This window comes from Methanohalophilus sp. DAL1, from assembly GCF_001683555.1.
Classification (GTDB): domain Archaea; phylum Halobacteriota; class Methanosarcinia; order Methanosarcinales; family Methanosarcinaceae; genus Methanohalophilus; species Methanohalophilus euhalobius.
On sequence record NZ_MAFX01000005.1, the window covers coordinates 1 to 48,835 of the forward strand.

Sequence of the window (48,835 nt, forward strand, 5' to 3'; positions counted from 1 at the left end):
TCACAGAATGCCATTTGGACAGGTTATGAGCATTTTGCTCATAATCTACGACAAACAGGGTTATTGACATTTGATGTATCCCAAATACATCCAATGAATGATATAACAACTCGTAGGAATCTCCATGTGTAAGCGTGGAGTAGTTCAATAGGCTTTGTAATGATAATACTTTTATGCGCTGGCCCTCTAGAACATAAAGGAGTCTCATTAATGCTTAAAATAGGAGTTTTTGGTTGTGGTGCCATTGGTGGAGAGATCTGTAGGGCTATTGATAATGGCCAGATTGAAGCAGAACTCTATGCTATATATGACCACCATGATGAATCCCTAGAATGGGTGAAAAGTTCACTGGAAAATTTTGACCCGCAGATCATGGAAATTGTTGAAATGGTCAGGGAGGTAGACCTGGTGGTAGAATGTGCTTCCCAGCAGGCGGTTTATGAAGTGGTTCCCGCGGCGTTGCATGCAAAATGTGATGTCATGGTAGTAAGTGTAGGGGCCTTTGTTGACACACAACTTCTTGAAATGGCCGAAAACATAGCCCGTGAAAAAAATTGCCGGATTCACGTCCCTTCTGGTGCCATTTGTGGAATAGATGGGCTGATATCCGCATCAGCAGCTGCTCTGCATTCAGTCACCCTGACAACCGAAAAACCCCCAGAGGGATTAAGGGGTGCCCCCTATGTCCTTAAAAATAATATCGATATTGATTCCATAACTGGCAGAACTGTTCTTTTTGAAGGCTCTGCAACCGAGGCGGTACAGTCATTCCCTGCAAATGTGAATGTGGCTGCTACTCTAAGTCTTGCAGGGATTGGGTTTGATAATACCAGGGTAAGGATAGTGCTCAATCCTGCCCTGACAAGAAATATCCATGAAATCGCAGTTGAAGGTGAGTTTGGAAGGTTTACCTCCAGAGTGGAAAACGTGCCTTCTCCCACAAACCCAAAAACAAGTTATCTGGCTCCTCTTTCCGTAATTTCTACTTTGAAGAAACTGACTCAATCCTTCAACGTGGGGACCTGAAATCGCATAAACTTATATGTTATATAATCTATGTATTCGCCCGGAATTCATTATCCCGGGATTGCAGTGGTAATATGCAGGATAAGCAGGCTATAATAGACAGGATTAATGTCTTGAAAAAAGAAAAAAATGCGGTGATCCTTGCCCACAATTACTGCCGTGGCGATGTACAGGATATAGCTGATTTTGTAGGTGATTCACTCGGCCTGAGCCGTCAGGCAGTCGAGCAGGCCACTGATATCATTGTTTTTTGTGGTGTGGATTTCATGGCGCAAAGCGCTGCTATCCTGAGTCCCCTCAAGAAAGTCCTCATTCCCGACAGGTTTGCCCGCTGTCCGATGGCGGCAATGGCTACTGCAGATGAGGTAAGGAAAGCCAAAAAACAACATCCTGATGCGATGGTTGTGTCCTATGTAAACAGCAGTGCAGAGGTGAAAGCAGAGAGTGATGTATGCTGTACCTCCGCCAATGCGGTGGAAGTTGTCAACTCACTGGATTGCTCGAAAGTACTGTTCATTCCTGACAAAAACCTGGGGGACTATGTGGCCAAAAACACTGATAAAGAAATAATTCTATGGGATGGCTACTGTCCGACTCACAATCATATGCTTGAATCAGATATGCATTTATCTAAGATATCCCATGCAGACGCTGAGATTCTGGCCCATCCGGAATGCAGGCGTGAGATACTTGAAAAAGCCGATCACATATTCAGTACCACAGGAATGACAAGACATTGCACTTCCTCCAGTTCTAAGAAATTCATTATCGCTACGGAAAACGGCCTTCTCCATCGCCTGCGCAAGGACAATCCGGATAAGCACTTTTACCCCTGCTCCGAATATGCTATATGTCCGGATATGAAAACCATTGACCCTGCATCTGTTCTGGCTTGTCTGGAAAATGAAGAATATGAGGTAAGAATAGAGGAAAAGGTCACAGCGCAGGCCAAAAAAGCCCTTGATCGCATGCTTGAAGCAGGAAGAGCATAAAGGCGGGCCAGTTCCATGCACCCTTATCTTCAATTAATGCGTATTGCCAATTGTGCAATGGCAGCCTTTGCCGCAGTTATCGGCGTGTTAATTGCCTTTAGAATCATTTTTGAACAACCCTTTCAGGCCCTTCCATTCTTTGAGACAGGGGGTGTGGGAATTGCAGTAATACTTGTAACAGGGGCCGGCAATACCATCAATGATTATTTCGATGTGGCTATTGATACTATAAACAGGCCTGACAGGCCAATTCCTTCTGGAAGGGTAAGTAAGAAACAGGCTCTTTTTTTCGCTGCATTCCTTTTCATTGTTGGAATAACCATTGCCTGGTTCATTAATCTGGTCTGTGCTTTAATAGCGCTTTTCAATTCTCTCCTGCTTGTCCTGTATGCCCGTAATCTTAAGACTACTCCCTTTTTTGGCAATGCTGCGGTGGGTTACCTGACAGGGTCCACTTTTCTTTTCGGTGCCGCTGTATTTGGGATAGAAGGATTGTATGCCCTTTCGGTATTATTCCTGCTTGCAACTCTGGCTACAATTGCACGTGAAATTGTGAAGGATATCGAGGATATGGAGGGGGACCTAAATGCAGGAGCAACCACTCTCCCCCTTCTCATCGGGGAAAAAAAAGCAGGGCTTGTAGCTTCGGTTCTTGCCCTGATAGGTATTGCTGCCAGTCCTTACCCTTACCTGAATTCCATGCTGGGTGAATACTACCTCCCTCTGGTGGGTATTGCTGACCTGCTTTTTATCGCGGCTGTCTATGCAGTGCTGAAAAATGACCCGGCCCTTTCCTCCAAACGCTTCAAACTGGCTATGTTCATGGCATTGTTTGCCTTTGTGGCAGGTGCTTAACGGGATGTATGTCTGAGATATTCCTGCAACATCCGGGGAAATGTTTCGGCGGGAACAAACCTCACTCCCAATTGTTCGGCCCATTTCTGAATCCCGTAATCCTTGGCAACTACGGCTGCATCAAGTTCTTTTGCCAGCAGTAGCACATCGATATCCGGTGCACTGTCCAGTATTCCGTAACGCAGGGCTGAGCGATATTTGTTGCGGAATTTGCCCACAACGGGACCCACTACTTCGCGATCGATATCCTTTTCCACCATATGTTTGGTTTCTGCCTGTGAATTCTGGATAAGACATTCGCGGGAAGCCTCACGTATTGCTTCCTCTGCCACATTCATGCCTTTGTTAATCCTCTCCCTCATGTAGGATACGTATTCGTGGAAGATGCGAGAGGGGATCTGTACCTCATACCTGTCAGGGGTTTTCTTGACAAGCCAGGTATCGATCTTTGCCACTACTTCAGGGTCACAGTTATTGTTATTGGTAAATTCCTGAAGTTCATTATAAACAGAAGGGAAAGGGACATAGCAGCTGATCTGGAGATGCAGCCGGGCATCGGCTATCAGGTCCAGAATATCTTTCATACCTGCGCAGATGGTATCCTGTCCCAGTGATTGGCGGGCCTGAATGTCGGTAAGCCCGGTGGTATCCATTATAAACCTCTGTCTCAACATGTTACCTCCCCGCTAAAAAAGTATAATATAAAATATCCCTGCTGTTTAAAAAAGTTTGTCTATATGTCAAGCAGGGATTCACGAGCGTAATAAAAAAAATTAGCCAAGGCGGGCGTGAAGCTGTTCTACAAGTTCCTGCTTGATGGATGTACTACGGTCCCCCCCACAGACAATACCCCTGACACCCAGGATATCCGGCTTGATGGCCTTTATTGCTTCTATATCCTCGAATTTGATACTGCCTGCCAGAGCCGTCTCCAGTCCATTTGCATGTGCTTTCTCAACGAAATCCTTAAGCTGTGCTTCATTGAGAAACTCGAAGGTGGAACGTCCGTCTTTTACTCCCGTATCAACCATGACCAGGTCAACTCCTGCTTTTGCACCGATTGCCGGTAAGAGGGCCGGGTCGATGGAATTGATCCTCGCATAATCGGAATATGCACATGCGACAACTTTCGCAACATTGTCCATTGTCCTGACAGCTTCAGTAATTCCGGCAAGCATCTCATAGGCCTGTTCCTCGGTCTGGATATCATACAGGCCGATTTTGACATAATCCGCACCTGCAGCTGCTGCACCATAGGCAGCAAGGGCAGCGGTGCCGGGTTTGTAGTTAAAATCCCCCAGGGCGGCACTGATGGGTTTTTGGTTTCCTACAGTTTCCTTTACTTCTTTGATCACTCCCGGGAAATTGGCACCAAGAGAGCCTTCCTTTGGATTTTTGACATCGATTATATCTGCACCGCCTTTTAGGGCGGAGATTGCTTCTTCGTTATTTATTGGACTAACCAGCAGTTTCATGTAATGGCCTCTTTTTTATAGGATGGAATAAAGTGTCATATTAAATATGTTTCGAATTGTCTTTGTATTGGATATATATAATGGTATTGCAGTCCATGCCCGGGGAGGTGACCGGAAAAACTACCAGGCGGTTCATCTATCCAGCCAGGTATGTGAAACTTCCAGTCCCTGTGGTATAATAGAAGCTCTCAGTCCGCGGGAAGTCTATATTGCCGACCTCAATATCCTGCAGGGGGAAGGGGAAAACAAAGCCAATATTGATGAACTAAAATCCCTTTCATCCACATCTAATGTCATGTTGGACGCTGGTGTAGACAGGCAGGAGGATGCGGATAAATGGCTGCGAATTGCCGATACTCTGGTGCTGGGCACTGAAACGGCTTCAATGGATGTGATCAGGAACCTGGCAGGCCGGTATCCGGGCCGCATAAGTGTGAGCATTGATCGCAAAAATGGTCAATTACTGTCCAAATCATCGGATATCCCTGAAAATCCTGATCGGGCAATAGAAATGCTCAATGATTTACCCTTGAAAGACATAATTTACCTTGATCTGGACCGTGTAGGCACCTCTTCAGGGATGGACATTGATATGCTTTCCCATCTTGCTAAAATATCCCGTCATCCCCTTCTGCTGGGGGGTGGTGTGCGGGATATGGCAGATATTGCAGAACTTGAAATCGCCGGGATTTCAGGTGCACTTGTCGCAACGGCAGTGCACAAACAAGTTATACCAGTAAAACAACTACGATAAAAATCAGGTGATAACTATGGATGAAGATTCATTTGAGGATGTTGAAGCAGCGTATCATGAAATAAAAATGGGTGGAGGGTGGTATCTTACCATCTCACTGGAAACCAGTGAAAAGTATGAAAAAGAATATGTGGAAATTGCAAAGGAAAGAGGAGGCCAGAAACGGGGTCGTTTTAATCTCAATCCCAAATATGCAAGACAGCTGGGAGAGGCCCTTATCGAATTTGCCGACTCCAATGAGCTTTGATCATTCGAGTCCATTGATGGCTTTATCTACTTCCTTTTTCACTTTGTCCAAACTCTGTGATGCGTCGATGATTACAAATCGTTGAGGATTCTCCTCTGCAAGTTGCAGGAATACATTGCGAACCTCCGAAAGGAAATCCACCTTTTCAAACTTGGTTTGTGCATCACGACTGTTACATCTTGATACGGCAATTTCGGGGTCGATATCAAGTAGTAAAGTAAGGTCCGGTACAACGGTCCATCCCCTGTGCAGTTGCTTGATCCACTCCACCGGCTCATCTAACCTGTCTTTAAGGGTAGACGATTGGTAGGCAACTCTGCTGTCTGAGTACCTGTCTGAAATTATCACTCTACCAGTTTTAATTGCAGGTTTGATCGTATTTCGGATGTGTTCTGCATGATCGGCTGTAAACAATAAGAGCTCTGCAAGGGGATCAACGTCCGAATGGATTGCCCGCATTACAGCCTGGCCGATCCAGTCTTTTGTAGGTTCCCGTGTAAAAATAATATCCGAATAAACGGGATTTTGTTTCAGGTATTCCATAATGGTGGTCTTGCCCGACCCGTCGATCCCTTCAATGGTGACAAGTTTTCCTTTCATTTATACCTCTCAGGTACGGACAGTGTCTTCACTGCCACATTGGGGACATTTTATAGGTATGAAGTTGGGGTCTGCCTGAAATACGAAGCTGCATGTATTGCATACAAAATATACCTTTGATTGGTCTATATCATCCATATTTTCACCTGCATAATATTTATCGGTAAATAATATAACTACTTATTCTCCATTTCCAGTGTATGACGATTATAGGAGTAATTACAAGGGGTAAGTACGGCAACAGATTGATAGACACGCTACATCAACATTCGGATTTTTCTGTCAAAACTGCCTCCCTGCCCGCCAGGTTACCCGATTTTCTGGATGAGCCGGAAGAATTTGTAAAGAAACTGGATATCAATCCGGATGTATTCAATGCAGACACCATTATAACTTACTCTCTGCATCCCGATATTACACCGGTGATTGCCCGCCTGGCCGGACAGGCCGGTGTGTCATCATTGATCGTACCCGGAGGCTCGTCCCGGGCCCCGCTTGTCGAACTGGATAGAATATCTTCGGAATATGGTATCTATATCGAGGTGGATGAGGTATGCTGTACTCTTGCGGAAAAGGAAGAAACAGCACCATATTCCAGTGTCTTTGGTCTTCCGGAATTCGAAGTCTCCACTAAAAGCGGCTATATATCGGATGTCCGGGTCCGGAAGGGTGCACCATGCGGCAGCACATGGAAAATGGCGGAAAAACTAATCAGTACAAAAGTAGAGGATGCTCCCGCAAAGGCAGGTTTGTTAATCCAGCAATATCCTTGCAGAGCCGTCAGAGGGCAGCTGGGAGGAATTCATGATTCGGCGGAGTTACATAAAAAAGCAATGGAGAGGGCCCTAATAACCCTCTCCGAAAAATAAAATTACTGGTTTTGCAATTTTATCCTGTCCTTGAGGATGCATTTTCCACCTGTATGGCCGCCCAGGGGATTATGAGGCGTTCCCAGAGAGTTCATACATCGTGCCATAACGGCTGCACCTCTGGCTAGCCCGTCATCGACAAATACGACTTTTTCTTCAATTTTATCTCCCAATCCCATTGTTTCCAGTTTTTCAAGGATAAGTTTGGGTTTATCTCCTGATATGCCGGCCCTTCCGGTGATTCCAATGGAAGTTTCAGGAAATACAACTCCTTCTTTCTGTGCCACTTCCACAAGGCGGTAGATTACACCTGCCATCACTTCATCGATTACTGCGAACAGTACCTTGAGTCCCTCTTCCTTGTATATCTGTGCACCCAACTCTGTTAATTCATGCATTTTTGAACCATTGGTGCCCACGTCACATCCAATGAGCACGACTCCGATTTCAGCTGCAGCGGCAGGATTTACAGGGACACTTCCATAACGGGTGACATTTTCAGGTACCTTTTCGATAGATATTTTTTCCATTAAGCGGTTTGCATATTCTTTTATTTTCTTCCCCTTCAACAACATGGTAATCATGCCCGGTGGTCTTTCGTCAAAGACATCCAGAGCGGTTCCCAGTTCCAAATCCACAAGTTGGGTCCCACGGATTATAGCATCGGGAATGGCTCCGGCATAGCCACAGAAGTTGCCAATGGTCTTTGCATAGGGTTCCTCCGGGCTGATGACACGCCCGTCAAGTGTGGTTCCAAAATCCATCGATAAACAGGGATTACGGAAATCCACATCCACCCATTTAGCTCCTTCTTTTATACCGGCGGTTGCAAGTTCTCCCTCCATCTCATTGGCCACGATTTCCACACCTGTGGCCCCTGTGGGAGGAAGGACACTGGCAACTGCACCATCAAAAATAACTTTATTGAGTTTACTGAACTTCTGGAATCTGGGGTTTATGTTGTCCTGGGACATCGGAGGCGTCATGTTCCTGGGTGGGACACCCGCCATAAGGCAGCCGTCTGCAAGAGCTTTGATAAATTCTCCCACTTCTTCCGGTACATCGAATCCGGCCACCACGCCGGTGGAGCGGACAACGAAGTGAATATCTTTTTTAATATCCAGATTGGCTTTCTTTACAGCCTCCTGAAGCGTATTCTTGACAAGCTCTGCCACGGATTCGCGGCTTAATTCCACACCTGTAAGCGTCTTGCCGAATACTTTTTCTCCAGGTTTTGGTTGTCTTACATCCCTTGTCATCCTTACGGTTTTCACCACATGGTATGTCGTACCCTTTTCAAGGTCTGTGGCCGTAAGGATGCATTTGGTGGTCGTATTGCCCACCTCTACAGAGGCCACGATGAAATAGGAATTGGATTTTGATTTCAGGTCTATCAGTCTAACGGAAGGAGTCTCGGCCATCCTGGGTTTGTGTGACATAAGGTCTGTCCCTCAGAGGTATGATTTAATTTTTTCCTGTATGCTTACCTGTGGCAATGCACCCACCATTCGGTCTGCAAGTTGCCCATTTTTGAACACAAGAAGGGTTGGAATTGCAGTGATCTGGAATTTTCTCGCAGTAACCTGGTTCTGGTCCGTATCAAGTTTGCCAAAAACAACATCTCCCTGCATCTGCCCGGCAAGGGAATCTATTATCGGTCCGACCCTTTTGCAGGGACCACACCATTCTGCCCAGCAGTCCACTACAACAAGTGGATAACGGCTTACAAAGTCTTCAAAATCGGCATCTGATATTATCATGGCTTCTGCAGGCCAGTTGGTCTTTTCGAGATCTGTCTTAATCTCTTCCATTCTTCTCTTCTTTATTTCTTCGAGTTCGTCCATGCTTCCCCTCGCATCATTTAGATATTTCATAAGCTATATCTGTCATTCTGATTAATTACGAATTATATTGTACTGCATACATTTAAAGGTTTGTATGGTTATTCACAAATAGTGCACAACCAACAATTGCCCGTCCTGGAGGGGTTTCCATTACAAAAGCAGATAGTGAAAAATCAAGCAACCGCACAATATTCGATCAGAAATGTGTAACCTGTGGCACGTGGATGGATAGGATAGAGAATAAAAATAAAAATGCTACCACAACAGTAACATATTCCTGTCCGGAATGTGGTCTGTCCTATACCGTGGATGAATGATTTGATGTGGGAAATTAATCAACTGCTCAATATTGACCCGTATGATTTTGAAAGGCTCGTAGCTCACCTTTTTGATAAAATGGGCTATAATACCCGCTCGACACAACAAAGCAGGGATGGTGGTGTAGATATCGAAATATCTATCGATAATTTTGGTCTTTCCCATCGATGGCTTGTCCAGGCCAAACGTTATTCAGGACCCGTCGGAGTCAAGGAAGTACGTGAATATGGCAGCCTGTCCTACAGGGAAAATGTGGATGGAGTAATTATTGTTACTACTTCCAGTTTTACCGGTGAAGGAAGGAAAGAAGGGGCAAAACACAATCTCAAGCTGATAGAAGGCCCACTGCTTACTGAAATGCTTAATCATTATTGTCCTGATGAAGGAGAGAGTTTCCACCGGAAAGGAAGGGGTGTTGATGTACTTGAAACAGGAGAGGAAGTGTTTGGAAGACATAGCGCAACAATTGAAGGGAACAAAATCTGGCTGGTACTCACAAAGAAACATATCTATTTTGAAAAAATAACTGCCACCCTTTTCTCGAAGAAAAAAGAACTTATCAGGAGAATAGATGCAAGTTCAATTATAGGTTTAAAACAGGATACAAACTCGCTTTATATAGTAATCGATGAGAAAAAACCTGAGGTACTGGCCCTTTCTATCAGGGAGCCAAATAGTTTTGCAGAGAATCTTGAATTGTTTCGTCCTTCTTTTCTGCGGGGCGAAACCCTCCTGAAATTTGAAAAGGAAAAAAAGGGCTGTATGGTGCTTACCAACCGCAGATTTCTCATGATGGATAAAGGCAACACCGAAACTATCAGGTTGAAAGACATTGCAGGGGCAGAGATTGAGAAACAGGGTATTTTGCACAAGGATAAACTTGCAATCCTTGAATCAAAGGAAAGTATTACCAGGCACATATATGATGTGGAAAACGCCTCTGAATGGAGGGAGGCACTCCTGAAAGGCCTGGGAAAGGAATGAATGTTATTTAAGTTGTTGCAAATAGCGCTGGTTCTTGACAACCCGGGTAATTAATGTGGCCACAAAACCAATAGCAAGACCAAGCAATATAACAAGTACCAGATTCCCTTCTTCAGCATACTGGAGAAGGAACTTAAAGAGCAGAGCACTCAGAGCAATCCCCGCTACTATGATATAGCCCACATTGATGTTACAGAGTTTTTCTAACAGACTCATAGTCAACCCCTTGGAATCCCTTTGCAATAAATACTTTCCTTTATTATCGCACAGTGGCATATTTTATAATTAGCACAAAATTTGTCGACTGATTTTTATCCCAGATCTCTATGAGGGCCCAGATCACAACCTGTGCATGGCAGGCACATTGTCCTGAACAGTCTTGTATCAAGCCCTGCTTGATCCAGCTCCTCTTTCAGGAAACGGGTGAGTTTGAGGATACGTTCCTTTGAAGGCCTCTCTATATTAACCTCTTTCTTTCTGAGGGGATGGCTTGTTGCGGGTCTCAGGATAGGAACCACACCTCTTCGTACAAGTTCCCGGATTCCTTCCATTGCGGTTTCATCGCTCTCTCCCAGACCGATTATGAAATTGGAACAAACCTTGTTCTTGCCAAACATCCGGACAGCTTCGGAAAGGCAGTCCAGTATAAAATCAAGGTCCTGTTCACCACAGAGTGCGCTGTACAGTTGGCGGTCCATGGTCTCTACATTATATTTTATCTCATCTGCGCCGGCTTCTTTTAGCAGTTTGTTGGAATTGATTGTGGGATATACTGAAACCCCGATGGGTACATGGTATCTTTCGCATTTTCTGACAACCTCAACCGCCCGTTCAACTTCCTTTTCAACTGTCTCATCAACCCCGGCAGTGATGGATATGGCTTTCATCTTTTTCGTATCATGTGCTTTTTCTATCATATCCAGCACTTCTTCAACTGATTTGACCCTGCCATTGAGTTTTGGGACAGGGCAGAATTTACAGTCAAATATACAGGTCTCGGTCATATTAATATACGCCTGCTCGGGACAGTGAAGCAGTTCTTCCTCAATTTGTCCGCAGGCAAGCAGTTTATCCTCTTTGTAGATACAGATCTTTCCATCCTTTTCAATCGCTTTTAAAGGAGATTTTGCATCTGCTCCAAGTTTTACCCGGCGTCCTCCGGAACTAAAAAAGAATCCTACTTTGCCGGCACCCGGTCCTGCAGTTGAAACAGTAGTTTTCCCGAGTAGTTTTTCATCGATTGCCACTCTTCCTGTTGCCAGTAATTCGGCTTTTGTCTGGGCATCCATATACTCATGGTGGGTAGTAAGATTAATTATAGTTTTCTGCCATCAGTTTATAATAGTGCAGCTATATCCTATTATAGACAGTTTTTGCGGTGGATATAATGAAACAGGATCCGATTTGTAAAAAAAAAGTAGAGGAAGACACTTCTTTCCAGCAGGAGTATGATGGTAAGACCTATTATTTTTGTTCAAGTGAATGCCTGAAAACATTTAATGAGATGAAAAAAAGCGTAATACGTCTCAAACGCAGTCTTGATGAGAAAAAACGTGTTTCTTTTGGCAAACTTAACAAAGATGTTATCAAGCCAGGCATATGTACCCTTTGCGGAGCCTGTGCCGCATCCTGTGAATCCATAGCAATAAAGGGTAAACGTCCCAGGATTGTAGGCCCATGTACGTCCTGTGGTGTGTGTTACAACCAGTGCCCTCGCACTATTACTACAGAAGAGGAACTTGTGGGCAAACTCAGGTTTGCATACAGTGCCAAAAGCCTGCTTCCCCGGCATAATGGACAGGATGGAGGTGCTGTTACGGCATTGCTGGCTTATGGACTGGAGGAAGGCCTGATTGATTGTGCGGTAGTAACCACTCATTCAAAGGATCAACCCTGGAAACCGGTTGCAATTATTGCTGAGGATCGTGCACAGGTGCTTGAGTCCTCTGGTAGCATGTATTCTCACAGCATGACAATGGAACAGTTGATGCAGGCCATTCAGCAGGGTATGCGAAGTATTGCTTTTGTAGGTCCAAGTTGCAATATAGATGCGGTCCACAAGATGCAGCGCAGTCCCTATGGCTTTTTGCATCTGTTCATGAGAGCCAATGTGTTGCGTCTGGGATTATTCTGTATGGATACATTTTCTTACGAAGGCATTAAGGAATTTGTTGAAACCCATGGTATGAGACTTGCGGATATCGATGCAATGAAGATTCGTAAGGGTAAGTTCGAGTTTGAGCAGGCAGGTCAGATAAGCAGATTCTCTCTGTCCGAATTTGATGAATACAGGTCCTCCTCATGCAAGTTCTGTACCGACATGGCGGCAGAAAATTCCGATATAAGTTTCGGGGGTGTGGGTACGCCGGATGGTTACACCACGGTTTTTGCCCGCTCCAGTATTGGTTATGAGATATTCAATGAAGCTGTGGAAAATGGTTTTCTGGAGGCCCGGGCCCTGGAGGATTATGAGATGGACAGGGTACTCAATCTTGCCAGGATGAAAAAGGTACAGATGTATGGTGTAAACCGCAGGAGTAAAAAGACCTGATAAGAACATATTAATAGCATTACCTTTTGTGTAACACATACGCTATATTACGCTTACAGAGGCTTCATATTATGATTACAAAGGAACAGGTAGAACACATCGGCTGGCTTGCACGGGTCAATATCGATGAGGAGGACGCTTTTGAATTTGCATCGGAACTAAGCACTGTGCTGGATTATTTCGGACAGCTGGATGAGGTGGAAACCTCGGGTGTCAAGCCTACATATCATGTTGCCGATGTCATGAATGTATTCAGGGAAGATAAGCCAACAGATTCCCTGGAGCAGGCTGCCATTCTTGCAAATGCTGAAGACATACAGGAAGGCTACATAAAAACTCCAAAGATCATCTGAGGGCCAAAAAATGCTGGAAGGTTTATCTGATCTAAAAAACAAGATAGGTTCCTCATCAGCCGAGGATGTTGTTGCCTCCTATCTGGAAAGAATAGAAAAAAGTGATATTAATGCCTTCACCTGTATTGCAGAAGACGCTATTGATCAGGCTAGAAAAGTTGACTCTCTGGACATTGAAGGCCCTCTTGCAGGTGTGCCCATTGCAATTAAGGATAATATTTCCACGAAAGGGTTATCCACAACCTGCAGTTCTGCCATCCTGGATGGTTATGTGCCACCCTATGATGCTCATGTGATCGAAAGATTGCGAAAGGCCGGTGCAGTGATAATCGGTAAATCCAACATGGATGAGTTTGGTATGGGAACCTCCACTGAAACAAGTACCTATGGCCCGACTCTTAATCCCTGGGATGCAGAAAGAGTGGCCGGGGGGTCATCAGGTGGCAGTGCCGCTGCTGTAGCTGCAGGGCAGGTTCCTGTCTCGCTGGGTTCGGATACAGGTGGCTCGGTGCGCTGTCCGGCGGCCTTTTGTGGGACTGTGGGCCTGAAACCGACTTACGGGGCGGTCTCCAGATACGGATTGGTTTCTTATGCCAACTCTTTAGAACAGATTGGTCCACTGGCAAATCGTGTGGAAGATGTAGCAGCCCTGATGGACGTTATTGGCACATATGATAACCGGGATTCAACCTGTGTTAAACATAATGCTGGTTATACTGATGCCCTGCAGGACGATGTGGAAGGGTTAAAGATCGGAGTTCCTGCCGAATACTTCGGGGAAGGCATCGATGATAATGTACAGAAATTGGTATGGGAGGCTATTGGCAAGTTTGAGGATATGGGAGCTGAGTACACAAAAGTTTCGATGCCAAACACACCCTATGCACTGGCAGCGTATTATATCATAGCCATGAGTGAAGCCTCCTCCAACCTTGCCCGTTTTGACGGTACTCGCTATGGAAATCGTTCAGAAGGGGAAAACTGGCATATGATGGCTTCAAAGACCCGGCAGGAAAAGTTTGGTGCAGAGGTAAAAAGGCGTATCCTGCTTGGAACCTATGCTCTTTCTGCGGGCTATCATGACAAATATTATCTAAAGGCCCTCAAGGTTCGCACCCTTGTAAAACAGGATTTTGAAAGAGCTTTTGAGGACGTGGATGTATTGATGGCACCCACAATGCCAACTCCTGCCTTCAAGATAGGGGAAAAAATGGATGATCCCCTCTCCCTGTATCTTTCGGATGTCAACACTGTCCCGATTAATCTTGCAGGAGTGCCTTCCATATCAGTGCCATGTGGTTTCTCCGAAGGTCTGCCTGTAGGACTGCAGGTAATCGGGAACTACTTTGATGAAGCTACCATTCTCAAGGCAGCCCACTCTTTTGAGAAAAATACCAATCATCATACTAAACTGGCCCCCGGAGTGGTATAAATGGTATACGAAAATCCCGATGGTGTCATGATAGGCCTGGAGATACATGTCCAGCTCAACAAGCTTGCTACCAAGTTATTCTGTGGCTGTTCCACGGACTATCATACTTCAGAACCCAATACTCATGTATGTCCGGTATGTATGGGCCTTCCCGGATGTCTGCCGGTGCTGAACAAAAGGGCTGTGGAATATGCTATCAGGATCGGACTGGCCCTAAACTGTGAGATTGTGGAACAAACCCAGTTCCATCGTAAGAATTACTACTATCCCGATCTTCCAAAAGGTTTCCAGACCACCCAGTATGATTACCCGATTGTCAGTGATGGCAGGGTGGTAATTGAAGGTGAGGACGGTGAACATGTCGTTCGGATCAGGCGCGCCCATATGGAGGAAGATCCGGGTAGACTGATGCACATGGGTACCATTGACAGGTCCAGGGGTACACTGATTGACTACAACCGCTCGGGCATGGCCCTGATTGAGATTGTTTCCGAGCCGGATATGCGCAGTCCCCGGGAAGCCAGACGTTTCCTGGACAAGCTGCGTAACATCCTTGAGTATCTGGACGTCTTCGACAGCACCCTGGAAGGCTCGATGAGGGTGGATGCCAACATCTCTATTGCGGGGGGTGACCGAACCGAGGTTAAGAACATCTCTTCCCACAAAGGCGCCGAAAGGGCCCTGCTCTATGAGATCATGCGTCAGAAGAATATCAAACGCCGTGGAGAAGAGGTTGTTATGGAAACACGTCACTTTGACGAGGCTCGTGGGGTCACGATTTCCATGAGGACCAAGGAAGAAGAGCACGATTATCGTTATTTCCCCGAACCTGATCTGGTACCCATGAGGGTTGGAAGCTGGGTTGAGGGTATCCTTGAAACCCTTCCCGAGCTGCCTGATGCCAGGCGTAGCAGGTTCATTTCGGACTACGGAATGGTGGATACCCATGCCAAGGCGCTGACATCTGACATCAGGGTGGCGGATTTCTATGAAGAGGTTGCCTCTAAGGTAGATCCTGCAGCAGCAGCGGTATGGGTTTCCGATGTCCTCAAGGGAGAGCTCAATTACCGTGATCTCACCGTAGCTTCCTTTACAGTAGAAGATATGGTAAAGATCATCGAGCTGGTAGTCAGTGGTAAGGTTACCGAAAAGGCAGCTGTGGAGATCATACGTACCATCCTTGATGAAGGCGGGTCCCCGATGGACATTGTAAAGGAGAAGGGGCTGCTGAAGGTAGAAGGGGATGTGGTCGACCAGGCTGTAGAGGCAGTTTTGAAAGAAAACCCGCAAGCTCTGGAGGATTATTTTGCAGGTAAGGAAAAATCCCTGAACTTCCTTGTAGGTCAGGTAATGAAGAAAACACGTGGTCGTGCGGATGCCCGCTCAGTACGTGAGATGATGCTGGAGGAAATTGATAAGAATTATCGATGATTGCCCCAAAACAATTATATGTTTTGAGGGCTATTTAGCCAGCCCGATACTATTAATTTAATTACAATTATTACAAAGGTGAGAATATGGCAAGATTCCCCGAAGCTGAGGAACGTATACTTAATAAGAAGATTTGCATGAATTGCAATGCCCGTAACGCTGTAAGGGCTGTTAAATGCAGAAAGTGTGGTTACAAAAATCTCCGTGTAAAATCCAAGGAAGTAAAGAGAGGCTGATCGGTCTGATGCAGGTGGAAGAGTACCTCAATAATATTGTAAAGAGGGACGGTTGTGTCCATCTGACACTTATAGACCCCGCCTCCCAAAAACCTGAAAAGGCGGCAGAGATTGCAAAAGCTGCCGTTGAGGGAGGCACCGATGCTATAATGATTGGGGGTTCCACCGGAGCGATGGGTCAGGTTCTTGATCAGACCCTTCAGCTGATGAAAGAACAAATTGATGTGCCAACTATTCTTTTCCCCGGCGATTCCGCAGGCGTGAGTTCATACGCCGATGCTATTTTTTTCATGAGCCTGCTGAATTCCAGGGATATCAACTATATTGTTACCAACCAGGCGATGGGTGCACCTCTTGTACGCAAATTCGGCATTGAACCCATTCCAATGGCCTACCTGATAGTGGAACCAGGCGGCACGGTTGGATGGGTAGGGGATGCACGTTTGCTGCCCCGTACAAAACCGGAGCTTGCTGCAGCCTATGCTCTTGCAGGATCCTACTTTGGAATGCGCTATGTTTATCTCGAGGCAGGTTCGGGTGCAGATAATCCGGTTCCGGTTGAAATGGTGGGTGCTGTGAAACATGCTATCGATAAAGGACACTTGATAGTAGGTGGAGGTATCCGCGACCGTAATGCTGCAGCTGCCTGTGCAAAGGCAGGGGCGGATATGATCGTGACAGGTACTGCCGTGGAAGATGCTGGCGATGTCCGCGCAAAGATTGCTGAATTCGTTTCTGCGATCAAAAGTTAAAAATGGATTTCCCTTAATGAGGTGGGAAATGCTTAAAGTAAAAGGTATTTCAAAAATTTACGATTCTCCCTGCGGGAAAAAACAGGTACTTGAGGACATCAGTTTTACCGTACAGAATGGCGAAATACTTGGTATTACAGGTAAAAGCGGTAGTGGCAAATCTACCTTGCTTAAAATTTTGCGTGGAATTGAAACCTTTGACAGTGGGACGATTGAGATTGACGAAACGGCTATAAGTCCGGATATGGGGCAAACCGGTCAACGTTTTTTGATGAGCAATAGTGCCCTTCATCTTCAGCGCAACTTCAGCCTCTGGTCCGGTAAAGCAGTTGAAAATATAATCCGCAGGCTTTATTATGCAAGGGAAGGTTACGAAGCCCTTCCGGATAACGATCACCCTCTTTACGATGAAATGTATGAGGAGGCAATGGCCTATCTGGGTATTGTGGGTTTGAAGGAAAAAGCCCTGCATTTCTCCGGAGCATTGAGTGGAGGAGAAAAACAACGTCTGATTCTTGCCCGCCAGCTTGCATCCCGGCCATCCGTGCTGCTTCTTGATGAGCCTGTCACAATGGCTGGACCGGATTCCAAACAGCAAATACTGGACATAATTCTTCTTCTGAAAGAAAAACTCAACATTCCTATTCTGGTAGTATCCCATCTGCCGGAAATTTTGAGTTACCTTGCCGATGATATGCTCTGCATTGATGAAGGAAAAATTGTAGCATCAGGTGACTCTGGACAAGTTCTGGACAAGTTCCTTCATGGGATGGCTGACAAAAAACCTCTGGGTACTTTTTCAGAGGAGGTTTGTGTCAGGGCAGAAAATCTTGCCAAGCGTTATTCCCTCTGGAGGGTAGGAGAAGTTCTGGACCTGAAGGATATCTCTCTTTCTGTTAACAGGGGTGAGATACTGGGTTTGATAGGCCCTTCCGGAAGTGGCAAGACAACCCTGCTGCGGATGCTTGCCGGCCTTCTCGAACCTCAAAGCGGAAGGGTCCTTTATTCTCTTGAGGATAACTGGATTGATATTTCCCGTTTCAGCCCGCAAAGAATGGAAATGCGTCGCAGAATGAGTATCATGCATCAGGAATTTACGTTGTCCCCCCATTCCACAATAGGACAGCATATTGCCTTTAAACTCAGGCTCAAAAGACAGGGTGCGATAGAACACGCCCGTCAAAAAGCAGAGGAGTTGGGTATTTCTGAAAAGATGCTGGATACGATTTATCAGTTGCCCGATATGGCAGAGGCAGAAAAAGAACAATCCCTTTCAAAAATGGGACTGACGCCACAGGTCTATCTTGAATTATTCCCCGCCTGGCCGCAACTCGATGTGGCCAAATATGCAGAACCTGTATTTGATGCTCTGGATCTTTCTCCTGACATACTTGAAAAGAAACCTGCACAGATAAGTGGCGGAGAACATGTGAGGTCCTACATAGCGGTATCTCTTGCCACATCTCCGGATATACTCATGCTGGATGAACCTTTTGGAGATCTTGACCCGATTACTCTGAGAGATGTTACCAATTCGCTCAAGGAAATAAATCGCAGGTTTGGCACGACAATAGTTTTTGTCAGCCATCATATGGATTTTGTGAAAGAAGTAGCCCACAGGGCAGTTTTGTTATCCGGAGGTTCGGTTATTGAAGAGGGGGATGCCCGGCAAGTATGTGATAAATTCATAGAATCAACCGGTGTGACCTACATTGGAAAGGGTATTGACGGGATGATTTCAAAGTAATTCTGATATTTTTTATGCGGATACAGTTTTCAGGCTGTGTGGTAATTCTTTCTTCTGCTTGTTTTCATTTTGTTTATATATGGTGAAATACAATATACTTCTTGGAGGTTTAATAAAATGTACGATCCAGTATATTATATGAAAAAATTTGGGCTTTTTACCGTGGGCTTGTATGCCCTGACCGAAGAGAAGATTAATGAATATGTGAAAGAACTCGTCGAAAGGGGGGAAATTAACAGGGAAGAGGGTAAAAAGTTCGTGACAGACTTGATTGAATCCAAGAGAAAGCAGCAGGAAGAGATGGAGGAAAAGATGTCTTCCCGGGTCAAGGAAGCTGTCAACAAATCCGATGTTGCAACTCAGGAACATGTAAAGAACCTGGAAGAAAAAATCGACCGGCTTGAAAAGATGCTTGCAAAATCTTTGGGCGAGGATGTACCCGCTGAAGAAAAAGACAAGCATGAAAAAGATGATGAGTGGTCCTGATACCATTCATTTCTAACATCTCTTTTTTGATACCATGGTACCGGGTATTTCTCACAGATATTCAATGGTTAAACGATACGGGCGTATCATAGACGTACTTGTATCGAACGGATTTGGTTACTTTGTGGATAAAATGGGCCTCTGGTCAATGGGGTCTGTTCGCAGCCGTGTAAAAGGTCGGTTTGGAAGGGAGCAGGAAAAGGATACCCGGCCGGAAAGGGCACGTAAGGTACTTGAGGAACTGGGCCCCACCTATGTCAAATTCGGCCAGTTACTCAGCATGCGGGAAGACCTGATACCCCTGAAATACGCACAGGAATTTACAAAACTTCAGAACGATGTTCCTCCTTTTCCCTTCGAAGATGTAAAAGCAGTACTCAAAACTGAACTTGGCGGGGATATACCTGAACTTTTTTCTGATTTTGATGAAAAACCGGTCGCAGCTGCATCTATAGGTCAGGTTCATAAAGCACGCCTCCATAGTGGGGAAGATGTGGTTGTAAAGATACAGAGGCCCGGTATCCGCCGCATAATTGAAGCGGACCTGGATATCATGTACAGTCTTGCCGGATTTGCCCAGCAGCACATCGAGGAAATAAAACTCTATAATCCGGTAGCTGTTGTAGACGAACTGTCAAGGTCAATTCACTCGGAAATGGACTATACTCAGGAAGCAAGAAATATCGAACACTTCCTGTCCAACTTTGAAAACGATCCTGTTATTGTAATTCCCCGTGTATACAATGATTACAGCAGTGATCGCATCCTGACCCTCGAATATATTGAAGGGATAAAATGTAACAAATTTGAAAAGCTGGCAAATGAGAATCTGGACCGGGAAAAAATTGCCACAGATGTTTCTGAAGCTTTTATGAAACAGGTTTTTGAACATGGTTTTTTCCATGCTGATCTTCATTCAGGCAACATATTTGCCCTGGAAGACGGCAGAATCGCCCTGCTGGATTTCGGTATGGCGGGTCATCTGTCCGAAGATATGCGTGGGCTTTTGGTAGATGCCCTTCTAGCCGTAACAAACGGGGATAGCACCCAATACATAGAGGTTATGCGTGATCTGGGAGTAGCGGATGAAAAACTGGATGTGCGTTCCTTCAAAGTTGATTATGATCATTTCCTTTTCAAATATTACGGACGCACGCTGGATCAGGTGGATGCCACAGAGGTTTCCTCTGAAATGCTGTCTCTTTTGCGTAAACATCAGATACAGGTACCTCCGAATATTGCCCTGCTTTTTAAAGGAGTAATGACTGTGGGTGGGTTTGCTATGCAAATGGTCCCGGATTTCAATGTAACTGAGATCGCCGAGCCCTATGCACGTAAATTCATGAAAAAGCGCTTTTCTCCGCGTAATATGGCCAAAAACAGTTCCAAAAATCTCTGGTATGTAAGCAGGCTTCTCAGTCGTGCCCCGCTGCAACTTTCACACATTCTCGAGGTCGCCGAAAAAGGTTACCTCAATCTTAAATTTGAACATGAAGGCACCGACCGTCTCCTTTCGGAAATAAGCGTTGCCTCCAACCGGCTTGCTTTCAGTCTTATTATTTCTGCCATTATAGTTGGTTCTTCCCTGGTTATACAAACCGGTATGGAACCCCAGGTGTGGGGTGTTCCGTTATTTGGTCTGTTTGGCTTTTTTGCTGCCGGGATTTTCGGTATGGGTCTGATTATATATATTATTAGGACTGGAAGTCTATAATATCACAATTTACATATTGCAAATATGCTAAATATAATGCCCAGAAAAACGGAGGAATCCTATGACTGATCCCCAGATCGAAAGAAAACTTATCGAAATTATGCGTATTATCAATGAAAGTGACAGGCCTGTAGGTGCCCGTATCATTGCCGACGAATTACGCAACAGGGGTTACAATCTTGGTGAAAGGGCGGTACGCTATCACCTCAGGATACTGGACGAGCGTGGCTTTACCGAAAAACACGGCTATACAGGTCGCTCCATCACATTAAGAGGTAAGGAAGAACTGGAAGAGGCCCTTATAGGTGACAGGCTTGATTTTGTAATCACAAGGATTGAGGACTTGATCTATCGCACAGATTATGACCCCGTAACAAAGCAAGGGAATGTGATAGTAAACGTATCTTATGTGGACAAGGATGACTTTGAAAAAACTGCCGACTTGATGAGAAGTGCAGTTGATTACTCAATAAGTCCCAGGGTGGGAATATTTGAAGAAGATTCGGAGGATATATTTGTTTCACCGGGGAAAGTGGGGATTGCGACAGTTTGCAGTATTACTTTTGATGGGGTTCTCCTGCGGCATGGAATTCCGGTCAAGCCTAACTTTGGGGGAATTCTTGCCGTGGAAAACAATGAACCAGTGGTGTTTAAAGACCTTATCTCGTACAGGGGTACATCTATAGACCCGATTAAGATTTTTTTGATGCGCCAATCCACATTGGTAACAGGATTGCTTCAGTCGGGTTCTGGGACCATACTGGCTAATATGCGTAGTATTCCACAATCTGCTGCGGGAGATGCCCGTCTTCTTTTCCAGCAATTGCATGAATCTGATATAGGCGGGTTACTTGCAATGGATAATGAATCGGGTAATGTGCTGGGAGCACCTGTAGATGTTGGTATGTCGGGGATTGTTGTTTCTGTAGGTGTAAACGCCCTGGCTGTTGTTGAAGAATACGGTATCGATGTAACTATCCGGCCGGTTTCAATGATTATGGATTATGGAACAATGAAAACCCTGTAAGATCATCTATTTTCATTTTTTATTTATATCGTAGGGTTTAAGGAATTGTCCTTCTACCTCATCCCTGTGGAATGTATTGTAACTACAGAAAGGTATTATCCTTCCGTCCGGTGTGGCATAATGGATGCCACAGCGGCAAACTCTTTCCAGGTCAAAATTATAGAGATCCTGGAAATGCATTGCTCCAACAAAAAGCGTTTTTCGGTGGAATTGGCTGGTTACTTCCCGATCCCCTTCCTTTATTATGTTGATCAGCATTTTTGTAACATTGATTGATTTCGGGGCTTTTTCCTGATTGACCAAACCCGGAATCTGTCGGACTACTTTGGCAAGGGTAATTAAATTTCTGGTTTTTTTACCGTTGAGATTTTGTGTGGCATCATCAAGCAACTCGACGAATCCCTCAACATCAAGGAAATCCGTAATCGGTATTATCCTGCCCTCCTCCACAAAAAGGTAAGTTCCGGCTCCACAGTGCGGATGGACTGTGAATTCGGGAAGGTGTTTTCCCTGTATTCCTTCTATAAAACGCGAGATGGGTACAACAAAAGGTACTGGGTACCAGGCTGTTTCGGGTACTTGGCCAGAGGTTTGATCTGCAAGTCCCTTGATCAGGTCAGGTATGGTGAATCTTTGTTTTTCTCTGCTTTGTCTGTCGATTCTACCGGTGAATGCCACAGGCTGGAAGTTGATTCCTTTCACCACGTCCAGCTTATCGGCGGCAAAGTGAAGGATATCGGCAAGTTGATCATCATTTTCCCCTTTAACCAGGGTGGGCACAAGAACAATACTGCGAATACCCGCTTCACGGCAATTATTTATTGCTTTTTCTTTTACAGGCAAGGCATTGAAATTACGTATCTTTTGGTAAGTTTCTTCTTTGACCCCATCAAAGGAGAGATATATTGTATGCAATCCCGCATTTTTCAGTTTTCGGGCAAATTCAATATCCTTTGCGATTCTGACGCCGTTTGTAGCAATTTGAATCTGGACAAACCCCAGTTCCTTTGCCTTCTGGATCATAGCAGGCAGGTCATCTCGGACAGTTGGTTCTCCGCCTGAGAATTGTATTGCCGGACAGGGGGTTGGTTTTTCTTCTCTCAGAGTTTTTAGCATATCTTCTATCTGCTGGAAACTAGGTTCATAAATGAAGCCCCGGCTCTTTGCATTGGCAAAACAGATGGGACAATTGAGGTTACAACGATTTGTAACATCGATGTTTCCAAGAAGGGTTGTTGTTTTATGGGACGGGCAAAGTCCGCAATTCAAGGGACAACCCTCATCATCTGAAGTCCGCGGGTTTGAAACTTCGTTTCCTTCATGTCGATATTTCTGGAATTTTCGGTACAGGTTGGCATCCGACCAGTAGACTTCTTCGAATTTGCCATGCTCCGGACATTCTTTTTCCATCAATACTCTGCCATTTTTCTCAAATATACTGGCTTCTATGATTTCCTTACATTCCGGACAAACAGATTTAGTGCTATGCATATATGTATCCTTCTCAACTGTGAACTTATGTTCTGCATCTATTTATCAGGTGCCTATAAAAGGGAGGTATATATCACCCCATCAGCAAACCTCCCTTAAATATCACTTATTCTTCAAGTATAATTCTTGCTATGTCATCTCCCACATCAGAGGTTTTAGAGTTGCCTCCCATATCATAGGTTTTGACATTGTTTTCCATTATGTTCTGTTCAATGGCAGAAACAATACTTGCACCAGCTTCGGTTTCTCCGAGCTGGTCTATCAGCATGGAACCGGCCCATATTGTGGCGATAGGGTTGACCTTGTTCTGCCCCTTGTACTTGGGTGCAGAACCGTGGATTGGTTCGAACATGCTGGTACCTTCGGGATTGATGTTTCCGCCGGGTGCAAGTCCCAGTCCTCCCTGTATCATTGCGCCCAGGTCGGTGATAATGTCCCCGAACATGTTGGGGGTTACAACTACATCAAACCAGTCGGGATTTTTAACAAACCACATGGTAATAGCATCAACATAGTTGAAATCTGTATCAACATCGGGGTGTGTGGCAGCTACCTCTTCAAATTCTTCTCTCCAGAATCCATAGATATCGGAGAGCACATTTGCCTTATCCACAGAAGCCACATGCCGGTCACGCTTTTCTGCAAGATCAAAGGCATACTCGATAACCCTTTTGGTACCCTCTTTGGAGATCATTCCTATCTGATAGGCGATCTCCTCGCTGTCGGTTTCGATGTCAAGGTCAAATTTTGCGGAGTACAGGGAACGTGAGACTTCAAGCATTTCCTTGCTGGTACCCTTTTTGGACCTTCCACCGATTCCGATATAGAAATCTTCAGTGTTTTCCCTTACCACCGTAAAATCAATATCTGTCGGGGTTTTATCTTTTACAGGAGTCCATACTCCCTCGAGAAGTTTTATTGGACGTAGATTAATATACTGGTCAAAATAAAAACGTGCAGCAAGCAGGATGCCTTTTTCGAGCACACCCGGTGCAACCCTGGGATCCCCTATAGAACCCAGGTATATGGCTGAATAGTCGGACAGTTCTTTGAGTGTGTCCTCGCTTATCAGTTCTCCGGTTTCAAGGTAATGGTCAGCACCGTGCGGATAATCAATCCAATCCACATCGAATCCGAATTTTTCTCCTGCGGCATCTATAACTTTCATTCCTTCTGCTACAATTTCCGGGCCGATGCCATCTCCGGGAATTACAGGCACTTTATATTGGGTCATTGTTAATTATCTCCGGTATTATTAAGATTTATCGATTATCTTTCGTGTGTACTCTATCAGTCCACCGGTATTTACAATCTCCCTTACAAAATCAGGGAGGGGTGTTGCCTGATACTTTTCTCCTTTGGACAGGTTCTCGATTACACCGGTGGAAATATCCACTTTAAGCTTATCGTTCTCATCTATCCTGTCGGTATCAGCACATTCCAGTAATGGTACACCGATATTGATTGCGTTTCTGAAAAAGATTCTTGCAAAGGATTTTGCAATAACGCATCCAACCTTTGTCCCTTTTAGTGCCAGGGGTGCATGTTCTCTGGATGAACCGCAGCCAAAATTGCTTCCAGCAACGATTATGTCATTTTCCTTTACATTTTCTGCAAAATCTGATCTCACTCCTTCGAATGCATGTGCTGCAAGTTCTTCAGGGGTGTTTAGGACCAGAAATCTTCCCGGGATAACCGCGTCAGTATCCACGTCATCTCCGAATTTCCATACTTTTCCTTCCATTCTATCACCGGCAAATCAAATCACTGGATGAGATGGCATCTTGTATCCAGAATTGTGCTAATAATACAAATAATCATATAATAATCTCATCCCTGAATGGTATATTTTTCCCACATTTCATCTGAAATAGCAATTTGTAGCATCATGTATGGTTGTATCGGGTTTCCAATAGCAAAATATATCCACTTACCTGCCAGATTCCAGATGATGGCAGCTCATAATAATCCATTGTGCGTCAATGAATCCCTTCCTTTACGCAAAATAGTGCATATGTCGGGAGTGGCGGTTCCTTTTATCGCGGATATTTATGGCAGAGAATATGCCGCACTGGCACTTGCGAGTGCAACACTTATTTTTCTCATTATGGAAGTTATCAAACCGGCTGAAAAGAAATGGTATGTATATGGTCTTTTATGGAGGAACAGGGAGAAAGAAGTGTTTGCACTGGATCCTTTTTTTTACATTCTATCTTTCTTTGTCCTTCTGGGTCTGAGTTATTTTGTAAACGAAGGTATATGTTATGCTTCCATGGTAGTTTTGGCTCTGGGTGATGGAGTAGCTCCGCTGATCGGTCATCTGGGGAAATTGAAACTGCCTGGCTCATGCAAGACGGTGGAGGGCACTACCGGAGGAATAATCCTGTCTTCTATAGTAGGATTTTATTTTGTTGGAGCGCTGGCTGTAGTTGGTAGTGTGGCCGGTATGGTCGCGGAATGTTCTATTTCCCGCCATGATAACCTTTTTATACCATTTGCTGCACTTATGGCAATGCTTTTAGTAAGAGTATTTTTTAAAATTAATGTATGAAATATTTTTTAAAAACCTCTTTCACTGAATCGGAATCTGTATTTTTGTATTCAGGATTGTTAATTATTATTAGTTGAAATTAAATAGAAAACAATATATGGGTCAACAAGGAAAGTCTTTTCCCTAGGGAATGATTTTATCTAGCTCATTTAGATTCTATCTCTGAGTTTATGCTGCTTTAAATTGATATAATACAGGTTGTTACAATGCACAAAGATGAACTGATCCAGTTGCATACTTTGATGGTCCAAATCAAAAGGTATCTGGAAGATCAGGGTGTAGAGCATGATTTTGAGGATTATAATTCCCTCTCCATAAGTCCGGTCCACATCCATCGAAGCAAAGCAGAACACAAGCATGCAATCTTTATCCTCGGCAATCACCTGGCATCCATCATATCAGAAGATGAGATCTCCAGTATAAGCAGGACTTCTGTCAGGATGCAGGAGTTTGCCGAGAGATCGGGAGATGGGTTTTCACATAGTAACTGAAAGGAACTTAAGATATGACAGGCCAATTATCTGTCAATAAATCTTCATACAAACCTGCGGGATATAGATATTTCTTCATAATTATTCCGCATTCCCCGTCGATGTAATAACCCGGTTCATACCAGCAGTCAACAAATCCCATGCGACTATAAAGACGTCGGGCGTTTTTATTGCTGGCACGTACTTCCAGGCGCACATATTTTACGTTCCGGTTGCGAAAATATCTCTGTATTACCTGCAATAATGCCTGACCGATTCCCCTTCTCTGGAATTCTTTTTTAACGGCAAGGGAAAATATCCTCCCTTCCTGTTCACTACTGCGATATCCCATTACAAAACCAGTAATGGTTTTCTCACTTTCAGCAACAAGAAACCCTTCCGGGTTCATTTCATAAAAATTCATGTAGGTGTAGGGGTCATGGTCTTCGAATGCCTCCATTTCAATCTGCAGCACTTCGGCAAAATCCTTTCCTTCGAATTTTCTAAACAGCAATGTTACCCCTCCCGGGCCTTTACAATTTTTTAACGTGCCTCACATCCACGGCAATGCCCCGGTTGGAATGTATCATCTCGGGGCCGCTCATTGCAGCACGTCCGACACAGAATGCTTTATCTCCGCATATGAATACTTCATCATTGGGGCGAATCCGCTCATCTGCATCGATGACTCCCGGTGCCAGTATTGAACCGCGTGGCACGAAATCATCGATATTTACAACATAATTTCCTGTTTCAATAATCCTTTTAGCTCCTTCAATGGTCAGGGCTATTGTACCATTTTCGGGAATCAGGGTTATGAGTTGTTCCTTATCCAGGAATGCCTGGTAGCGGGGGAATGGGGCTTTTATTTTTGAATCCGGGGGTAAAAGGGCTTCACCGCAACCCACACCAAACTGGTAATCTGCAATGGCTTTTAGCATGTCCCGTCTGTAATCTCCTCTGTAGCTGAGCCCGTTACACAATTCTTTCATCGTATCTTCCAGTTTGTGCAGGGAGTTTTGGGAGGTTACATTTCCGTCGGATGTGTAAGTTATTTCCAATCCGAGTTTTTTGGATACGTTTTCACATATACTGCGATATTCATCTTCCACATGTGCTACAATATGTTTGTAAGGATGTTTTAGCAGGAAATTCTCCAGACATTCCCCTACCCATCTGTGTTCCTCTGCATCCCAGTAGCCCGTTACCGTGGTGTCATAATGTGCTGCAGGATATGTGACTTCCAGTTCCCGGGGTACTACTCCCAGGGGTGAGGTGATTATGACTTCCTGCACAAGTTTGAGGTTTTTGCCAAGTGCCTTGCGGAATCTGGAATGGGTCATAGAAATAGAGTAAGGTTTGCGGGCCGAACAGGGTAAAAGTAGCAGGACATCCTTTTCTGGTGGTGTGTATCGCTGTTGTACTCGTCGGGCAAAGCGTACAACTTCGGGCCTTGTCAGGGATTCAGAGGTTGTTGCAAGCAGGGGTGCGGGTTTGAATAGGGCTGTTCTTTCTTCGAGGAAATCGTATTCTGCATCACTCAGGCGCAGCATTGCCACAAGGGCGGGGTTATGACGGCATCTTCCTTCCACGTATTCCCTGAGAGAGGCACTGCGTATCCGTTGTCTGACAAGGGCCACTTCTGCCTCAAGAATAGCGATGTTATGTTTTTCAAGTAGCCGGGCGCGTTGTTTTTTATCCATGTCTTTTACTTCTTTTGCACTCGTACCGCTGCAATGAGCACAGCAACAGGGCAATTCTGCAAGTCTGTCCAGGTGGATGAAACCGGCAGATGTCATGTATTTATCTTCAAAGGCAGCGATCGTTGCCCTTGTCGTATCCAGGATGTCCACGCCCAGATAAATCAGCATGGCAACATTTTCAGGCAGGGCGATATTCGGTGCATACAGGGCCGAATCCGGTGCAATGTTCTTCCTTACCTTCATGAGCTCGGCCAGCAGCCTGCGAGGGTTGCCTTCATGACAGCCGATGCCGTCTGCCACATAGAGGTCCCGTGTAGTTTCCGGGTCTCTTTCAGAATAGGCTATACCCGTGGGTCCCTCGTCAGCTGGCACATCAATCTTTTCACAGGTAACATCTCCTGCTACCATGGACGAATATGTGCAGGAAGGCATGATTATGAGTTTATTTTTTCCCACACGTTCCCTTAATTTCAGGGTAGCTTGTGTTGCTGCTTTTCCATTCCCGAAATGCCATTGGCTGCCTGGATATATTATATCTCCTTCTGCCTCTGGTTTGAGGGAAGAAGGGTCAATTACCGCTGGTGTAGGGATTGTGTTGTTAAGATAGAGGCTTCCCGTTCTTGCAGCCCCATCTCTCTGGTGGACTTCAAAGTATCTGGTCATGGCATAGAATAGAACTATATAGATCTAAACGTTTTCTACTCAATCACATAATATTGATCAATACATTACAGGTTGAACGTATATGCTTCTTAACAGGCTGAAGGAGATAGTCGGCGATAAAAACGTAAGTAATTCGGCCTCGGACATTTGTTGCTATTCTTCGGATGCATCCCGGGTAAAAGGTCGTCCTGAATATGTGGTACGCCCCCATAATTCAGAACAGGTAAGCAAGATAGTAAAACTTGCTTCTGAAAATGAAATGCCTGTGGTGGCCCGGGGTGCTGCCAGTGGGCTTGCAGGTGGTGCAGTACCGGTACGTGGTGGAATTGTGCTGGATATGAGCGGTATGGATGAGATTATCGATATAGACATTGATAATCTGCAGGTAACCATCGGACCTGGGGTCGTGCATTCCAGGCTAAACGAAACCCTGAAACCCCATGGTTTTTTCTTCCCTCCCGATCCGGGCAGTACTGCTATGTGTACCCTGGCGGGCCTTATAGCGAACAATGGCAGCGGAATGCGTTCCGTGAAATATGGAACTACGAAACGTTATGTGCTGGATCTTGAAGTAGTTCTTGCGGACGGCAGCATCATAAGGACCGGTTCAAGAACACTAAAAATGGCTTCAGGTTATGATCTGACATCCCTGATGGTAGGTTCTGAAGGAACCCTGGGCATAATTACTGAGGCGGTTTTGAAGATTTATCCCCTGCCCCGCGCCAGGCTGGTAATTCTCCTTTCCTTTGATAGTGCAGAAAAAGCGGGAGGCGCAGTTGTGCGTATCCTTTCCTCGGGAACTATTCCCTCCGCCTGTGAAATACTGGATAATACCACTATTCGTGCCCTGAAATCCTATGATCCGAGTCTTGATATCCCTGATGCAGGTGCTATTCTTATGGTTGAGGTGGACGGTTCAGAAGGTGCGGTCTCCGAGGCGTCAGAAATGGTGAAAAAGGTATGTGAAGGGATTGCAGATGACATACGTGCGGCAAAGGATGAACAGGAAAGTGACCGCATATGGGCCGGTCGGCGTATCGTGGGGGCGGCAATAAGTCGCCTGGATCCCCTGCGCAATCGGGTGTATGTAGGAGAAGATGTCGGTGTGCCAATAAAAAAGATACCTGAGATGATCGAGAATGTACACAGGATATCCGATGAAGTAGGAATTCCGATCATGATATATGGCCATATAGGAGATGGCAATCTGCATACCGGTATGAGTATCGATATGCTCAGTGAGGAAGAATGGGACAAGCTCCACAGGGCTGCTGACCTTATCTATCGCAAGGCAATAGAACTGGGGGGGACTGTCTCCGCAGAACACGGAATTGGTGGTGCACGCTCGAACTATATGGAACTTGAGCATCCTACATCCCTGCCGGTAATGTCCCTTATCAAGAAAGCCCTTGATCCCAAAGGAATCCTCAATCCAGGAAAACTGGGGTTGGATAAATGAATGATGAAAATCGCAGGTCGTTCCTGAAATGTGTGCACTGTGGAACCTGCAGGGCTTATTGCCCGGTATTCAATGAATATGGTTGGGAATCCACCAATGCACGGGGCCGAATGCTCATCGCCCAGCAAATAGATGAAGGGGCGGATATTGATGACAGTTTCCGTTTTTCCCTGGATACCTGTACAACCTGCGGCATATGTGAGCAAATGTGCCCTTCAGGGGCAATACCTCCGGATGTAGTTGAAAATGCACGTGCAGCAGTTGTGCGCAAGGCCGGAGCCAGTAAGGCTCAGGAAAAACTCAAAAAGGATACTGTTGAATGGGGCAATCCCCTGCGCGAATCCCGGCAACGTCTGCACTGGCTTGAACCGACGGAGAGAGATGAACTGCCTGATAAATGCGAATATGTTTATTTTGCAGGTTGTATGACTGCATACAGGTATCCGGAAGTTGCACGTAAAACCTTTGATATACTCAAGAAGTTCGGGGTGGGTGTTTTGGAGGACGAGGTATGCTGTGGTTCCCCTCTGCTTCGCACAGGCTCTGATGCCTGTGAATTAATCGAGCACAACATGGAGCAGATAAAAAAGAGCGGAGCAAAAACCATAATCACAGGATGTGCTGGTTGCTACACTACTCTGAAAAAGGACTATCCCGATGGGTTTGATGTACTTCATGTTTCCGAGTTTTTAGAACAAAAACTCGATGAACTGGATATCCACAAACTTGATATTTCCGTGTCCTATCACGACCCCTGCCATATAGGCAGGGCACATGGTATATACGAAGCACCGCGCAATGTTATCAGGCGTATCTGCAATCTAGAGGAGATGGACACCCACCATGAAAATGCACACTGCTGTGGTGGCGGAGGTGGTGTGAGGAGAAGTTTCTCAGATCTTTCCCGCTCTCTTGCCTCCAAAAGACTGGATGAGATTCCAGAAAAGGCCGAATTACTCGTAACTTCCTGTCCCCTGTGCCGCTCCAATCTTGAGATGGCTGCAGAAGACTGTGAGCTCATAGATCTTATTGAGCTGCTCGAAAGGGCAATGTGTTAATTTTGCTGTGGCGGAAGTTTCCATATATCGATATCCTCCCTTTTCAGGGTTGTGATGGATATTATGGAATCTGTCGTGTCTATGTACTTAAGTGCCAGGTCCCTTTCCTGGCGGATCTGCTCCTGCAATCCTTTTACTTTTAGCAGGGTCTCAATACGGCTCTTGAGTATGAACTCATCAATTGGTTTCAGGACAAAATCGTCTGCACAATTATTGAAGGCCCTGATTTTATCTTCCCTGTTGTTTATGGCTGTTGGATTCCCACATGCCGTTTTTGCCGGAAATCAGACATTTCCAGCTGTTACCCACAAGATCCATTCGGTCTGCCGTTTTTAAAGCTTCAAGAATATATTTACGATTTCGTTTGTCCCTGTAATGGAGGATTGTGCGCTGGATTTTCTTGTCTCTTCGTGATGTAGCAACTTCTATATTTTCCCCTGTGAAGGGATCAATTCCGGTATGATACATGCAGGTGGATGCTGTCATGGGGGTTGGTGTGAAATCCTGGACCTGCTCACTATAAAGTTTATTATCACGTATGTATTCGGCAGTTTCGATCATCTCTTTTAGCCCGCAACCCGGATGGCCGGACATGAGATATGTCTGGAGGTATTGCTCTTTGCCCAGTTTCTTGTTGATTGCTGAATACATTTCCACAAACTTTTCAAAAACATCCCTGCCGGGTTTTCTCATGCTGTCGGTGACTTTTTTTGAATAATGCTCCGGTGCCACAGCAAGTCTTCCACTGACATGCTTTTTACATATCATTTCCAGATACTCAGGTTGGGTCAGGGCAAGGTCGTAGCGCACACCGTAGGTTATGAATACCTTTTTCACCCCCGGAATTTGTTCCAGGCGATTTAGTAGTTCCATGTTTTTGCTGTGGTCAGTATTCATTGAGGGACAGACCTTGGGGTAGAGGCAGAACTTGTCGGTACACACGCCCTTGCTTTTCCATTGGGGGCATTCCATTGAATACATATTTGCGGTGGGTCCTCCCACTCCATTGATATTTCCCTTGAAATCTTTCATTTTGGTGAGGCTTTTTGCCTCTCTTAAGAGTGATTCAATACTCCTGGAATTAACCATGCGGCCCTGATGGTGGGCGATGGCGCAGAAAGAGCATGCACCAAAGCAACCCCTGTGGGTAGTGAGGGAGAAGCGCACCGGCTCAATAGCAGGGATATCTTCTTTGTAAGCGGGGTGTTTTTGTCTTGTGTAAGGTAACTCATAAACCTCATCCAGTTTTTGGGTTTCAAGAGGTTTTGCCGGAGGGTTCTGGACAATGATAGTTTTGGGGTGGGGTTGGACCAGTACTTTCCCATTTCCCGGATTTTGCTGCTGCCAGAGGGTTCTGTAATTTCTGGCAAAGGCTTCCTTTTCTTCTGAAACCGTAGTGTAGGATTCCAGTTCGATATAATACATGCCTTTAAGTTCTTCTTTCCAGCTCTTCACCGGGGTTTTCCAGACGGTACCGGGAATGTCCTTTATTTGTTTGATATCTTCTCCTGCCTGTAATCTGCGTGCGATTTCTTCTGTCTGGGTTTCGCCCATCCCATATATAAGGAGGTCTGCCGGGGCATCTGCAAGAATTGATTTCCTTACCTTTCCTGACTGGAAATCATATTGTGCAAGTCTGCGCAGGGAGGCTTCCACACCTGCAATCACAATAGGGGCATCCGGGTATGCCTGATGTATACGATTGGAATATACAATGGTCGCCCTGTCCGGTCGCATACCGGGAGTACCTCCCGAAGAATACATATCACGTTTCCGTGGTTTGAGGGATGGTGTATAGTTGGACACCATTGAGTCCATGTTGCCGGCGGTGGCGGCAAAGAAAAGTTTTGGTTTTCCAAGTTTCTTAAACTCTTCCGGTTTATCGTGAGCCGGCTGGGCTATTATTCCCACTCTGAATCCTCTGGCCTCAAGGAGGCGGCCTATCAGGGCAGCCCCGAAGGAAGGGTGATCAACGTATGCATCGCCTGTCACTATGATTATGTCAAGGGTGTCCCATCCCCTCTGATGCATTTCTTTTTTTGACATGGGGAGGGGCTTTGATGTTTTCTTATCGTGTTTCATTGTTATGGATCACCATATGGTTCGGGATGCACGCATTGAAAGCTGGATCTGGCGGTTGGCATCTCTTTTTACCACCGGTCCATGGCCCGGATAGAGGGTTTCTACATCTATTTCTGCCAGTTTTTCGATTGATTCGGTGAGTTGCCTGGCTGAGCCGCCTTCAAAATCCGTGCGTCCAAATCCGCCGGATGCAAAGACTGTGTCTCCCGAGAACAGGCTTTTGGAAAAAGGTTCGTAGAGACATATGCCTCCCGGAGTGTGGCCGGGTGTGTGGATTATCTGAAGGGCTTCGATTTCGTCTAATTTGATCATATCCCCATCTTCATAGAGGATATCCGGCTCAATAGCAGGCGCTTTTTGCCCAAAGAATGTTGATACGCTTCCCATATCATCCGCGAGCATGGCCCCATCTGCCCTGTGGACACCGACCTTTGCCCCGCTGAGTTCCACAAGCAGGGGTACAGCTGCTGTATGATCATAGTGGCAGTGGGTCAGGATTATCAGTTCCAGTTTATTGAGGTCTATATGACTTTCAATTTCCCGGGCAAGTCTTTCTCCATTCAGGCCGGTATCGATGAGGATACTGTCATTTATAAGGTAGGAGTTTGCATCATTGGTAGTGGCATTGCATTGTATGACTTTCATGTAAATCCCTTTAGATTTTGAATGCGTTATAGGTATTTTTCCGTGTGATTTCTGCCACATCGGCAGGTTCCATGTCCTTTATTTCTGCGATTGTATTTATGGAATCGACCAGGAACTTGGGTTCATTGCGGCCTTTACGCGGTGAAAGATAAGGGCTGTCTGTTTCTATCAGCATAAGTTCTTCAGGTACGGTGGCAGCGATCTCTTTGTGATGGCTGGAGAAGCAAACCAGGGTAGGTATGGATATGTAGTGGCCGGCATCAGTTATTTTTTTCATTGTCTCTAAGGAGCCGCCATAGCAGTGGAAGATTACTGTGTCGAGATGACCTGCCATTGCAAGCGCTTCATCTTCGGCATCCCTGCCATGGATAACCAGGGGTTTTGCATGATTCTCTGCAATCGTGATGACCTGTTTAAATACTTCCCTCTGTTTTTTACGTAGAGTTTCATCGGTGCAGTGATAATAGTCCATCCCTGCTTCTCCAATGCCGATAGCCTGGGGGGCATACTCATCAAGCTGGGAAAGGACTTCCGGTACCCTGTCTTTATCGGGATTGGTGGCAAGCATGGGGCTTAACCCTATTGTTGGGTGGATGCAGTAATGGGTTTTGGCCAGTTCAAGGGTTGAAAAGTTGGTTTTCAGGTCAACACCCGAATTGATCATTTCTCCTGCCCCGGCTTCCTGTGCACGGAGGATGACTTCTTCACGATCCTTGTTGAACTTGGAAAAATCAAGATGGCAGTGTGAATCTATAAAATAAGGTGACATGTTCCTCACTTCTGGAGGAGCATGTTAATAGCGGTTACGAGTGCTTCAACGGATGCATATACAATATCTGCACTTGCAGAACGTGCGGATACTATCCGTCCGTTTTCATCCTGTACGCCGACTATTACCTCTGCAACGGCATCCGATCCTCCGGTTATTGCTTCAATACGGAAGTCATGGATACTGATGTTTGCGTGTTCACCGATTATTCCTGTAACTGCTTTCAGTGCCGCGTCGACCGGCCCGATTCCGATATTGGAGAGTACTCTCTCCTCATCGTTAACCAGTGCTTTCACAACTGCTGTGGGTGTTGTGACGTTACCCGTCATTACAGACAGCTCTTTGAGGTCGATTGCAGGCTTGCCCATTGGTTTGTGCATGACTGCACAGGCAATCGCGTAAAGGTCAGCATCTGTCAGTCGTTTGCCCTTGTCTGCTATTGTTTTTACCTTTTCAATGATGTGATTGAGTTGTTCATCATTGGGGTTAAGGTTGGCAGCTTCAAGGGATCTGCGTACTGCATGTTTGCCGGCATGTTTGCCCAGTACGATACGGCGCGTGTGGCCCACCATCTCCGGAGTCATTATGCCCGGTTCGAAGGTGTCAGAATTTTCGAGGACGCCGTGGGTATGAATTCCTGATTCATGCGCAAACGCATTCTCACCAACCACCGGTCGATGGGCTGTGATTGGAACCGTGGTGTAGCGCTCGACCATACGTGCAGTTTCAACCACATATTCAGTATTGATATTCAGACTGGCACCGTATATGGATTTGAGGCTCATAACCGTTTCCGCCAGGTCTGCATTGCCGGCTCTTTCACCAAGACCGTTTACCGTCACCTGCGCCTGGTTGGCGCCTGCTTCGATTGCCATCAGGCTGTTTGCCACAGCAAGCCCGAAGTCGTTGTGGCAGTGTGTGTCTATCGGTATACTGATCTCTTGGCGAAGGTCACTTATCAGGTTGTACATGCCCGACGGGGACATGACACCCACGGTGTCTGGCACGTTAATAATGTCGCAACCTGCTTCTTCTGCTGCCCTGTAGATTGCTACCAGGTAGTTAAGGTCGGTTCGGGTGGCATCCATGGCAGAAAACATGCATCTCAGTCCGTGATCTTTTACGTATCCCACGGCCTGGGTGGCCATTTGTTGCACCTCTTCACGACTTTTGCGTATGGTGTGTTCCCTCTGGATGTCCGATGTGGAGACGAAGGTGTGTACCATGTCCACTCCTGCGTCTATACAGGCGTCGATATCTTTTGTGAGTACCCTGGCAAGGCCACAGACCTCTGAAGTTAGACCTGCATCGGCTATGGATTTAACCGAATCCTTGTCTCCTTCGGATGCAATTGGAAAACCTGCTTCAATCGTATCTACCCCAAGTTTGTCAAGCTGCTTTGCAATATTGAGCTTCTGTTTTGGGGTCAGGGATACACTAGGGGTCTGTTCCCCGTCGCGAAGAGTAGTATCAAAAATGGTTATTTCTTTATTTCTAATCGATTCAGCGCTGTAAAAAGCGATCCCTCAGTTTGTTCTTCGCATACATGATAATTCCTGCAAGCCACTTTGTTTTTCTACTATTTATATTTGCGTGTTATTTATGGTTTAATTCCGGAAATCTATGTGAGATGTCCCGCCACGAAATCTATATATACTATGATGGTATCTTAGGGCTGCTTTCGATGACCTGTTTCATGCGCGAACCTTCCTGGTTTGCCGTGTGAAATGTTCCGGTCTGGCCGGAACATAAGGTTTATATACCAGAAGCAATATTCATGAGTTCCCGCACAGAACGTGTGTGGGAGAATAAATCACCTTCATATTCATGGAGACAGGAGATAACAATTCTGTCTGACTCACGCAATGGCAGTTCGGTGAATTCTGATCGTTAGTATTAAGAATTCACTGTGCAGGGCCTTTAATCAGCATCCATGTTGTTTAACAGGTACCCTGCCAACAATATCCTTTAACCTTCAAAAGGTGTGCTAGAAATATCATATAATTCTGGTTGATCCTGCCAGAGGTTACTGCTATCGGTGTTCGACTAAGCCATGCTAGTTAAATGTTCTTCGTGAACATAGCGGACTGCTCAGTAACACGTGGACAATCTGCCCTTGGGTTCAGCATAACCCCGGGAAACTGGGGATAATTCTGAATAGATCACATATGCTGGAATGCTTTGTGATTAAAAGATCCGTCGCCCAAGGATGGGTCTGCGGCCTATCAGGTTGTAGTGGGTCTAGAGTACCTACTAGCCAACGACGGGTACGGGTTGTGAGAGCAAGAGCCCGGAGATGGATTCTGAGACATTAATCCAGGCCCTACGGGGCGCAGCAGGCGCGAAACCTTTACACTGCGGGAAACCGCGATAAGGGGACACCGAGTGCCAGCATACAATGCTGGCTGTCCACATGTGTAAATAGCATGTGATAGCAAGGGCCGGGCAAGACCGGTGCCAGCCGCCGCGGTAACACCGGCGGCCCGAGTGGTAATCACTATTATTGGGTCTAAAGGGTCCGTAGCCGGTTTAATCAGTCTTCCGGGAAATCTGACAGCTCAACTGTTAGGCTACCGGGGGATACTGTTAGACTTGGGACCGGGAGAGGTAAGAGGTACTACAGGGGTAGGAGTGAAATCTTGTAATCCCTGTGGGACCACCAGTGGCGAAGGCGTCTTACCAGAACGGGTCCGACGGTGAGGGACGAAAGCTGGGGGCACGAACCGGATTAGATACCCGGGTAGTCCCAGCCGTAAACGATGCTCGCTAGGTGTCTGGAATGGTGCGACCGTTTCAGGTGCCGCAGGGAAGCCGTGAAGCGAGCCACCTGGGAAGTACGGCCGCAAGGCTGAAACTTAAAGGAATTGGCGGGGGAGCACTACAACGGGTGGAGCCTGCGGTTTAATTGGACTCAACGCCGGACAACTCACCGGGGGCGACAGCAATATGTAGGTCAAGCTAAAGACTTTACCTGAATCGCTGAGAGGAGGTGCATGGCCGTCGTCAGTTCGTACTGTGAAGCATCCTGTTAAGTCAGGCAACGAGCGAGACCCGTGCCCACTGTTGCCAGCATATCCTTTTTGGATGATGGGTACTCTGTGGGGACCGCCGATGCTAAATCGGAGGAAGGTGCGGGCTACGGTAGGTCAGTATGCCCCGAATCTCCCGGGCTACACGCGGGCTACAATGGTTGGGACAATGGGCTCCTACACTGAAAAGTGACGGTAATCTCATAAACCCAGCCGTAGTTCGAATTGAGGGCTGAAACCCGCCCTCATGAAGCTGGAATCCGTAGTAATCGCGTTTCAATATAGCGCGGTGAATACGTCCCTGCTCCTTGCACACACCGCCCGTCAAACCACCCGAGTGAGGTATGGGTGAGGGCGCGGACTTTAGTGCTGCGTTCGAACCTAAATTTCGCAAGGGGGGTTAAGTCGTAACAAGGTAGCCGTAGGGGAATCTGCGGCTGGATCACCTCCTAAGCAAAAAAACTTTCGATCAGAAACCGAAAAACTGCCATTGCAATCATATAATCCAACATCGTTGGGATACCAAGGGCTTGTAGATCAGTTGGAAGATCGCTGCCTTTGCAAGGCAGAGGCCCTGGGTTCGAATCCCAGCAAGTCCATATTTAATGCACCAGGCAAGTAATTTTGCCCGGGAAGGATGGATGTGCTCTTTCTGACCAGGAAGAGCACGATGAGATCGTGTATAAGTTGCATACCTGACGCTTACTGGAGTAAGCAAACGGATAATGGCATTTATGCCAGCAGGTGAATGGCTCGGCTCAAGGACCGATGAAGGACGTGTCAAGCTGCGATATGCCCCGGGTAGGCGCATGAAGCCTATGAACCGGGGATCTCCTAATGAGACCTCTTGACCTTATGGTCGATCAGTAATGATCGGGAACGTTCCGAATTGAAACATCTTAGTAGGAACCGGAAAAGAAATCGAAGAGATGCCGCTAGTAACGGCGAGTGAACACGGCAAAGTTCAAACCGAATCCCTCTGGGAACAGAAGGGACATGTGGTGTGGAAGGACTTTTCCAAGGATCCCCTCTCACAGAGACCGAATTTGACTGGAACGTCAAACCACAGAGTGTGATAGTCACGTAGGTTAATGTGAACGGATCTGGAATTGTTCCAGAGTACCGTGCGTTGGATATCGCGCGGGAACCCGGGAGGCATCAACTTCCAAAACTAAATATCTCTTGAGACCGATAGTGAACTAGTAGGGTGACCGAAAACTGAAAAGTACCCCAAAAAGGGAGGTTCAAAGTGCCTGAAACCTGTTGGTTATGGAACGATATGGCATGAAAGGATCTGCGAAATGAAGGAAACAGTCGCGAGGCTGCTGTACGAGTTTCGTTGCCGATGTCATATCTTACGTTTTGAAGAACGGGCCAGGGAGTGTATTTCAATGGCGAAGGCTAACCGAAAGGGGAGCCGAAGCGAAAGCAACAAGCATGCAGTCTTCGGACAAGATGCGGCGTATACAAGTGCGTGGAGTCATTGGAATACGACCCGAAGCCGGGTGATCTAGGCGTGGGCAGGTTGAAGCGTGGCGAAAGCTACGTGGAGGACCGCAAGCGGTACTGACCTGCAAATCGTTCGTGTGACCTGCGTCTTGGAGTGAAAGGCTAATCAAACCCGGCATCAGCTGGTTCCTTCCAAAACATGTCGTAGCATGACCTAACCGGAGATAGTCGGTGGTGTAGAGCACTGATTGGGGATCCCGGGGGAGAAATCCCTCGCTCCCCTGTCAAACTCCAAAACCACCGTCGTCTGAGAAAGTTGGAGTCCGGGCTACTGGGGTAAGCTTGTAGTCCGTAAGGGAGAGAACCCAGCCCGTGGTTAAGGTCCCTAAGTGTCGACTAAGTGTTAAAGATAAAGGGTGTCCCAGGCCCTAAACAGCTGGAAGGTTAGCTTAGAAGCAGCTACCCTTTAAAGAGTGCGTAACAGCCCACCAGTCGAGGTCTGGGGCCCCGAAAATGGACGGGGCTCAAGTCGACCACCGATACCACGGAGTACCGAAAGGTAATCTTGTAGGAAGGCGTTGCGTTCGGGCAGAAGCAGGGTTGTGAAGTCCTGTGGACCGTACGGAAACGAAAATCCTGGTAATAGTAGCAGCATAGTCAGGTGAGAATCCTGACCGCCGAAGGGGCCAGGTTTCCTCGGCAATGATCGTCAGCCGAGGGTTAGTCGGTCCTAAGACGTACCGTAATTCGAGTACGCCAAAAGGGAAACAGGTTAATATTCCTGTACCGTTTAGCACTAAACTGACGTCTCAGGGCAGGTTGAGCAGCGTTGTCGCGCTGTCTAAGCATCGAAACCCGTGGAGAGCCGTAATGGCGAGAAGCGGGCGAATATGTTATTGCGAAAGTCAACTGCACCCCGGGACCCGTGAAAAGGAAGCTAAACGACCGTACCAAGATCTGACACTGGTGCCCCTAGCTGAAAAGGCTAAGGCGTGTCGGAATTAATCTGGCTAAGGGAATTCGGCAAATTGGCTCCGTAACTTCGGGAGAAGGAGTGCCTGCCATGAAGATGGCAGGTCGCAGTGACCAGGGAGCTCTAACTGTCTAATACCAACATAGGAGATCGCAAACCCGAAAGGGCTAGTACGATCTCTGAATCCTGCCCAGTGCGGGTACCTGAAACTTCGGTCCAACGGAAAGAAGGGCCCGTAAACGGCGGGGGTAACTATGACCCTCTTAAGGTAGCGTAGTACCTTGTCGCTTAATTGGCGACTCGCATGAATGGATCAATGAGAGCTCTACTGTCCCTAGCCAGAATCCGGTGAAGCTTACATTCTAGTGCAAAGTCTAGAGACCTCTAGGGGGAAGTGAAGACCCCGTGGAGCTTTACTGCAGCCTGTCGTTGGGTTGTGATTTCGGATGTACAGTGTAGGTAGGAGGCATCGAAGCCCGTGCGCCAGCATGGGTGGAGCCGTCAATGGGACACTACCCTTCTGAAGTCGCGACCCTAACTCCGCAAGGAGGACCCCGATAGGTGGGCAGTTTGCCTGGGGCGGGACGCCCTTGAAAAGATATCAAGGGCGCGCAATGGTTGACTCAAGTGGGTCGGAAACCTGCTGAAGAGTGCAAGAGCATAAGTCAGCCTGACGCGATTTAGCATAGCAATGGATCGCGAGACGAAAGTCGGTTCTAGCGAACCTTTATGTCCTGCTTGATGCGGGCTAAAGCTGACAGAAAAGTTACCCCGGGGATAATTGTGTCGTTGCCGGCAAGAGCACATATCGACCCGGCAGCTTGCTACCTCGATGTCGGTTCTTTCCATCCTGGCCGTGCAGCAGCGGCCAAGGGTGAGGTTGTTCGCCTATTAAAGGAGATCGTGAGCTGGGTTTAGACCGTCGTGAGACAGGTCGGTTACTATCTACTAGAGGTGTATGTGGTCTGAAGGTAAGTTGCTTTTAGTACGAGAGGAACAGGGCAACGGCGTCTCTGGTCGATCGGTTGTCTGACAAGGCAGTGCCGAGCAGCTACGCGCCAAAGAATAAGAGCTGAAAGCATCTAAGCTCGAAATCCAACCTGAAAAGAGACCACTGTAAGGATGCCGGTAAAAGACCGGTTTAATAGGATCGGGATGTAAGCACTAAGGAAACGAGGTGTTAAGTCCGCGGTTACTAATAATCCGTGCCGCTTCCAATTGCTTATTCCAGGCGAAATCAGGTATGTAATGCATAAATACACGGTCCGATGAAACGCAAAGTTTATGACGGTTGCGTCATATGAATACGCTTCGCACATGACCAATGTGCCAAGGTGGCGGAGCGGCTACGCAATCGCCTGCAGAGCGATTCCATCCCGGTTCGAATCCGGGCCTTGGCTTTCATCCATCTCATATAAGTTGAGGACAGCGGCCATAGCGGCAGGGTAACTCCTGTACCCATCCCGAACACAGAAGATAAGCCTGCCAGCGTTGTATACTGTACTAAAGTGCGAGAGCCTTTGGGAACTATGCATCGCTGCTGACTCAACTTATTGACTTTTACTAATTCTCTATATTTTTTCTTAATTATGCTATCTGCAATATCTTTCCTCCTATTATCAACTCGCTAGGTAAATCAATACCAAATCTCCAATTTTATTACAGCCTGATGTTGAAGGGAAGATTAGAGGAAGAGGATTTAGATAGATTGGATATAGAACTATCTTTAAACTAGGGGTAGTTTCGTGACAATATCATCAATTATTTTTGTTTATAATGCAGATAGTGGACTGTTGAATGAGATGAAAGATTATGTCCATAAAATAGTTTCTATATCTTCTGATGAAATGAATAAACGGAACTGGCAGTAATGTAGGTAGGATCTGTTGCCTATCCAGTAGGTTTTACTGTGTAACTTTCGTGAAAGTAATTATTGAGGACAATTCTCAACAAATCCTTGGGATTCACATTATAGGGCTTCAGGTATCCGTACTTATACATCAGATAATTCCCTTGATGTATGTGGATGGCCCCCAGACTCATCCGCTTGTACATTCAATGGATATACATCCTTCCCTGAGTGAAGTTGTAAAAAGAGCTTTTTATTATCAATACTCCATAGGGGAGTATCATATGATCGTTAAGGAAAAAGAGCTTGAAAAATCCTAAAATCGGAAGACTGCCCTCCTTTTTTAGGAGGACAGCTGCATAATTGCTTCGGCCAAGTCGCCGTTGGCATTTTTGAGAGTTTCTTTTGCTTTTTCTTCAGACACACCTGTTTGTTCGGTAACAAGTCTGACATCATCCTCTGGGATTTCAACTTCCCTTGCTACTTCCTCAGGAGTGCCGACGATCTGGTATGTGTCGACTCCCTGTGCATTCATTATGCTTACGTTTGCATCATTGAATACAATATCTTTGTCAGGGGTACGGATGATTACCTGCTCCACATCGGAAATTTCATCTACACTAATTCCCATCTGTTTCATCATCTGTTTCATCTTTTTTGGGTTCATACCCTTGCCGCCCATTCCTGGAATCATATATCATATCTCCTTTAAAGGATGATGTCTATTACTTGCAGTTATATATAAATTAGTGGCAGCCACTGCCGCATGAACTGCATCCACTCATTTCACTGGGATTGTCGATGACAAATCCATTGCCTTGAGGGGTTTCTATGAAGTCGACTGTGGCTTCGGAAAGTTCTTCATTGATGTCATTTGCCATCACGATCTTGATTTCTTTGTCGGTGACAGTAACATCATCTTCTTTGGTTTCATTGTCAAGTGCCATACCGTACTGTACACCACTGCAACCCATCCCTGCGACAAAAATTCTCAATGCGTGGTCTTTCTTGTCTTCCGATTCCATCAGGGTTGTAAGTTCTGTTGCTGCTTTTTCTGTTATCTCTATCATGTGTTTTCTCCTTTAAGGGTTCGCTATGGTTACCATTAGCATTGGGTTATATATATAAATTTTTCCTATAAATATTGTTCGCTCAAATAGGAACGATTTACATTATTTCCACATCATTATCGACCGGATTCAACAATACTTCCCCATTAGTAGCGTTTATATCCACCGAATTCCTTTTACCCTTTGCTTCCCATACGGGCAAATACACCATCTCAATTTTCATCTCAATCTCTTTTTTGGAAGGAGAAATCCGTTTGTGTTCGGAAATTATAGCTTCACCTATAGTGTTATCGAATTTGACATCCCTGGTGTACTGATCAATTATTCTTTCAAAGATGGCTTTGGTGGCCTCTTCTTTTGTAACAATTGGGGCTTTGACCTCATAGTCGTTGACTTCTACCTCTGTCTGATTACTTATTTCAGGCAGCTCTAAATCCTCAAAAATTTCATTCATTGAGTTAAAGTATCCCTCTCCATCGCCTTCTATGTCTATTATCTTGGATCTGAATTGTCTCTGTGCCTGAATCTCATAAGTATATTTCCACAAAGGTACAAACTTGAGTGCCGCATTTGTGACATCTCTTTGATGTGGTTTTGCAATTGAGATCGCACGCTCTCCGGTAATATTCACAGGGGCACTGCGCAGGTCGATCACCTTGTTTTCAACTGAAGGTATTGTTTCAACATCAGATTTCACTTCAGGTTTGCTTTCAATTGTTCTATTTTCCACTTCATTCTTGGTGCCAGTAAACACATTTGGTTTCTTTTTCTTGTCATCAGCGATGATATATTCTTCCGTGGCTTTTTCTACAGGGGCACTTTGTTTTCCCAGTTCAATACTTTCCCCCTCGATGTCTGCCAGCACAGCGTTACCGATCTGGTATGCAAGTTCTTCCCTGTCCCATACAATAACCCCCTTTTTCTTTGCATATTCAATTTGTTCCTCAGGAGCATTTCCTGGTGTTACTATAAGGCCGGCCCCATCGCGGATGTTGTATGCAAAATCTTCAATATATGATGTATTCAGGAGATTGCTGAATTTTATGTACATTTTTTTTTCATCTTTTTCTGCGATTAAGTCAGCGATACTGGAGTCCACTATCCTGTATCCAGATGATGTGAAAATGTCCTTCAATATTTGTGTAACGTTTTGTTTCATATTTCCACCAATTTATATTATTAATTATTAAGTGCCCCGGTAGTAGTTTCAAGTTCAATTCCCTTCTCGGTTGCATTGTAGGGAATCGTCCGGTTTAAGGGGATCATACCTCTCATCTTGCGAATCAATATGGATCTTTCTATCTCGCTTCCCCTTTTCCGCATTCTGAATTCAATGACACCGTCACAGACATTTTTCAGATTATTTTCAACTATATTGTCATGCATGCCAGCGGTCATTGTTATTAGATGGACGGCACCTGTAGCTTTTCCTACAGATGATATTATCTCAATTGTATCTACTACATTATTAAGCTCATAAGCTCGCAGGAAATAAGATATGGAATCTATAATTCCCCTGTATTTTTCTTTTCTCTCTTGTGTAGCAGTTGCTTTGAGAAGATTCATAGGATCGGTATCTTGTTTTATGAAATCTTTCGCAGAAAGGGATTCTGAATATGATTTTGGGAGAACATTATAAAAGCGAAGGCTGTAGGTGTCTACGAAATTCATAGTTCCGCTTTCAATGTAATCTTCTATGTTCCATCCAAAAATTTTCATTTCAGAGGTTATTTCGGAGACCGGTTGTTCTGATGTCAGGTAATAAACATTTTCCTCATCAGTTAGCCCCCCATAAGCAAACTGCTGGGCAAATATTTCAGAGCTGGCTCCGGGTTCTGCAAGTAAAAGAATCGTACTTCCCCCGGGCACTCCTCCCCCCAGTTGCACATCAAGTCCCAGCATTCCTGTACGTAATTTTTGTGCCCTGTTTTCATTAAAAGCGTAATCCATGTAATCACCCAATATTAATTATAAATTTAAATCTCCAATCTTTTTATATATTCATTCCTCTTAGTTTTTATAGTTATAGTTTTATTTACGGTGATTCGATGATAACTTTAGATGACCTGAAATTCAAAGATAACCTTATTCCGGCAATTGTGCAGGATCATGAGAACGGGGATGTATTGATGTTTGCATACATGAATCGTGAATCTCTTAAAAAAACCCTTGATAGCGGTATTGCACACTACTGGAGCCGCAGTCGTGGGAAGTTGTGGAAAAAGGGGGAGAGTTCCGGGAACATTCAACATGTAAAGGACATTCTTGTGGATTGTGATATGGACACCCTGCTTTTGAAAGTAAGGCAGGATGGGGGTGCATGTCATGTGGGTTACAGGTCATGCTTTTACAGGAATATTACTGGAGATATAGTGGGTAAAAAGGTCTTTGATCCCGACGATGTCTACTGATCCGTACTCATGATGCAATTAAATTAAATATCTTCGTATCATAGCAATAATTATGGATAATCCTAAAGCTCTGAAGATCGTACCCGATACAAGCGTAGTTATAGATGGTCGTATTTCCCAAAAGGTGAAGGAGGGAGAGTACAGGGGAGCAAAGCTTCTGATCCCCGAAGCTGTAGTGGCCGAATTGGAAGCCCAGGCAAACAGGGGGCTTGAGATTGGGCAAACGGGGCTGGAAGAACTTAACCAGCTTAATCAGTTTGAACAGGAAGGTCTTATAGAGCTTGATTTTGTGGGCGAGCGCCCCAGTCTTGAGCAGGTGCAACTTGCAAAGGGAGGGGAAATAGATGCCCTTATACGATCAACTGCAGAGGATTTTGATGCACTTTTTGTCACGGGGGACAGACTCCAGGCGGACTTTGGTCGTGCCAGGGGACTGGAGGTGGAGTACATTCATCCACCTTCGGCTGAGTTTATTCCTCTGCACATAGAGAATTTCTTCACTGATGACACGATGTCGTTACACCTGAAAAACAAAGTATCCCCAATGGCCAAAAGAGGCAGTATAGGGGATGTGAGATTTGAAAAAATCCGTGATGAACCCTGCAGCTATGGTGAACTGCATCAAATGTCCAGAGAACTTCTGGAGAGGGCCCGGGCTGACAATGAATCTTTCATTGAAATGTCTACGGGAGGAGCTTCCGTTCTGCAGATTCGCAATATGAGGATTGCTATTTCCCAGACACCCTTCTCGGATGATATTGAAATTACCGCTGTGCGTCCGGTAGCTTCTGTGAAATTCGATGAATACAGGCTCAGTGAGCAGCTTAAGGAACGTGTGGATATGCAGAGAGGCGTCCTGATCTCAGGCCCTCCCGGTGCGGGAAAATCAACTTTTGCAGCCGGGCTTGCTATATATTTGCATGAAAGTGGTTATGTTGTAAAGACTATGGAATCCCCCCGGGATCTTCAGGTGCCTCGTGAGATTACCCAGTATGCTCCGCTGGACGATGATATGGCCAATACGGCAGATGTCCTCTTGCTTGTGAGGCCGGATTATACGATTTATGATGAGGTAAGAAAAAGTCGGGATTTCGGTATTTTTGCTGACATGAGGCTTGCTGGGGTTGGCATGGTCGGTGTAGTACATGCCAACAGGGCAGTAGATGCCGTACAGCGTCTGATAGGAAGGGTTGAGCTGGGCGTGATTCCGCAGGTAGTGGATACAGTTGTATTTATTGAAAAAGGAGAAGTTGCAAAGGTCCAGATACTGGATTTCACTGTAAAGGTTCCTTCTGGTATGACCGAAGCTGATCTTGCAAGACCGGTAATCACAGTGTCGGATTTTGAAACAGGCAAAGTCGAATATGAGATTTACACCTATGGTGAGCAGGTAGTTGTGATGCCTGTTGCCCTGGAATTCAAGAAACCTGCCTGGAACCTGGCCGAAGGTGAAATACGTGAGGTTGTGGAAAATTATGCCAGTGGTCCGGTAGAAGTGGAAATGATAAATGATAGTAAGGCTGTTGTGCGGGTTTTTGAACATGATGTCCCAAAAGTAATAGGAAAAGGGGGCTCTGTGATTGACCGCATTGAAAAAATGCTGGGAGTACATATCGATGTACGCCAGTTTGATGGCCAATCCAAAAGGCAAGTTCCTATGGAAGTCAGGCCGGTAGTCGAGCATACGAAGAAACATGTTGTACTTTCAGCTCCGGAACTGGCTAAGACCGATGTGGAGGTTTTTGTCGGTGAGCAATACCTTTTCACTGCAACCGTGAGCAGGCACGGGGATATCAAGGTACGTAAAGGTTCTCCGATTGCTGATGAGATTGTTGATGGCATCGGTGAGGGTTATCCGGTATTAATTAAAATATTGTAAGTTCAATTGTTATCAATTTTTGAATATATGGCATGTAGCCCTTCAAGGGTTGCATATCCTTTTTTTGATATGTAGTAATCACCTCTTTCTCCCTGCTGGACTATCATCTGTGTATCCAGGAGTTTTTGCAGGTGGAACAGGAGATTTCCTCCTCTCAGGTTGGTAATTTTGGACAGTTCTGAGAATCCTCTGGGGGTTGCTGCAAGAGCTTTTAGTATGGATAATCGTTGTTTGTTTGCCACAGGTTCGCAGATGGCAGATACTACTTCGACAGGCAATTCATCTGCCTTTTGCTCCCTGTTCTGGCGATCATATATCTGCAGGGATTGCATTACATCTACCTGCTTCCGGTAGAGGTTATTTACATGTGAGAAACACTGGTCGCACATTGGCATACCGGTCATTTTACGTAGGTTTTCTATCTCTTTCCAGTATTTTTCAATAGTTTCCTTCTTCACATCATCCTTGCTTATGAGGTAGGAGGTTTCTCCTAGCAGTTCATTGAATTTTTGTTCACAGAAGTCCCGCATCTTACAATCCTTGATCATCTTTTCCCTCAGGCACGATTCGATATCCTTGTTGATATATTCAATCAAAACTCTGGAAAAATTCTTTTTAATATCAGATGCAAGTTGTTCTACAATATTGCGGTTGGAATTTTCGAGGAAACGGTTGAATTCCTTCCTCATGGAAGTGATTTCCTGTCTAATTTCGTCAAGTTCCTGATGGTCTGGAGGGTGGTTGCTTTGTTTTTTCCTGTCATGCATGTTATTTACATTCCTATGTAAGGTTATTTTTATGTACAAATATGCTTTTAATACATTTTACTGACGATCAAGTATATATTAATATACTCCCTTTTGATAATTGGTGATATACAATGTCTGTAAAAGAAGATATACGCGCTCAGATTAAAGGCGCCCTTGAGAATGCACCGTTTCCGATAAAAACTCCTGAAGCCCTCCTGGCAGCTTTTCCTGCAGGGGCGGACACAACCTGCAAATCCGGGGATGTAGAGATTACCGCCGGCGAAGCAGGCGGCTTGCTCAAGGAAAGCGATTTCCCGTTTACCAGTGCCCAACAGGTAGCTGATTTACTTGTTGACAGGGCAGGCCTGTAAATCAGGGGATCATATCAATCCCCTCTTTTTTGATTCATCTTCGTGTCTTTTTTACCCGGCAAACCATCATCCTAATATAGAATTGCCAACAATTTACACAGCCAGGAGTTATAGTTATGAGAGTCTCTATTGTAGGTTCAGGTTATGTGGGTTCGGTTACAGCAGCCTGTTTTGCTGAACTTGGTCATGAAGTGATATGTATAGACATTGATGAAGAAAGGGTAAGGCAACTCAATGATGGTTATCCCCCTGTCTGGGAAGAGGGGTTGGAAGACCTTATGAACAAACATGTGGGCAAACGCCTGATCGCCACTTCTGATTATGATTATGCTGTACAGAACTCGGATATATCTTTTATTTGTGTGGGCACCCCTTCCTCAGATAACGGTGAGATTGACCTTTCGATAGTCGCCGCTGCAAGTAAGAGTCTTGGGGAATCAATTGGGTCCAAAAATGCTTATCATACCGTAG

At 45.7% G+C, this 48,835-nt stretch carries 49 protein-coding genes, 2 tRNA genes and 3 rRNA genes; 31 read left to right on the top strand and 23 right to left on the bottom strand.

Translation table 11 applies throughout. The features are described from left to right. Nucleotides 1–210: 210 nt before the first annotated feature. The 3 genes from A9957_RS01285 (at nucleotide 211) to A9957_RS01295 (ending at nucleotide 2,873) form a co-directional block, all read left to right on the top strand. The gene (locus tag A9957_RS01285; protein WP_105460911.1) at nucleotides 211–1,026 is read left to right on the top strand and encodes an aspartate dehydrogenase; all 816 of its coding nucleotides are present in this window, start codon (nucleotides 211–213) and stop codon (nucleotides 1,024–1,026) included. A 74-nt stretch (nucleotides 1,027–1,100) separates the two neighbouring features. Continuing rightward, the gene (gene nadA / locus A9957_RS01290; RefSeq protein ID WP_105460912.1) at nucleotides 1,101–2,018 is read left to right on the top strand and encodes a quinolinate synthase NadA; all 918 of its coding nucleotides are present in this window, start codon (nucleotides 1,101–1,103) and stop codon (nucleotides 2,016–2,018) included. A gap of 15 nt (nucleotides 2,019–2,033) precedes the next feature. Beyond that, nucleotides 2,034–2,873 (top strand): geranylgeranylglycerol-phosphate geranylgeranyltransferase, encoded by an 840-nt coding sequence (locus A9957_RS01295; protein WP_096712914.1) that lies wholly within the window; start codon nucleotides 2,034–2,036, stop codon nucleotides 2,871–2,873. Here the strand turns inward: A9957_RS01295 and A9957_RS01300 are convergent. Both A9957_RS01300 and A9957_RS01305 read right to left on the bottom strand, forming a co-directional pair. Next, a complete protein-coding gene (locus A9957_RS01300; RefSeq protein WP_096712913.1) occupies nucleotides 2,870–3,547 on the bottom strand; it encodes an RNA ligase partner protein in 678 nt (225 codons plus the stop codon). The two genes, A9957_RS01295 and A9957_RS01300, sit on opposite strands and share 4 nt — an antisense overlap. Nucleotides 3,548–3,646: 99 nt before the next feature. Beyond that, nucleotides 3,647–4,348 (bottom strand): (5-formylfuran-3-yl)methyl phosphate synthase, encoded by a 702-nt coding sequence (locus tag A9957_RS01305; protein ID WP_128754288.1) that lies wholly within the window; start codon nucleotides 4,346–4,348, stop codon nucleotides 3,647–3,649. A gap of 46 nt (nucleotides 4,349–4,394) precedes the next feature. Here A9957_RS01305 and A9957_RS01310 point away from each other — a divergent pair, with 46 nt between their 5' ends. Together A9957_RS01310 and A9957_RS01315 are read left to right on the top strand one after the other, a co-directional pair. After that, the gene (locus A9957_RS01310; RefSeq protein WP_292342919.1) at nucleotides 4,395–5,102 is read left to right on the top strand and encodes a HisA/HisF-related TIM barrel protein; all 708 of its coding nucleotides are present in this window, start codon (nucleotides 4,395–4,397) and stop codon (nucleotides 5,100–5,102) included. A 16-nt stretch (nucleotides 5,103–5,118) separates the two neighbouring features. Beyond that, nucleotides 5,119–5,349, top strand: coding sequence for a hypothetical protein (locus A9957_RS01315; RefSeq protein WP_096712910.1), 231 nt, complete (start codon nucleotides 5,119–5,121; stop codon nucleotides 5,347–5,349). On the opposite strand, the gene tmk is transcribed toward A9957_RS01315, so the two are convergent. Then, complete coding sequence (gene tmk / locus A9957_RS01320) at nucleotides 5,350–5,949, bottom strand: dTMP kinase (protein WP_292342921.1); 600 nt, start codon at nucleotides 5,947–5,949, stop codon at nucleotides 5,350–5,352. Between the two features lie 9 nt (nucleotides 5,950–5,958). Beyond that, nucleotides 5,959–6,087 carry a hypothetical protein gene (locus A9957_RS01325; RefSeq protein ID WP_258082620.1) on the bottom strand — a complete coding sequence of 43 codons (129 nt, stop codon included), beginning with the start codon at nucleotides 6,085–6,087 and terminating at the stop codon, nucleotides 5,959–5,961. Between the two features lie 62 nt (nucleotides 6,088–6,149). Here A9957_RS01325 and A9957_RS01330 point away from each other — a divergent pair, with 62 nt between their 5' ends. After that, entirely contained in the window at nucleotides 6,150–6,818 is a 669-nt protein-coding gene (locus tag A9957_RS01330; protein ID WP_292342923.1) for a DUF166 domain-containing protein, read from the top strand. Nucleotides 6,819–6,820: 2 nt separating this feature from the next. On the opposite strand, the gene A9957_RS01335 is transcribed toward A9957_RS01330, so the two are convergent. Then, a complete protein-coding gene (locus A9957_RS01335; RefSeq protein ID WP_105460915.1) occupies nucleotides 6,821–8,257 on the bottom strand; it encodes a methanogenesis marker 14 protein in 1,437 nt (478 codons plus the stop codon). A gap of 12 nt (nucleotides 8,258–8,269) precedes the next feature. Next, on the bottom strand, nucleotides 8,270–8,662 hold the full coding sequence (trxA, locus tag A9957_RS01340; protein ID WP_292342925.1) for a thioredoxin: 393 nt from the start codon (nucleotides 8,660–8,662) through the stop codon (nucleotides 8,270–8,272). Nucleotides 8,663–8,983: 321 nt separating this feature from the next. On the opposite strand from trxA, the gene A9957_RS01345 reads away from it, so the two are divergent. Continuing rightward, entirely contained in the window at nucleotides 8,984–9,964 is a 981-nt protein-coding gene (locus A9957_RS01345) for a restriction endonuclease (protein ID WP_181079362.1), read from the top strand. A 3-nt stretch (nucleotides 9,965–9,967) separates the two neighbouring features. On the opposite strand, the gene A9957_RS01350 is transcribed toward A9957_RS01345, so the two are convergent. Together A9957_RS01350 and A9957_RS01355 are read right to left on the bottom strand one after the other, a co-directional pair. Continuing rightward, nucleotides 9,968–10,180 carry a hypothetical protein gene (locus A9957_RS01350; protein WP_096712904.1) on the bottom strand — a complete coding sequence of 71 codons (213 nt, stop codon included), beginning with the start codon at nucleotides 10,178–10,180 and terminating at the stop codon, nucleotides 9,968–9,970. A gap of 95 nt (nucleotides 10,181–10,275) precedes the next feature. Further along, nucleotides 10,276–11,253, bottom strand: a complete 978-nt coding sequence (locus A9957_RS01355; protein WP_096712903.1) for a radical SAM protein — start codon at nucleotides 11,251–11,253, stop codon at nucleotides 10,276–10,278. Between the two features lie 98 nt (nucleotides 11,254–11,351). On the opposite strand from A9957_RS01355, the gene A9957_RS01360 reads away from it, so the two are divergent. From A9957_RS01360 to A9957_RS01405, 10 genes are all read left to right on the top strand, one after another. Continuing rightward, nucleotides 11,352–12,515 carry a Coenzyme F420 hydrogenase/dehydrogenase, beta subunit C-terminal domain gene (locus A9957_RS01360; RefSeq protein WP_096712902.1) on the top strand — a complete coding sequence of 388 codons (1,164 nt, stop codon included), beginning with the start codon at nucleotides 11,352–11,354 and terminating at the stop codon, nucleotides 12,513–12,515. A 71-nt stretch (nucleotides 12,516–12,586) separates the two neighbouring features. After that, complete coding sequence (gene gatC, locus A9957_RS01365; protein ID WP_096712901.1) at nucleotides 12,587–12,868, top strand: Asp-tRNA(Asn)/Glu-tRNA(Gln) amidotransferase subunit GatC; 282 nt, start codon at nucleotides 12,587–12,589, stop codon at nucleotides 12,866–12,868. A gap of 10 nt (nucleotides 12,869–12,878) precedes the next feature. Further along, entirely contained in the window at nucleotides 12,879–14,300 is a 1,422-nt protein-coding gene (gatA, locus tag A9957_RS01370; RefSeq protein WP_096712900.1) for an Asp-tRNA(Asn)/Glu-tRNA(Gln) amidotransferase subunit GatA, read from the top strand. After that, nucleotides 14,301–15,731, top strand: a complete 1,431-nt coding sequence (gene gatB / locus A9957_RS01375) for an Asp-tRNA(Asn)/Glu-tRNA(Gln) amidotransferase subunit GatB (protein WP_096712899.1) — start codon at nucleotides 14,301–14,303, stop codon at nucleotides 15,729–15,731. An 86-nt stretch (nucleotides 15,732–15,817) separates the two neighbouring features. Beyond that, a complete protein-coding gene (locus A9957_RS01380; RefSeq protein WP_013038400.1) occupies nucleotides 15,818–15,967 on the top strand; it encodes a 50S ribosomal protein L40e in 150 nt (49 codons plus the stop codon). A gap of 8 nt (nucleotides 15,968–15,975) precedes the next feature. Next, nucleotides 15,976–16,719 carry a geranylgeranylglyceryl/heptaprenylglyceryl phosphate synthase gene (locus A9957_RS01385; RefSeq protein ID WP_292342927.1) on the top strand — a complete coding sequence of 248 codons (744 nt, stop codon included), beginning with the start codon at nucleotides 15,976–15,978 and terminating at the stop codon, nucleotides 16,717–16,719. A gap of 28 nt (nucleotides 16,720–16,747) precedes the next feature. Beyond that, the gene (locus A9957_RS01390) at nucleotides 16,748–18,466 is read left to right on the top strand and encodes an ABC transporter ATP-binding protein (protein ID WP_292342929.1); all 1,719 of its coding nucleotides are present in this window, start codon (nucleotides 16,748–16,750) and stop codon (nucleotides 18,464–18,466) included. Between the two features lie 117 nt (nucleotides 18,467–18,583). Then, entirely contained in the window at nucleotides 18,584–18,952 is a 369-nt protein-coding gene (locus A9957_RS01395) for a phasin family protein (protein ID WP_096712896.1), read from the top strand. 64 nt (nucleotides 18,953–19,016) lie between these two features. Continuing rightward, nucleotides 19,017–20,666: an AarF/ABC1/UbiB kinase family protein gene (locus tag A9957_RS01400; RefSeq protein WP_292342931.1), complete on the top strand. Its 1,650-nt coding sequence runs from the start codon at nucleotides 19,017–19,019 to the stop codon at nucleotides 20,664–20,666. A gap of 61 nt (nucleotides 20,667–20,727) precedes the next feature. Continuing rightward, a complete protein-coding gene (locus tag A9957_RS01405; RefSeq protein ID WP_292342932.1) occupies nucleotides 20,728–21,693 on the top strand; it encodes a DUF128 domain-containing protein in 966 nt (321 codons plus the stop codon). A gap of 12 nt (nucleotides 21,694–21,705) precedes the next feature. Here the strand turns inward: A9957_RS01405 and tes are convergent, their stop codons facing one another. From tes to A9957_RS01420, 3 genes are all read right to left on the bottom strand, one after another. Then, nucleotides 21,706–23,184 (bottom strand): tetraether lipid synthase Tes, encoded by a 1,479-nt coding sequence (gene tes, locus A9957_RS01410; protein WP_105460918.1) that lies wholly within the window; start codon nucleotides 23,182–23,184, stop codon nucleotides 21,706–21,708. Nucleotides 23,185–23,290: 106 nt separating this feature from the next. Then, nucleotides 23,291–24,418: an isocitrate/isopropylmalate dehydrogenase family protein gene (locus A9957_RS01415; RefSeq protein WP_105460919.1), complete on the bottom strand. Its 1,128-nt coding sequence runs from the start codon at nucleotides 24,416–24,418 to the stop codon at nucleotides 23,291–23,293. A gap of 21 nt (nucleotides 24,419–24,439) precedes the next feature. Next, nucleotides 24,440–24,928 (bottom strand): 3-isopropylmalate dehydratase small subunit, encoded by a 489-nt coding sequence (locus A9957_RS01420; RefSeq protein ID WP_096712891.1) that lies wholly within the window; start codon nucleotides 24,926–24,928, stop codon nucleotides 24,440–24,442. A 96-nt stretch (nucleotides 24,929–25,024) separates the two neighbouring features. Here A9957_RS01420 and A9957_RS01425 point away from each other — a divergent pair, with 96 nt between their 5' ends. Beyond that, nucleotides 25,025–25,735 (top strand): hypothetical protein, encoded by a 711-nt coding sequence (locus A9957_RS01425; protein WP_292342935.1) that lies wholly within the window; start codon nucleotides 25,025–25,027, stop codon nucleotides 25,733–25,735. 206 nt (nucleotides 25,736–25,941) lie between these two features. Then, entirely contained in the window at nucleotides 25,942–26,226 is a 285-nt protein-coding gene (locus A9957_RS01430; protein WP_096712889.1) for a UPF0058 family protein, read from the top strand. A gap of 7 nt (nucleotides 26,227–26,233) precedes the next feature. Here the strand turns inward: A9957_RS01430 and rimI are convergent, their stop codons facing one another. Together rimI and arcS are read right to left on the bottom strand one after the other, a co-directional pair. Then, on the bottom strand, nucleotides 26,234–26,719 hold the full coding sequence (rimI, locus tag A9957_RS01435; protein WP_128754280.1) for a ribosomal protein S18-alanine N-acetyltransferase: 486 nt from the start codon (nucleotides 26,717–26,719) through the stop codon (nucleotides 26,234–26,236). 19 nt (nucleotides 26,720–26,738) lie between these two features. Further along, the gene (gene arcS, locus A9957_RS01440) at nucleotides 26,739–28,571 is read right to left on the bottom strand and encodes an archaeosine synthase subunit alpha (protein WP_128754279.1); all 1,833 of its coding nucleotides are present in this window, start codon (nucleotides 28,569–28,571) and stop codon (nucleotides 26,739–26,741) included. Between the two features lie 82 nt (nucleotides 28,572–28,653). On the opposite strand from arcS, the gene A9957_RS01445 reads away from it, so the two are divergent. Next, nucleotides 28,654–30,030, top strand: a complete 1,377-nt coding sequence (locus A9957_RS01445) for an FAD-binding oxidoreductase (protein ID WP_096712886.1) — start codon at nucleotides 28,654–28,656, stop codon at nucleotides 30,028–30,030. Continuing rightward, nucleotides 30,027–31,088, top strand: coding sequence for a (Fe-S)-binding protein (locus tag A9957_RS01450; RefSeq protein ID WP_292342936.1), 1,062 nt, complete (start codon nucleotides 30,027–30,029; stop codon nucleotides 31,086–31,088). The genes A9957_RS01445 and A9957_RS01450 overlap by 4 nt, the downstream gene beginning before the upstream one ends. On the opposite strand, the gene A9957_RS01455 is transcribed toward A9957_RS01450, so the two are convergent. The 5 genes from A9957_RS01455 to A9957_RS01475 form a co-directional block, all read right to left on the bottom strand. Then, complete coding sequence (locus A9957_RS01455; protein WP_292342937.1) at nucleotides 31,085–31,216, bottom strand: hypothetical protein; 132 nt, start codon at nucleotides 31,214–31,216, stop codon at nucleotides 31,085–31,087. The two genes, A9957_RS01450 and A9957_RS01455, sit on opposite strands and share 4 nt — an antisense overlap. 100 nt (nucleotides 31,217–31,316) lie before the next feature. Further along, nucleotides 31,317–33,170 (bottom strand): YgiQ family radical SAM protein, encoded by a 1,854-nt coding sequence (locus A9957_RS01460; RefSeq protein ID WP_292342939.1) that lies wholly within the window; start codon nucleotides 33,168–33,170, stop codon nucleotides 31,317–31,319. A gap of 9 nt (nucleotides 33,171–33,179) precedes the next feature. Continuing rightward, nucleotides 33,180–33,815 carry an MBL fold metallo-hydrolase gene (locus tag A9957_RS01465; protein ID WP_105460924.1) on the bottom strand — a complete coding sequence of 212 codons (636 nt, stop codon included), beginning with the start codon at nucleotides 33,813–33,815 and terminating at the stop codon, nucleotides 33,180–33,182. 10 nt (nucleotides 33,816–33,825) lie between these two features. Further along, nucleotides 33,826–34,584 carry a TatD family hydrolase gene (locus A9957_RS01470; RefSeq protein WP_292342941.1) on the bottom strand — a complete coding sequence of 253 codons (759 nt, stop codon included), beginning with the start codon at nucleotides 34,582–34,584 and terminating at the stop codon, nucleotides 33,826–33,828. Between the two features lie 5 nt (nucleotides 34,585–34,589). Next, entirely contained in the window at nucleotides 34,590–36,083 is a 1,494-nt protein-coding gene (locus tag A9957_RS01475) for a 2-isopropylmalate synthase (RefSeq protein ID WP_292342949.1), read from the bottom strand. 504 nt (nucleotides 36,084–36,587) lie between these two features. On the opposite strand from A9957_RS01475, the gene A9957_RS01480 reads away from it, so the two are divergent. From A9957_RS01480 to A9957_RS01505, 6 genes are all read left to right on the top strand, one after another. Next, nucleotides 36,588–38,064, top strand: a 16S ribosomal RNA gene (locus A9957_RS01480). Nucleotides 38,065–38,139: 75 nt separating this feature from the next. After that, a tRNA-Ala gene (locus A9957_RS01485) sits at nucleotides 38,140–38,212 on the top strand. Nucleotides 38,213–38,333: 121 nt separating this feature from the next. Continuing rightward, nucleotides 38,334–41,254: ribosomal RNA gene (locus A9957_RS01490) — 23S ribosomal RNA — on the top strand. A 109-nt stretch (nucleotides 41,255–41,363) separates the two neighbouring features. Next, nucleotides 41,364–41,435, top strand: a tRNA-Cys gene (locus A9957_RS01495). Nucleotides 41,436–41,459: 24 nt separating this feature from the next. Next, a 5S ribosomal RNA gene (gene rrf / locus A9957_RS01500) occupies nucleotides 41,460–41,581 on the top strand. Together the 16S, 23S and 5S rRNA genes with 2 tRNA genes alongside form the textbook arrangement of a ribosomal RNA operon. Nucleotides 41,582–41,955: 374 nt before the next feature. Continuing rightward, nucleotides 41,956–42,204: a hypothetical protein gene (locus tag A9957_RS01505; protein ID WP_241646078.1), complete on the top strand. Its 249-nt coding sequence runs from the start codon at nucleotides 41,956–41,958 to the stop codon at nucleotides 42,202–42,204. 23 nt (nucleotides 42,205–42,227) lie between these two features. On the opposite strand, the gene A9957_RS01510 is transcribed toward A9957_RS01505, so the two are convergent. The 4 genes from A9957_RS01510 to A9957_RS01525 all read right to left on the bottom strand — a co-directional run bounded on the left by A9957_RS01510 (nucleotide 42,228) and on the right by A9957_RS01525 (nucleotide 44,904). Further along, complete coding sequence (locus A9957_RS01510) at nucleotides 42,228–42,578, bottom strand: nascent polypeptide-associated complex protein (protein ID WP_105460220.1); 351 nt, start codon at nucleotides 42,576–42,578, stop codon at nucleotides 42,228–42,230. Between the two features lie 52 nt (nucleotides 42,579–42,630). Beyond that, the gene (locus tag A9957_RS01515) at nucleotides 42,631–42,954 is read right to left on the bottom strand and encodes an iron-sulfur cluster assembly accessory protein (protein ID WP_105460221.1); all 324 of its coding nucleotides are present in this window, start codon (nucleotides 42,952–42,954) and stop codon (nucleotides 42,631–42,633) included. 97 nt (nucleotides 42,955–43,051) lie between these two features. Next, a complete protein-coding gene (locus tag A9957_RS01520) occupies nucleotides 43,052–44,113 on the bottom strand; it encodes a hypothetical protein (RefSeq protein WP_105460222.1) in 1,062 nt (353 codons plus the stop codon). Nucleotides 44,114–44,133: 20 nt separating this feature from the next. Further along, a complete protein-coding gene (locus A9957_RS01525) occupies nucleotides 44,134–44,904 on the bottom strand; it encodes an RAD55 family ATPase (protein WP_292342943.1) in 771 nt (256 codons plus the stop codon). A gap of 98 nt (nucleotides 44,905–45,002) precedes the next feature. Between A9957_RS01525 and hisI the strand changes: the two genes are divergently transcribed. Both hisI and A9957_RS01535 read left to right on the top strand, forming a co-directional pair. Continuing rightward, on the top strand, nucleotides 45,003–45,365 hold the full coding sequence (gene hisI, locus A9957_RS01530; protein WP_105460224.1) for a phosphoribosyl-AMP cyclohydrolase: 363 nt from the start codon (nucleotides 45,003–45,005) through the stop codon (nucleotides 45,363–45,365). Between the two features lie 52 nt (nucleotides 45,366–45,417). Beyond that, on the top strand, nucleotides 45,418–47,244 hold the full coding sequence (locus A9957_RS01535) for a PINc/VapC family ATPase (RefSeq protein ID WP_292342945.1): 1,827 nt from the start codon (nucleotides 45,418–45,420) through the stop codon (nucleotides 47,242–47,244). A gap of 2 nt (nucleotides 47,245–47,246) precedes the next feature. On the opposite strand, the gene A9957_RS01540 is transcribed toward A9957_RS01535, so the two are convergent. Beyond that, nucleotides 47,247–48,011, bottom strand: coding sequence for a winged helix-turn-helix domain-containing protein (locus A9957_RS01540; protein WP_096712134.1), 765 nt, complete (start codon nucleotides 48,009–48,011; stop codon nucleotides 47,247–47,249). A gap of 113 nt (nucleotides 48,012–48,124) precedes the next feature. On the opposite strand from A9957_RS01540, the gene A9957_RS01545 reads away from it, so the two are divergent. Both A9957_RS01545 and A9957_RS01550 read left to right on the top strand, forming a co-directional pair. Continuing rightward, nucleotides 48,125–48,364 (top strand): MTH865 family protein, encoded by a 240-nt coding sequence (locus A9957_RS01545; protein ID WP_096712133.1) that lies wholly within the window; start codon nucleotides 48,125–48,127, stop codon nucleotides 48,362–48,364. A gap of 116 nt (nucleotides 48,365–48,480) precedes the next feature. Next, nucleotides 48,481–48,835 (top strand): 3-hydroxyacyl-CoA dehydrogenase NAD-binding domain-containing protein (locus A9957_RS01550; RefSeq protein ID WP_292342947.1); only part of this gene is annotated, 355 nt, incomplete at its 3' end.

Coding starts and splice junctions, on each gene's coding strand:
- A9957_RS01450 (WP_292342936.1), top strand. CDS start 30,027: ATGAATGATGAAAATCGCAGGTCGTTCCTGAAATGTGTGCACTGTGGA.
- tes (WP_105460918.1), bottom strand. CDS start 23,184: ATGCATAGCACTAAATCTGTTTGTCCGGAATGTAAGGAAATCATAGAA.
- A9957_RS01405 (WP_292342932.1), top strand. CDS start 20,728: ATGACTGATCCCCAGATCGAAAGAAAACTTATCGAAATTATGCGTATT.
- A9957_RS01310 (WP_292342919.1), top strand. CDS start 4,395: ATGTTTCGAATTGTCTTTGTATTGGATATATATAATGGTATTGCAGTC.
- A9957_RS01415 (WP_105460919.1), bottom strand. CDS start 24,418: ATGACCCAATATAAAGTGCCTGTAATTCCCGGAGATGGCATCGGCCCG.
- A9957_RS01430 (WP_096712889.1), top strand. CDS start 25,942: ATGCACAAAGATGAACTGATCCAGTTGCATACTTTGATGGTCCAAATC.
- A9957_RS01540 (WP_096712134.1), bottom strand. CDS start 48,011: ATGCATGACAGGAAAAAACAAAGCAACCACCCTCCAGACCATCAGGAA.
- A9957_RS01510 (WP_105460220.1), bottom strand. CDS start 42,578: ATGATTCCAGGAATGGGCGGCAAGGGTATGAACCCAAAAAAGATGAAA.
- A9957_RS01300 (WP_096712913.1), bottom strand. CDS start 3,547: ATGTTGAGACAGAGGTTTATAATGGATACCACCGGGCTTACCGACATT.
- A9957_RS01395 (WP_096712896.1), top strand. CDS start 18,584: ATGTACGATCCAGTATATTATATGAAAAAATTTGGGCTTTTTACCGTG.
- arcS (WP_128754279.1), bottom strand. CDS start 28,571: ATGACCAGATACTTTGAAGTCCACCAGAGAGATGGGGCTGCAAGAACG.
- hisI (WP_105460224.1), top strand. CDS start 45,003: ATGATAACTTTAGATGACCTGAAATTCAAAGATAACCTTATTCCGGCA.
- A9957_RS01285 (WP_105460911.1), top strand. CDS start 211: ATGCTTAAAATAGGAGTTTTTGGTTGTGGTGCCATTGGTGGAGAGATC.
- A9957_RS01295 (WP_096712914.1), top strand. CDS start 2,034: ATGCACCCTTATCTTCAATTAATGCGTATTGCCAATTGTGCAATGGCA.
- A9957_RS01305 (WP_128754288.1), bottom strand. CDS start 4,348: ATGAAACTGCTGGTTAGTCCAATAAATAACGAAGAAGCAATCTCCGCC.
- A9957_RS01420 (WP_096712891.1), bottom strand. CDS start 24,928: ATGGAAGGAAAAGTATGGAAATTCGGAGATGACGTGGATACTGACGCG.
- A9957_RS01330 (WP_292342923.1), top strand. CDS start 6,150: ATGACGATTATAGGAGTAATTACAAGGGGTAAGTACGGCAACAGATTG.
- A9957_RS01385 (WP_292342927.1), top strand. CDS start 15,976: ATGCAGGTGGAAGAGTACCTCAATAATATTGTAAAGAGGGACGGTTGT.
- A9957_RS01470 (WP_292342941.1), bottom strand. CDS start 34,584: ATGTCACCTTATTTTATAGATTCACACTGCCATCTTGATTTTTCCAAG.
- A9957_RS01390 (WP_292342929.1), top strand. CDS start 16,748: ATGCTTAAAGTAAAAGGTATTTCAAAAATTTACGATTCTCCCTGCGGG.
- A9957_RS01315 (WP_096712910.1), top strand. CDS start 5,119: ATGGATGAAGATTCATTTGAGGATGTTGAAGCAGCGTATCATGAAATA.
- A9957_RS01520 (WP_105460222.1), bottom strand. CDS start 44,113: ATGAAACAAAACGTTACACAAATATTGAAGGACATTTTCACATCATCT.
- A9957_RS01525 (WP_292342943.1), bottom strand. CDS start 44,904: ATGGATTACGCTTTTAATGAAAACAGGGCACAAAAATTACGTACAGGA.
- A9957_RS01460 (WP_292342939.1), bottom strand. CDS start 33,170: ATGAAACACGATAAGAAAACATCAAAGCCCCTCCCCATGTCAAAAAAA.
- A9957_RS01515 (WP_105460221.1), bottom strand. CDS start 42,954: ATGATAGAGATAACAGAAAAAGCAGCAACAGAACTTACAACCCTGATG.
- A9957_RS01380 (WP_013038400.1), top strand. CDS start 15,818: ATGGCAAGATTCCCCGAAGCTGAGGAACGTATACTTAATAAGAAGATT.
- A9957_RS01335 (WP_105460915.1), bottom strand. CDS start 8,257: ATGTCACACAAACCCAGGATGGCCGAGACTCCTTCCGTTAGACTGATA.
- A9957_RS01445 (WP_096712886.1), top strand. CDS start 28,654: ATGCTTCTTAACAGGCTGAAGGAGATAGTCGGCGATAAAAACGTAAGT.
- A9957_RS01400 (WP_292342931.1), top strand. CDS start 19,017: ATGGTTAAACGATACGGGCGTATCATAGACGTACTTGTATCGAACGGA.
- gatB (WP_096712899.1), top strand. CDS start 14,301: ATGGTATACGAAAATCCCGATGGTGTCATGATAGGCCTGGAGATACAT.
- nadA (WP_105460912.1), top strand. CDS start 1,101: ATGCAGGATAAGCAGGCTATAATAGACAGGATTAATGTCTTGAAAAAA.
- A9957_RS01535 (WP_292342945.1), top strand. CDS start 45,418: ATGGATAATCCTAAAGCTCTGAAGATCGTACCCGATACAAGCGTAGTT.
- tmk (WP_292342921.1), bottom strand. CDS start 5,949: ATGAAAGGAAAACTTGTCACCATTGAAGGGATCGACGGGTCGGGCAAG.
- A9957_RS01325 (WP_258082620.1), bottom strand. CDS start 6,087: ATGGATGATATAGACCAATCAAAGGTATATTTTGTATGCAATACATGC.
- A9957_RS01465 (WP_105460924.1), bottom strand. CDS start 33,815: ATGAAAGTCATACAATGCAATGCCACTACCAATGATGCAAACTCCTAC.
- A9957_RS01425 (WP_292342935.1), top strand. CDS start 25,025: ATGGTATATTTTTCCCACATTTCATCTGAAATAGCAATTTGTAGCATC.
- trxA (WP_292342925.1), bottom strand. CDS start 8,662: ATGGACGAACTCGAAGAAATAAAGAAGAGAAGAATGGAAGAGATTAAG.
- A9957_RS01360 (WP_096712902.1), top strand. CDS start 11,352: ATGAAACAGGATCCGATTTGTAAAAAAAAAGTAGAGGAAGACACTTCT.
- gatC (WP_096712901.1), top strand. CDS start 12,587: ATGATTACAAAGGAACAGGTAGAACACATCGGCTGGCTTGCACGGGTC.
- gatA (WP_096712900.1), top strand. CDS start 12,879: ATGCTGGAAGGTTTATCTGATCTAAAAAACAAGATAGGTTCCTCATCA.
- A9957_RS01350 (WP_096712904.1), bottom strand. CDS start 10,180: ATGAGTCTGTTAGAAAAACTCTGTAACATCAATGTGGGCTATATCATA.
- A9957_RS01545 (WP_096712133.1), top strand. CDS start 48,125: ATGTCTGTAAAAGAAGATATACGCGCTCAGATTAAAGGCGCCCTTGAG.
- A9957_RS01345 (WP_181079362.1), top strand. CDS start 8,984: ATGTGGGAAATTAATCAACTGCTCAATATTGACCCGTATGATTTTGAA.
- A9957_RS01355 (WP_096712903.1), bottom strand. CDS start 11,253: ATGGATGCCCAGACAAAAGCCGAATTACTGGCAACAGGAAGAGTGGCA.